Source organism: Streptomyces sp. NPDC047042, assembly GCF_040644035.1.
Classification (GTDB): Bacteria; Actinomycetota; Actinomycetes; order Streptomycetales; family Streptomycetaceae; genus Streptomyces.
In genome coordinates this window covers 1-57,671 of record NZ_JBEYVP010000005.1, presented here as the reverse complement: position 1 = coordinate 57,671, position 57,671 = coordinate 1, and the positions used below count along the sequence as shown (strand labels likewise).

Annotated in this window: 36 protein-coding genes and 1 tRNA gene; 17 read left to right on the top strand and 20 right to left on the bottom strand. The window is 70.1% G+C overall.

The annotated features are described in order from the left end of the window. Positions 1 to 22: 22 nt before the first annotated feature. The 5 genes from ABZ855_RS06660 to ABZ855_RS06640 form a co-directional block, all read right to left on the bottom strand. Positions 23 to 550 carry an NUDIX hydrolase family protein gene (locus ABZ855_RS06660; protein WP_319202288.1) on the bottom strand — a complete coding sequence of 176 codons (528 nt, stop codon included), beginning with the start codon at positions 548 to 550 and terminating at the stop codon, positions 23 to 25. Between the two features lie 93 nt (positions 551 to 643). Beyond that, positions 644 to 1,363: a response regulator transcription factor gene (locus ABZ855_RS06655; RefSeq protein ID WP_360802000.1), complete on the bottom strand. Its 720-nt coding sequence runs from the start codon at positions 1,361 to 1,363 to the stop codon at positions 644 to 646. Between the two features lie 43 nt (positions 1,364 to 1,406). Beyond that, positions 1,407 to 3,413 (bottom strand): ABC transporter permease, encoded by a 2,007-nt coding sequence (locus ABZ855_RS06650; RefSeq protein WP_360801997.1) that lies wholly within the window; start codon positions 3,411 to 3,413, stop codon positions 1,407 to 1,409. A 233-nt stretch (positions 3,414 to 3,646) separates the two neighbouring features. Continuing rightward, a complete protein-coding gene (locus ABZ855_RS06645; RefSeq protein WP_360801994.1) occupies positions 3,647 to 4,333 on the bottom strand; it encodes an ABC transporter ATP-binding protein in 687 nt (228 codons plus the stop codon). Between the two features lie 35 nt (positions 4,334 to 4,368). Then, a complete protein-coding gene (locus ABZ855_RS06640) occupies positions 4,369 to 4,737 on the bottom strand; it encodes a DUF4333 domain-containing protein (RefSeq protein WP_360801991.1) in 369 nt (122 codons plus the stop codon). Positions 4,738 to 4,889: 152 nt separating this feature from the next. Between ABZ855_RS06640 and ABZ855_RS06635 the strand changes: the two genes are divergently transcribed. Then, positions 4,890 to 6,053, top strand: coding sequence for a histidine kinase (locus ABZ855_RS06635; protein WP_360801988.1), 1,164 nt, complete (start codon positions 4,890 to 4,892; stop codon positions 6,051 to 6,053). Between the two features lie 193 nt (positions 6,054 to 6,246). On the opposite strand, the gene ABZ855_RS06630 is transcribed toward ABZ855_RS06635, so the two are convergent. The 3 genes from ABZ855_RS06630 to ABZ855_RS06620 are packed head-to-tail and all read right to left on the bottom strand — an operon-like array spanning position 6,247 to position 7,932. Then, positions 6,247 to 6,729, bottom strand: coding sequence for a DNA starvation/stationary phase protection protein (locus tag ABZ855_RS06630; RefSeq protein ID WP_319201566.1), 483 nt, complete (start codon positions 6,727 to 6,729; stop codon positions 6,247 to 6,249). A gap of 37 nt (positions 6,730 to 6,766) precedes the next feature. Continuing rightward, positions 6,767 to 7,009 carry a WhiB family transcriptional regulator gene (locus tag ABZ855_RS06625; RefSeq protein ID WP_360801984.1) on the bottom strand — a complete coding sequence of 81 codons (243 nt, stop codon included), beginning with the start codon at positions 7,007 to 7,009 and terminating at the stop codon, positions 6,767 to 6,769. A gap of 50 nt (positions 7,010 to 7,059) precedes the next feature. Further along, positions 7,060 to 7,932 carry a lysophospholipase gene (locus tag ABZ855_RS06620; RefSeq protein ID WP_360801980.1) on the bottom strand — a complete coding sequence of 291 codons (873 nt, stop codon included), beginning with the start codon at positions 7,930 to 7,932 and terminating at the stop codon, positions 7,060 to 7,062. Positions 7,933 to 8,149: 217 nt separating this feature from the next. Here ABZ855_RS06620 and ABZ855_RS06615 point away from each other — a divergent pair, with 217 nt between their 5' ends. Then, on the top strand, positions 8,150 to 8,974 hold the full coding sequence (locus ABZ855_RS06615) for a sulfite exporter TauE/SafE family protein (protein ID WP_360801977.1): 825 nt from the start codon (positions 8,150 to 8,152) through the stop codon (positions 8,972 to 8,974). A gap of 45 nt (positions 8,975 to 9,019) precedes the next feature. On the opposite strand, the gene ABZ855_RS06610 is transcribed toward ABZ855_RS06615, so the two are convergent. Together ABZ855_RS06610 and ABZ855_RS06605 are read right to left on the bottom strand one after the other, a co-directional pair. Beyond that, positions 9,020 to 11,092, bottom strand: a complete 2,073-nt coding sequence (locus ABZ855_RS06610; RefSeq protein WP_360801974.1) for an MDR family MFS transporter — start codon at positions 11,090 to 11,092, stop codon at positions 9,020 to 9,022. A 199-nt stretch (positions 11,093 to 11,291) separates the two neighbouring features. After that, the gene (locus ABZ855_RS06605) at positions 11,292 to 11,828 is read right to left on the bottom strand and encodes a DUF309 domain-containing protein (RefSeq protein WP_360801971.1); all 537 of its coding nucleotides are present in this window, start codon (positions 11,826 to 11,828) and stop codon (positions 11,292 to 11,294) included. A gap of 101 nt (positions 11,829 to 11,929) precedes the next feature. Between ABZ855_RS06605 and ABZ855_RS06600 the strand changes: the two genes are divergently transcribed. Together ABZ855_RS06600 and ABZ855_RS06595 are read left to right on the top strand one after the other, a co-directional pair. Continuing rightward, positions 11,930 to 12,003: transfer RNA gene (locus tag ABZ855_RS06600), tRNA-Pro, on the top strand. A 111-nt stretch (positions 12,004 to 12,114) separates the two neighbouring features. Further along, complete coding sequence (locus ABZ855_RS06595; protein WP_360801968.1) at positions 12,115 to 15,903, top strand: tetratricopeptide repeat protein; 3,789 nt, start codon at positions 12,115 to 12,117, stop codon at positions 15,901 to 15,903. Positions 15,904 to 15,917: 14 nt separating this feature from the next. On the opposite strand, the gene ABZ855_RS06590 is transcribed toward ABZ855_RS06595, so the two are convergent. Then, on the bottom strand, positions 15,918 to 19,694 hold the full coding sequence (locus tag ABZ855_RS06590; RefSeq protein WP_360801965.1) for an NB-ARC domain-containing protein: 3,777 nt from the start codon (positions 19,692 to 19,694) through the stop codon (positions 15,918 to 15,920). Positions 19,695 to 19,816: 122 nt separating this feature from the next. Between ABZ855_RS06590 and ABZ855_RS06585 the strand changes: the two genes are divergently transcribed. The 3 genes from ABZ855_RS06585 to ABZ855_RS06575 all read left to right on the top strand — a co-directional run bounded on the left by ABZ855_RS06585 (position 19,817) and on the right by ABZ855_RS06575 (position 24,646). Beyond that, complete coding sequence (locus ABZ855_RS06585) at positions 19,817 to 22,606, top strand: hypothetical protein (protein WP_360801962.1); 2,790 nt, start codon at positions 19,817 to 19,819, stop codon at positions 22,604 to 22,606. Beyond that, positions 22,603 to 23,760, top strand: coding sequence for an MBL fold metallo-hydrolase (locus ABZ855_RS06580; protein WP_360801959.1), 1,158 nt, complete (start codon positions 22,603 to 22,605; stop codon positions 23,758 to 23,760). The genes ABZ855_RS06585 and ABZ855_RS06580 overlap by 4 nt, the downstream gene beginning before the upstream one ends. Positions 23,761 to 23,866: 106 nt before the next feature. Next, positions 23,867 to 24,646: a hypothetical protein gene (locus tag ABZ855_RS06575; RefSeq protein WP_360801956.1), complete on the top strand. Its 780-nt coding sequence runs from the start codon at positions 23,867 to 23,869 to the stop codon at positions 24,644 to 24,646. 17 nt (positions 24,647 to 24,663) lie between these two features. Here the strand turns inward: ABZ855_RS06575 and ABZ855_RS06570 are convergent, their stop codons facing one another. Next, positions 24,664 to 25,932: a cytochrome P450 gene (locus ABZ855_RS06570; protein ID WP_360801953.1), complete on the bottom strand. Its 1,269-nt coding sequence runs from the start codon at positions 25,930 to 25,932 to the stop codon at positions 24,664 to 24,666. 478 nt (positions 25,933 to 26,410) lie between these two features. Between ABZ855_RS06570 and ABZ855_RS06565 the strand changes: the two genes are divergently transcribed. The 7 genes from ABZ855_RS06565 (at position 26,411) to ABZ855_RS06535 (ending at position 39,898) form a co-directional block, all read left to right on the top strand. Then, positions 26,411 to 27,463 carry a methyltransferase gene (locus ABZ855_RS06565; protein WP_360801950.1) on the top strand — a complete coding sequence of 351 codons (1,053 nt, stop codon included), beginning with the start codon at positions 26,411 to 26,413 and terminating at the stop codon, positions 27,461 to 27,463. A gap of 267 nt (positions 27,464 to 27,730) precedes the next feature. Further along, the gene (locus ABZ855_RS06560; RefSeq protein WP_360801947.1) at positions 27,731 to 28,477 is read left to right on the top strand and encodes an SDR family oxidoreductase; all 747 of its coding nucleotides are present in this window, start codon (positions 27,731 to 27,733) and stop codon (positions 28,475 to 28,477) included. 29 nt (positions 28,478 to 28,506) lie between these two features. After that, on the top strand, positions 28,507 to 29,616 hold the full coding sequence (locus ABZ855_RS06555) for an SIS domain-containing protein (protein ID WP_360801944.1): 1,110 nt from the start codon (positions 28,507 to 28,509) through the stop codon (positions 29,614 to 29,616). Further along, positions 29,613 to 37,043, top strand: coding sequence for an amino acid adenylation domain-containing protein (locus tag ABZ855_RS06550; protein WP_360801941.1), 7,431 nt, complete (start codon positions 29,613 to 29,615; stop codon positions 37,041 to 37,043). The genes ABZ855_RS06555 and ABZ855_RS06550 overlap by 4 nt, the downstream gene beginning before the upstream one ends. Continuing rightward, entirely contained in the window at positions 37,040 to 38,215 is a 1,176-nt protein-coding gene (locus ABZ855_RS06545; RefSeq protein ID WP_360801938.1) for an FAD-dependent monooxygenase, read from the top strand. Before ABZ855_RS06550 ends, ABZ855_RS06545 begins: the two co-directional genes overlap by 4 nt. A 317-nt stretch (positions 38,216 to 38,532) precedes the next feature. Continuing rightward, positions 38,533 to 39,108, top strand: coding sequence for an ATP-dependent Clp protease proteolytic subunit (locus ABZ855_RS06540; RefSeq protein WP_360801935.1), 576 nt, complete (start codon positions 38,533 to 38,535; stop codon positions 39,106 to 39,108). 124 nt (positions 39,109 to 39,232) lie between these two features. Continuing rightward, positions 39,233 to 39,898: an ATP-dependent Clp protease proteolytic subunit gene (locus tag ABZ855_RS06535; protein ID WP_360801932.1), complete on the top strand. Its 666-nt coding sequence runs from the start codon at positions 39,233 to 39,235 to the stop codon at positions 39,896 to 39,898. Positions 39,899 to 39,991: 93 nt separating this feature from the next. On the opposite strand, the gene ABZ855_RS06530 is transcribed toward ABZ855_RS06535, so the two are convergent. From ABZ855_RS06530 to ABZ855_RS06515, 4 genes are all read right to left on the bottom strand, one after another. Beyond that, positions 39,992 to 40,735, bottom strand: a complete 744-nt coding sequence (locus ABZ855_RS06530) for an SDR family oxidoreductase (RefSeq protein ID WP_360801929.1) — start codon at positions 40,733 to 40,735, stop codon at positions 39,992 to 39,994. A 103-nt stretch (positions 40,736 to 40,838) separates the two neighbouring features. Next, on the bottom strand, positions 40,839 to 42,038 hold the full coding sequence (locus tag ABZ855_RS06525; protein ID WP_360801926.1) for a globin domain-containing protein: 1,200 nt from the start codon (positions 42,036 to 42,038) through the stop codon (positions 40,839 to 40,841). Positions 42,039 to 42,126: 88 nt separating this feature from the next. Further along, the gene (locus ABZ855_RS06520; protein ID WP_360801923.1) at positions 42,127 to 42,567 is read right to left on the bottom strand and encodes an Rrf2 family transcriptional regulator; all 441 of its coding nucleotides are present in this window, start codon (positions 42,565 to 42,567) and stop codon (positions 42,127 to 42,129) included. A gap of 144 nt (positions 42,568 to 42,711) precedes the next feature. Then, the gene (locus tag ABZ855_RS06515) at positions 42,712 to 47,931 is read right to left on the bottom strand and encodes a family 43 glycosylhydrolase (RefSeq protein ID WP_360801920.1); all 5,220 of its coding nucleotides are present in this window, start codon (positions 47,929 to 47,931) and stop codon (positions 42,712 to 42,714) included. A gap of 285 nt (positions 47,932 to 48,216) precedes the next feature. Here ABZ855_RS06515 and ABZ855_RS06510 point away from each other — a divergent pair, with 285 nt between their 5' ends. After that, positions 48,217 to 49,704, top strand: a complete 1,488-nt coding sequence (locus ABZ855_RS06510) for a family 43 glycosylhydrolase (RefSeq protein WP_360801917.1) — start codon at positions 48,217 to 48,219, stop codon at positions 49,702 to 49,704. A 77-nt stretch (positions 49,705 to 49,781) separates the two neighbouring features. On the opposite strand, the gene ABZ855_RS06505 is transcribed toward ABZ855_RS06510, so the two are convergent. The 4 genes from ABZ855_RS06505 to ABZ855_RS06490 form a co-directional block, all read right to left on the bottom strand. Further along, complete coding sequence (locus ABZ855_RS06505; RefSeq protein ID WP_360801914.1) at positions 49,782 to 50,843, bottom strand: iron-siderophore ABC transporter substrate-binding protein; 1,062 nt, start codon at positions 50,841 to 50,843, stop codon at positions 49,782 to 49,784. Beyond that, a complete protein-coding gene (locus ABZ855_RS06500) occupies positions 50,843 to 52,672 on the bottom strand; it encodes an ABC transporter ATP-binding protein (protein ID WP_360801911.1) in 1,830 nt (609 codons plus the stop codon). The genes ABZ855_RS06505 and ABZ855_RS06500 overlap by 1 nt, the downstream gene beginning before the upstream one ends. Then, positions 52,669 to 54,366 carry an ABC transporter ATP-binding protein gene (locus ABZ855_RS06495; RefSeq protein WP_360801908.1) on the bottom strand — a complete coding sequence of 566 codons (1,698 nt, stop codon included), beginning with the start codon at positions 54,364 to 54,366 and terminating at the stop codon, positions 52,669 to 52,671. Before ABZ855_RS06495 ends, ABZ855_RS06500 begins: the two co-directional genes overlap by 4 nt. 98 nt (positions 54,367 to 54,464) lie before the next feature. After that, complete coding sequence (locus tag ABZ855_RS06490; protein ID WP_360801905.1) at positions 54,465 to 55,829, bottom strand: SidA/IucD/PvdA family monooxygenase; 1,365 nt, start codon at positions 55,827 to 55,829, stop codon at positions 54,465 to 54,467. Positions 55,830 to 55,914: 85 nt separating this feature from the next. Between ABZ855_RS06490 and ABZ855_RS06485 the strand changes: the two genes are divergently transcribed. After that, on the top strand, positions 55,915 to 56,862 hold the full coding sequence (locus ABZ855_RS06485) for a methionyl-tRNA formyltransferase (RefSeq protein WP_360801902.1): 948 nt from the start codon (positions 55,915 to 55,917) through the stop codon (positions 56,860 to 56,862). A gap of 80 nt (positions 56,863 to 56,942) precedes the next feature. Continuing rightward, positions 56,943 to 57,548 carry a GNAT family N-acetyltransferase gene (locus ABZ855_RS06480; protein ID WP_360801899.1) on the top strand — a complete coding sequence of 202 codons (606 nt, stop codon included), beginning with the start codon at positions 56,943 to 56,945 and terminating at the stop codon, positions 57,546 to 57,548. Positions 57,549 to 57,671: the final 123 nt, after the last annotated feature.

The following is a 57,671-nucleotide window of genomic DNA, read 5'->3' as shown; positions in this document are numbered from 1 at the left end:
GAGTTGATGGTGCGTCCGGAGGTCAGGACAGACGGCCGACGTGGGCCAGGGCCTGCTTGAGAAGGACTCCCTGACCACCCGGCATCTCGTTCTGGACCAAGGGGGAAGAGGCCTCCTCCGGGCTGAACCACACCAGATCCAGGGCGTCCTGACGGGGACGGCAGTCTCCGGCCACCGGGACGATGTAGGCGAGGGACACCGCGTGCTGGCGGGGGTCGTGGAACGGGGTGACACCCAGCGTCGGGAAGTACTCCGCGATGGTGAAGGGCTGCGGGGAGGCAGGGACCCTCGGCAGCGCCACCGGGCCGAGGTCCTTCTCCAGGTTGCGCAGCAGGGCGTCGCGCACCCGCTCGTGGTGCAGGACGCGACCCGAGACCAGAGCGCGGCTGACCGTGCCGTCCGATCCGATGCGCAGAAGCAGGCCGATGCTGGTGACTTCGCCGTTGTCGTCGACGCGCACCGGTACGGCTTCGACATAAAGGATCGGCATCCGTGCGCGAGACTGCTCGAGCTCGTCGGGTGCCAGCCAGCCGGGCGTGGTTTCGATCATGTCAGACATTGGCTGATCGTACTTTCAACTCGTCCTGTTTCCGCATAGCCGCTCCACGTCGAACGCGCCACATCCGGGTGACCGGCCGCGCTCTCAGAGGGCGTCGGGGCGCGCGTACCCGTTCTGCCACGCCCAGGCCGCGATCTCCACCCGGTTCCGCGCTGCCAGCTTCAGCTGCACGCTCGACAGATGCGTCTTGACCGTGGAGAGGGAGACATGCAACGAGCCGGCGATCTCCGCGTTCGTACGGCCGAGGGCGACCAGCCGGACCACGTCGAGTTCGCGGTCGGTGAGCGGTTCCTTGAGAGTCGCCGCGGAGACCGGGGACGGTGGCGGGCCCGGTGGGCGGAACCCGGTGCTCTGCGGGGCGGTGATGTGCTGGAGCAGCCGCACGGTGATCGACGGCGACACCAGGGAGTCACCGGCCGCGGCGGCCCGTACCGCCTCCGCGAGGAGGGTGGGCCCCGAGTCCTTCAGCAGGAACCCGCAGGCGCCGCCGCGCAGGGCCCCGTACACGTACTCGTCGAGGTCGAAGGTGGTGACCACGACGACCCGCATGGGGTCGGCGACGCCGGGTCCCGCCAGCAGCCGGGTCGCCTCCAGGCCGTCCAGTCTGGGCATCCGGATGTCCAGCAGGCACACGTCCGGACGCTCACGGCGGGCCAGCGCCACGGCCTCCTCGCCGTCGGCGGCCTCGGCGACCACGGTGATGTCGGGCTGGGCGTCGAGAAAGAAACGGAAACCCGTACGGACCATGTCCTGGTCGTCCGCGATCAGGACACGAATCGGGGGGCTGGGCGGGTCGGGGGTCATGGCTCGATCATGCCTCAAGGGTGGGAGGGGTCGTCCTTCTCGCTCAGTCCGCCGTCTGCGCCGCATCCGCGGTGACCGACCGCAGCAGTGGTCTGCTCGCTCCGATCGCCGCGAACATGGCCAGGGCGCCCACCGTCACACACACCGCCAGCGTCACCGCACCGGAGGTGCTGATCGTGCTGTCGAACATCTCGTTCACCTTGAACGCGGCGTAGACACCGGCGCCGGTGGTACCGCCGGCCAGCACGACCAGCGGCAGGACCGTCTCGCGGAACCTGGCCCGGTCGAGGAGCCTCAAAGGGGTGCCGGCCAGCCGCAGCAGGGCGTAGACGCGGCGCCGGTCGAGCACGTTCGCGGCGGCGGTCAGTCCGGCGGAGGCGGTCGCGACGAGGAAGCTCACCGCGAGGGCGGCGGTACCGAGTTCGCCCAGGCGTTCGGTGAAGGTGTGGTTCTCGGCGTTGGCGTACTCCTCGGTGTACGGCAACTGGCCGGGCACCAGGTTCGACAGGGCGGTGACGGCGGTGTCGAGTCGCGCGGTACCGCCGGAGACGTGCACGAGCACGCCGGGGGTGCCGCCGAGTATCGCCTCGTCACCGTCGCCCGCGGTGACGGTCGCCTTCACCCCGGCCGCGTCGAGCAGCGTACGGGCCTCGGCCGTGGCAGCGCGGGCCGTGGCCGTGCTGGTCGTGGGTACGGCGATCTGGCCGGGAAAGCGGTAGTCGTCGATACCCACGTTGCCCACGGTGAAGAACCCCGCCACGAACCCGGCCAGGACCAGCCCGCTGACGGTGCGCCAGGCACCGCGCGGGTCGTCACTGAGCCGACGTGCCGCGAGCAGGGTCGCCGGCCGACGGGCGAAGTGGGCGGTGATCCGGCCGAGCCGGTCCACGACCCACGGACCGAGGAGCCAGAAGCCGCCGTAGAACAGGAGCAGCATCGCAAGCTGCTGACGTTCGCTCGCGCCGCCCGACGAGGTCGTCACATAGATGTAGAGCAGCACCGCGGCGAAGAGGACAAGGCGGATGATTCGGGTGTTGCGCGGGTTCGCCTGCTGGGCCACACCCAGCGGGGAGGTCGCCACCTGGCGCAGCGTCATCATGGCGCTCACCGCGATGAGGCCGGCCACGCATGCCACGATCCCCAGCAACCAGGGAAGTCCCACCCAGAGTTGACCGGTGTGCCAGGTGCCGATGCCGAACGGGATCTCCGCGAGCGCGGGCAGCAGCAGACAGTAGGCCAGCGCACCGGTCAGCGCCCCGGCCGCGCCGACGACCGCCGACTCCAGGCCGGTCATCGCGAGGATCTGGCGAGGAGTCGCTCCCGCGAGCCGAAGCGCCGCGAGCCGTTGCTCACGGCGGGCCGTACCGAGTCGTCCGGCGGCGGCCGCGAGCACGATCACGGGGACGGCGACGATGGCCACGCCGATCGACACCGCGGGCTTGTCCGCCGAGGTGAACAAACTGACGCTGCTCCCGTCGAAGCCGGAGATCACCGCGCGTTCGGTCTGGCCGCTGAACTGGCCGAAGATGCCGAGCGGTTCGGCCGTGCCGGAGACCGCGGGGTCGGACGCCGTCTTCCCCACGACGGCCACGAGCTCCTCGGGCGCCGCGAGACCGGCTTCGCCGATGGTGCCGTACGAGGACACCTTCGGGAATCGGTCGGCCAGTCGGTTCGCCGGTGTCCTGTGCAGCAGGTCGGACAGAGCGGGGGAGACATACACCTGCCCGGGTTTCGGGAACCCGGTGAACCCCGGGGGCGCCGGAGTCGCACTGCGGCCGGGCAACTGGGCCAGCGTCACGACGGTGATCGGCCGGTCGCCGAGGTACGTCGTGCCGAGCGTCTGTACGGCGGTGCCGTGCCGGTCGGGCAACGGTGTGCGCCAGGCGGTGGCGTGGGCGCGGGCGTCGCTGCCGAAGTAGGCGGCCGTCAGCACCAGCAGGATCAGCGCGCCGACGGCCGCGGCGCCGGCTGACAGCAACTGGCTGTGCAGGCCACGCCGACCGGAGCGGCGAGCGAGAAACCACGTCAACTGTGGGACGGGCGAGGACATGAGGGCTCCGGGTTGATCGGGAGGGGCATGGCCCTGGTGGGGTAGGGCAGAAGACGGTGAGGGTGTTCTCCGGCATGGGAGCAGGACAGGTCAGGGCAGCCCATGGCAGGGAGCGCTGAGTGTGTGTGGGGGGAGAGAGAAGGCTGCTGCGGAGGCAGGGCTGCCCAGGGGGCATCGCTCGGCCCCCGGCAAGGCGGCGCAGCGGTGGCGCGTCCGTTCAGGGCGCCACGGTGTCAGGGCGCCACGGTGTACTGCTGGTGGGCCGTTATGCGGCCGTCGCGGACCTGGAGGACGCGGTCGCAGTGGGCGGCGACGTCCGGGTCGTGCGTCACCATCACCAGGGAGGCGCCCTGCTCGCGGGTGACCGAGGTCAGCAGCTGGATGACCTCCTCACTGGTGACCTGGTCCAGCGCGCCGGTCGGTTCGTCGGCGAAGACCACGTCCGGCTGCACGACCAGGGCGCGGGCTATCGCGACGCGCTGGGCCTGACCGCCGGACAGCTGACCGGGGCGGCGCTTTTCCAGGCCGTCCAGGCCGAGCGGGCCGAACCAGCGGCGGGCGAGGGAGACGGCCCGGCCACGGGGCATGCCGTTCAGCATCAGCGGCAGGGCGACGTTCTCCTCGGCGGGCAACTCGGGCAGCAACTGGCCGAACTGGAACACGAATCCGAACTTTCTGCGGCGCAGTTCGCTCAGCCGGTTCTCGCCCAGTTCGTCGATGCGCTCGCCGTGCAGCAGGACCTCGCCGCCGTCCGGACGGACGACCCCGGCCAGCGTGTGCAGAAGGGTCGACTTGCCGGAACCCGACGGGCCCATGATCGCCAGTGACTCCCGGACGCCGACCTTCACATCGACTCCGTGCAGCGCGACGGTGGAGCCGTACTTCTTGGTGAGGCCGACGCCGGCCAGGACGGTACTCATGGTCTTCTCGTTCTCCTCAGTCTCTCCGGCGCTGCTCAGCGCTCGAACTTCCAGGTCACGGAGGTGGCCGTCGCCTTCACCACCGTCACCGGTATGTCGATGTCCTTGCCCTTGGCGGTACGGCCCGTGCAGGTGATGCGGGCGCCCGCCACGGCCTTCAGACCGGTCGGGCAGGACACGTCCGAGACTTTCGTGCCCACCCAGGGAACCGGGTGGAACTTGCCCTGCGTGCGGAGCGCGACGATGTTGGACGCAAGGGCCTTGTGGCCGTCCACCAGCACCGTCGTGTACTCGTCCAACGCCGTGGTCGACTCGGTGCCGGCGATCAGATAGGTTCCGACGCCGGCCAGGGCGACCGCGGCGGTCGCACCACCGATCACGCTGATGAGGGCCTTGCGCTGCATCTCGTACTCCTGAAGGTGTGGCGGGTGGTCAGTGGCTCCACTCTCACCCGCGGGGGAGTGCGCGCGCCTCGGCCGTCCGGCCATCCTTGGCGGAACGTGCCTCGGCCTTTCGGCCGATACGAGCGAGGCCGTCCGCGCCTACGGTGATTCGCATGAGATCGGATTCGTCCCGAAACTGCGTCGGCGCCTTCGTCGTCGCACTCCTGGTCATGGCCGGGGTCGTCGACCTGCTCGAGGCTACCGACAGCGCCTACCCGGTCTGGCCGCACGCGGTCGTCCTGCTGCTCGGGTACACCGCCCTGCTGTGGCCGGCCAAGCGTCGGCCCGACTGGCTCACCCCCCAGATACGCACGGGCGCGGCGGCTGTCGCCTCGCTGTTGGTCACGGCGGGTTCGCTGCTGGGCGCGCAGACCCTGTTCGGCCCGGGCGAGACGGTCCTCCTGCTGAGTCTGCTGTTCATCGCGGTGCGGAGCTGTCCGCAGCCCTGGGCTGTGATCTGCGGGGTGCTCAACGCTGCCGCGCTGATCAGCACACCCGCGCGGTTCTACCAGGATGACATGCCGAGCCTGCTGGGCTTCATGATGGTGATGCTCGTCATGACCTGCATCATCGGCGGTCTGGCGGGGTTCCTGCGCTCGCAGGACTACCGGAGGGCCATGGCGGTCGTCGAGACCAGGCGCGCCGAACGGCTGGCAATCGCCGCCGATCTCCATGACTTCGTCGCCCACCATGTCACCGGCATCCTCGTCCAGACCCAGATGGCCCGCATGATGGCCACCACCGAGCCGGAGAGACTGGACACCGTCCTGGAGGGCATAGAACACGCGGCCACCGAGGCCCTGGCGTCGATGCGCCGTACCGTCGGCGTGCTGCGGGACACCGGCCCGGACGCCGCCGACCGCAGGCCTGTCGGCGACCTGGCCGGCATCGCGGAACTGGTGGACGGCTTCGCGAGCCCGGTCCAGCACGTCACCCTCGACCGCGACCCCGCCGTGCCGGACGACCTCCCCCACGAGGTGCAGGCCGCCGCGTTCCGGGTGGTGCAGGAGGCCCTGACGAACGTACGACGGCACGCGGCGGACGCCACCGGGGTCACCGTCCGGCTCCGCCACGAGGGTCGTCGGCTGGAGGTCGGTGTGATCAACGACGGCCGGGGCGGCACCCAGCTGCCGGCCGCCGCACACGGCGGCGGCTTCGGCCTGGTCGGGCTCACGGAACGCGTCACGGCCCTGGGCGGAGACCTGAGAGCGGGACCACCGGACGGACAGACGGAGGGCTGGGAGGTACGGGCCCTCTTCCCGACAGGGAAGGCGTGACGCGGCGGAGTTCTCTGGTGGCGGTTCCTCCGTCCCGGCGAAGCCATCTCCGGGGTGCGGCGCGCGGCGGACGCGCCGCGACTCCCGTACGGACAGGCAAAGGCGCTGCACCCGGGAGCCGTCGGCGACAGTCCGTCAACGCGACGGAGTTGAACGTGAACGGACTGACTGCCTGACCCGAGGAGGGGGCGGGTCAGTCGCTGCGGGTCGCGTTCTCCGCCTCGAACATCCAGCGCTGCTTCTCCAATTCGGCGGTGATGCCGATCAGCAGGTCCTGGGTCACCGGATCCGCCTCCTCCGTCGCCTCGACGCGCTTGCGCAGGCGTTCGATCGCCGTCGCCAGTGCCTCGACGAGGAGCTGTACGACCTCCGTGTCATGCAGCCAGCCGTCCTTCGGGCCCTGGAAGACGGAGGCCGAGGCGACGGTCTCGGGGCGGCCGTCCGGCGGCACACCGAGGGCCGCGGAGCGTTCGGCGACCGTGTCGGAGAACGCGCGGGCCGCCGACACCACCTCGTCGAGGTGCAGATGGATCGAACGGAACCGCGGCCCCACGATGTTCCAGTGGGCCTGCTTCCCGATCAGTGACAGCGCCAGCAGATCCACCAAGGTCTCCTGCAGAGCGTCGCCGGTGATCCGGCGCTCCGGCTCGGGCAGGCTGCTCTTCACGACAGTCATGGGGTCACTCCTCCTCGTGACTCGGCCCGGTTTCTCGCTACCAGACCCGTTCTCTCGCGGTACGGAGCAGTGCGGCGCGCTCGTCCTCGCAGGTGCCGCCCCACACGCCCGAGGTCTGACCGCTGCGCAGGGCCCAGTCCAGGCACTGCGGGGTCACCGGGCAGTGGGCGCACACACGCTTCGCGGCGGCGATGTCGCGCACCGCCGGCCCTTTCGTACCCACGGGGAAGAACAGTTCCGGGTCCTCTCCCGCGCAGGCTGCTCGCCGCAACCACTCCATGGGGACGCGGGTGCCCAGGTCGGAAGGGTGGAAACGTGACGGAACGGCATTCAGTCCGGGCGGTCCGTCCGGGCCGCGAGCACCCGGTCCACGAACGCGGTCACCTCGGCGTGGGCCGCCGCCCTGTCCGTCTCGAGGAAGACGTCGTGCCGGGCGCCCGGGAAGATCCGCTCGGTCCAGTCGGTGCCGCGCAGCTCCTCGACACCGACGCGGCTGCCGGCGAGCGGCACGAGCCGGTCGTCGTCGCCGTGCAGCCACAGCAGCGGCAGCGCCCCGATGTCACCGCTCTTCGCCACGGTGTCCAGCGTCCGTACGAACGCCTCCAGCGTCGGCCGTCTCATCGGGCCGTGCCACACCAGCGGGTCCGCCGCGTACGCCGCCCCGACCGCCGGATCGCGGGACAGCGCGGCCGGATTGATCGGCCGCTCGGGGATCTCGTCGAGCGCGAGCAGGCGCCCGGGCAGGTCCCAGTTGCCGAGTACGGGCGCGGACAGGACGAGCCCGGCGAGTTCGTCGCCGTGGCGCTGCGCGAAGCGGGCCGCGATCAGCCCGCCGGTGGAGTGGCCGAGCAGGACGAGCGGTACGTCAGGACGGGCGGCCCGGGCGTGGGCGGCGACGCTGTGCAGGTCGGTGACGACGTCCTCGAAGTCCGCGATCACCGCCCGTTCGCCCGCCGACCTGCCGTGTCCCTGGTGATCGGGGCCGAGGACGGTGGCGCCGTGGGCGACGAGGACATCGGCGAGCTCCTCGTAGCGGCCCATGTGCTCGGCGTACCCGTGCGAGATGAGAGCGAGGTAGCGGGGCGGTTGTTCGGTGGGCGGTTGCCCGGTGGGATGGGCACCACTTCGGGCGGGGCGGGGCCATTCGCGGACGGAGATCGTGCCCCGGGTGCCGGTGAGGACGTACTCGCGGGACTCGGCCATGGCTTCTCCGGGTGCGTCGTTGGGGGTGGGCGGGGCGTGCGGCGTGTTGCGGGAGCTGCGTGGATCTTCCCAGGGGGTGGGGTGGCCGGTCCACGTGACGCGTCGGTGCGATGGGTGCGGTCGGTGACGTCCGTGGTGGGGGTATGTGTGGGGCCGGGGTCACCTGGCGAGACGGTTCTGCTGGGCGCAGTTGGGTGGGCATAGCATCGGTCTCCGCATGAACACGATGACGCTCTGGCACATGACGCACTGGGAGTTCGCCGCACTCGCCGCCGCGGCGGTACTCGTCGGCTTCTCCAAGACCGCCGTCAGCGGGGCCAACACGGTCAGTCTGGCGATCTTCGCGGCCGTCCTGCCCGCCCGCGAGTCCACCGGGGTGCTGCTGCCGATCCTGATCGCGGGTGACGTACTCGCCGTCCTGACCTACCGCAGACACGCCCACTGGCCGACGCTGTGGCGGCTGTTTCCGGCGGTCGCGGTGGGTGTGGTCGTCGGCACGGTGTTCCTGGTGTGGGCGGACGACGAGGTCGTACGGACCTCGATCGGGGCGATCCTGCTGCTGATGGCCGGGGTGACGGTGTGGCGCCGACGGCAGGCGGACGCGGAGGCGAAGGCACAGTCGGAGTCGGAGTCGGATTCGGGGCCGGAGGAGGACGAGGACGAGCCGGATGCGGTGAGTACACCCGCCGGCCGCTTCAAGGCTCGTTCGTACGGTGTCCTCGGCGGTTTCACGACGATGGTCGCCAACGCGGGCGGCCCGGTCATGTCGATGTACCTCCTGTCCGCCGGCTTCCGCAAGCTCGGCTTCCTGGGAACCTCGGCGTTCTTCTTCCTGATCGTGAACGTCTCGAAGGTCCCCTTCAGCGCCGGTCTCGGCCTGATCGACGGCCACTCGCTCCTGCTTGACGCGGCGCTCGTGGTGTTCGTGATCCCCGGAGCGTTTCTCGGCAAATGGGCTGTGAACCGGATCAACCAACGGCTGTTCGAGCAGTTGGTGATCGCGGCCACGGTGGTGGGGGGTGCGCAGCTGCTGCTGCGCTGATCAGACGCCCCCACCCGTCAGCCCCCACCCGTCAACCCCCACCCGTCAACCCCCACCCGTCAGAGCGGGCGTTCGGCTCGGCAGGCCGCTGCTGAGGTCTTCCACCAGGAGGCGCTTGGAGATGGCGTCCACCGCGGTGCGCAGGTCTTCCCCGGAGGGGCGACCGAGGTCCTGCTCCACTCGTCCCGCCAGCCAGGTTCCCCAGGCCCTGCTGATCACAGCGGCCTCCCGGGTGCCGGCCTCGGTGTGGGAGAAGAAGGACCCGGTGCGGGTCAGATAGCCCTCCTCGACCATGCGGTCGAAGACCGGGACGAGGACCTCCGGCGGCATGTGACGCCGGGCGGCGATCAGGCCGAGGCCCGCGTGTCCGACCATGCGGGTGAACAGCTCGACCTGCATCACGGCCCACGCGCCCGCGATGTCGAGCCGGGTGTCGGAGTCGCTGACGATCCGCCGTGCGGTGTCCAGGTCCGTACTGCCGATGATCTTCCCGACGGACGCTTCCAGCAGCCGGCGTGAGTCCGCGCCGGCCGGTGTCGCGAACCCCTCGCCCATGTCCGTCGAAGACATACGCGCGCTGTCGCGCAGCTGCACCTGTTTGAGGAACAGGGCGACGACGAAGCCGAGGAGCGCGACCGGCACGGTCCACAGGAAGACCGTCTGGATGGTGTCCGCGTACGCGCCCACGATCGGGTCGGCCGCCTGGGCGGGCAGCTGGTGCAGGCCCTCCGGACTGGTCGCCGCCCTGGTGATGACGGCCGGGTCCGCGGCGCCCGTCCGCACGGCGGCGGCGATGCCCTCGGAGAGGTTCGGGGTGAGCGAGTTGGTGTAGAGCGTGCCGAAGACGGCGGTGCCGAACGAACTGCCCAGCGTACGGAAGAAGGTGACGCCGGAGGTCGCGGTGCCGAGGTCGGCGTACTCGACGGTGTTCTGGACGGCGATCGTCAGCACCTGCATGCCCAGCCCGATCCCGGTGCCGAGGACGAACATGTAGAGGGAGGCCAGCCAGGCGCTGGTCGACGCGTCCATGAGGGAGAGGAGATACAGGCCAACTCCCATCACCGCCAAGCCGACGACCGGGAAGTAGCGGTACTTTCCGGTCTTGCTGACCACGTTGCCGCTGAAGACGGACGCGATCAGCAGGCCCAGCACCATGGGAAGGGTCCGTACGCCCGAGACCGTCGCCGAGTCCCCGTCCACGTACTGGAGGAAGGTCGGCAGGTACGTCATCGCGCCCAGCATCGCGAAGCCCACGATGAAGCTGAGGATCGAGCAGACCGTGAACACGGGGTTGCCGAACAGCCGCATGGGCAGCATCGGTTCGGCCGCGCGCGACTCGGCCCAGCAGAACAGGCCGAGCGAGACCGCGCCGCCGACGAACAGCGCGATGATGACGCCGGAACCCCACGCGTACTCGTTGCCGCCCCAACTCGTCGCCAGGATCAGCGCACTCGCGCCGACCGCTACGAAGGCGATGCCCAGATAGTCGATGACCGGCCGCACCGCCGACTTCACCACCGGAATGGTGCGGGCCGCCGCCACGACGACGAGGACGGCGATCGGAACGTTGACGTAGAACGCCCAACGCCAGGTCAGATGGTCGGTGAACAGGCCGCCGAGCAACGGCCCGATGACCGTCGCCACACCGAACACGGCACCGATCGCGCCCTGGTACTTGCCGCGCTCCCGCAGGGGGATGACGTCCGCGATCAGGGCCATCGCGGTGACCATCAGGCCGCCCGCGCCGACCCCCTGCATGGCCCGCCAGACGATCAGCAGCGTCATGTTGGTGGCGAGCCCGCACAGGAACGAACCGGTGATGAAGACGATCGCCGAGACCTGGAAGACCACCTTGCGGCCGAACAGATCGCCGAACTTGCCGACCAGCACCGTGGCCACGGTCTCCGCCAGCAGATACGACGTCACCACCCACGACATGTGCTGCGCGCCGCCCAGGTCCGACACGATCGTCGGCAGGGCCGTGCCGACGATCGTCTGGTCCAGTGCGGCCAGCAGCATGCCCAGCATGATCGTGACGAAGACGACGTTGCGGCGGCGGGAGTCCAGCACGGGTGGTTGCGCGGCGACGGGCGGTGCGGTGTCCTCGGCGACTGTCACGAGGTCACGATCACACCGGTGGTACACCCGTGCAAGGGGTGCGGTCCGCCCGGGTGCCCCTTGGCGCGGCGCCTACGGCTGCTCGGTCAAGGCGGCCCGGGTTCCGCCGCAAAAAGCCCGCGCCGGTACCGATGACAGGAATCCTCCCCACGCCCCGAGACTGCCGCACCCCCACTGACAACGCGGCCGACGGACCGGGTCAGTCGTCGGCGCCGCGGCCCGACAACCGGGGCGCGCGAGCGACGGCGTCGACGGCCCCCGCGTCCCGCTCCACCTCTGCCGCCAGGTCCCGCGCCCAGCCGACGATCCCGGCGAGGTCAAGCCCGTACGGCTGCGTCCGCTCCTCCACGGCTGCCCACTCCTCGACGGCGCCGGCCCCGCGCCGCAGCAGCCGGACACCGCCGGTGACGTTCCCGCGCGCGGCATGCGTGAGTCCCACGGCCAGCTGCGCGAGCCCCCGCCACAGGCCACGCTCCTGTTCCGGCCCCGACTTCCAGGCGTCCTCGAAAACCTCGTGCGCGTGGAACGGTTTCCCGGCGTCCAGCAGGGCCTGCGCCTCGGTGACGCTCTCCTCGGGGCGGCGTACGACCCCCTCGGGCTGCCGGGCCACGCCGGGCTCGCCGTACGGCAGCGGGCGTCCGAGCCCGTCCCGGGGCCGCGCGTTGCGCGCGCGACCCTCCTGGTCCCGATCCCGCCCGCCCACCGCTGCTGCCCGGCCCTCCGACGCACTGCTCATACCCCGATTGTCGCGCGCTCCCCACGGCCTTCGGGGCAGCGCCTGACGTGGGGTAAAGTTCTGTCCGCGTGATCACGCGGGGCAACCGCTGGACGACGCGCCGGGACGTGGCGCAGCTTGGTAGCGCACTTGACTGGGGGTCAAGGGGTCGCAGGTTCAAATCCTGTCGTCCCGACTGGAGACAGTCGCAGTTCAGGGCCGGTTTCGGGAACTTCCGAAACCGGCCCTTGGCTATTCTTGGGGACCAGGTGGGGACCGTAAACAGCTGCGACGCACAGGGGGCCTCGTGGATTCCGAAGCGGCGGACTTCTGCCTCGCTGTGACCGGCTTTCACGTGGCGACGGACCCCGTCACGGGCAAGATGACGGAGGCGAGCTGGCGCTGGGTCCTGGAGGCCGAAGGTCTTGAGACCAAGGAGGTCGACGTCCGCCTCAACGGCTCGGACTGGCAGGTCGACGCCTTCCGTGATCTGCAGTCGTATCTGCGATGGCGGGCGGACCCGAGCCGGCGCCTGGAGCATGAGAGCGAACTTCTCGACGAGTTGGGCCGGTGGATCACCGGCACGGCGCTCAAGGAGATCGGCCCCATTCTGGCGGACGAGTTCCCCTACGTGGTGCGGATGAAGGTCCCTCCCGAGGCCCGCTTCGTCGCGGGACTGCCCTGGGAGGCGGCGGTGGTCGACGGCAAGCCCCTGCCGCTGCACCGCGTCAGCCTCGTCCGGGATCTCGCGGCGGCGTCCGCCAGGCCGTTACGGAGGAAAAAGCATTCCATCGCGGGCGCCCTGCGCGTACTGGCTCTGTTCAGCCTGCCCGACGGCAGCTCCGCGCTGAATCTCAGGCGGGAACGCCTGCAACTCGCCCGACTGCTCGACACGGTGGCCAAGACGAGCGGGAGGGCCATCGAGCTGGCCGTCCTGCAGTACGGCGCGACGCGTGAGCGGCTGAGCAGGCTCGTGGAGGACGGGCGCGGCTGGGACGTTCTCGTGCTGTCGGGTCACGGTGGGGAAGGCGTCTTCGTCCTGGAGAAGCCGGACGGCAGTCGTGATCCGATCGGCGGAGACGCGCTGGTGGAGCTGCTGGCGCCGCTGCGCCGACGCGTCAAGTTCGTACTGGCGGCGGCCTGTTCGTCGGCGGACACCCTGACCGACGAGCGACTGGAGGCGCTGGGGATCGGCCCCGCGCACCGGTCCGCCGAGCCCTCGCGGGACGAAGGCCCGCAGGGCCCGGAGCGGTCCGGTACCTCCCCGCACGTGGGCACCCTCGCCGAGGTCCTCGCCGATCGCCTCGACTGCGCGGTGCTCGGCATGCGGCACACCGTCACCGACGACTTCGTGACGGAGCTGAACGGTGCGGTCTTCAAACTGATGGTGGAGCAGGCGAATCCCCTGGGGCGTGCGGTGGCCCTCGCCCTTCCCCGAGTGGTCGACACGCCGGCCACCGAGGCCAGCCCGCCCCTGGCCGCCAGCTCGCCCGCGCTGTTCGGCGGCACCGCGGTGGAACTCCTGCTCCCACCGCCCAAGGGCCCCGCCCTGGTCTTCGACAGGAGTGCACTGAAGCTGGCGGGCTTTCTCGACCAGCCCGCACGGTTCGTGGGCCGGGGCGCCCTGATGTCCGCGGCGAACCGCTGTCTGGCGGAGCACAGCGGAGAATCCGGCATCTTCCTCCAGGGCATGGCGGGCGCGGGCAAGACCGCGTGCGCCCTGGAACTCTCCTATGGGCAGGAGGACAACTTCGCGGCGCTCGTCTGGTACCGGGCCCCCGAGGGGACCGACGGTGCTGCTGCGGACATCACCACCTCCCTCACCGATTTCGTCCGGGCCCTGCAGCACCGCGTCGAGGACCTTCATTTCGCCGAACTGCTGGACAAGCCGGAGGAGTTGTCGGCGTTCCTGCCGCTGCTCACCCAGTTCTGCAAGGAGGAGCGGGTCCTGGTCGTCCTCGACAACGTGGAGTCCCTGCTCAGCGCGTCAGGTGAGTGGCGCGACCCGCGATGGGGGCTGGTGGTCGATGCCCTGACCCGGCACCGTGGCCTGTCCCGGCTGATCATGACCGGACGGCGCGCGCCCCGCTCCCTCGACCCCGGTGTGTCCGTGTACCAGGTCGAAGCCCTGTCGCCCCGCGAGAGCGTGCTGCTCGCTCGCGAGATGCCGCAGCTCAGGGCGCTCCTGGACGGGGAGCTGGCCGGGCTGCATCCGAGCCGGTGCAAGGCTCTCGCGGTGGGTGTTCTGACCTCGGCACAGGGGCACCCCACCCTCATCGAGTTGGCCGAGGGCGAACTGTCCGACCCGGAGCGCCTCGCCGCGCGTCTCGCCGAAGTGGACCGTTCCTGGGAGGAGCTGGGTGTCACGCCGCGGAGCTACCTCGACCTCGGCGCCGCCACCCGTGCGGATGCCACCGCCTACACGGCCGTTCTGGCCATGTGGACCAGGGGCGTGGTGTCCGCGCTGTCCGGGACCGCCCGCCATCTCTTCCGTGTCCTGTGCTGGCTGGAACCGGCCGACCGCAGGCCCGCGCTCCTCGAGGAGATCGGCCCGCTGCTCCGGGAGACCGGGCCAGGGGGCCCCGAAGCCGGGGACACGTGGTGGCAGGACTGGTCCGAGCTGGCCGAGAGCAGCCTCGTCACCGTCGACCGGGACGCCGGCGGAGACCAGGTCACCCTGGTCGTGCACCCCGAGGTCGCGGAGGCCGGCCGCGGGACCGCCGAGCACCTGCGGGAGGCCGTCGACCGACAGCTCGCCGCGTACTGGACCGACCGCGCGATGAAGAGCCTGGCGACCGAACGCGAGGGGGGCGGCTCCGGCCAGGTCATCGACGCGGCCCGGGCCGCCCTGCCGTACCTGCTGCGAAGGGGCCACTGGAGCCGGGCCGCCCTCCTCCTCGAACGCGTGCTGTTCCGCGACCCCTCGCCCAGGACCGCCGCCACGCTGCTGCCCGCGCTTCGGGACATCGGACGCCGAGCCGAGGGCAGCGACGACGAACTGGCCGCCACCCGGATTCTCGTCCGAGTGCTGGAACGCAGCGATCCTGACGAGGCCCGAACCCACCTGGAACGATTGCTGGAGGCCGCTCTCACCCGCGGTGACCACCTCGCCGCAACCGGGCTCACGGGCGACCTCGGCTGGCTCCGCTTCCGCCACGGGGACTGGGAGGGGGCTCTGGCCCTTCTCGACCGGAAGCCCGACTACACGCGGCAGGCCGGTCTGGGCCCGTGGTCGGTCCTCGGTGACGAGGCGAAACGACTTCAGATCCTGCAGCGCAGGTACCCGCCCGAGACCGTCCTCGGCGAGGTGGAGCGACTCCTCGACCGTATGGACGCCCTGCCCGCCGGCGACTCGCCGGACAGCCGGGAGAACGTGGACCCGTGGAACGTTCGCGAGGCGGTGCTGGGCATCGGGTGCGCCGCGGCCGACGTCATGGGTGCCTGGGAACTGGAGCTGACCCTCATCGACGCCGTCCTCGCCTCCCAGCAGGCCCGGGACGCCCCCGCCACGGACATCGCCCGCACCCTCTTCAACCGGTACGGGCCACTGCAGCGGCTGGGGAGGGGCGACGAGGCATACGAGGTCCTCATCCACTGCCGCGAACTCTTCGCCCGCGAACAGGACTGGGAACAGGTGGCATTGACCACCGGGGCACTGGCCGACGTCGAGGCCGGGCGCGGGCACTTCGACACCGCCGTGAGTCTCATGACCGAGGCACTGGTCGGGCTCTACGGTGCGGGCAACGCCCATGTCCACACGCTGCGGGTCGCGCACCACAACCTGGCGGTCTTCCTGTCCTCCTTGCCGACGAGGACACCCGAGGACACGCGGCGGATCCTTCTGCACGGTCTGACGTCGGTGCTGCTCGGCGCGCTCGTCGACGGCGTGGACCTCGGGGCCGCCATCGGGCTGATCCGCCGGCTCGTCCCGGTGTACGAGTCACCGCCCGCCACCGTCGAGGAACTGAGCAGCGTCATGGACGCCCAGCCCGGCATCCGGCTGGCCGATGTCCTCGCCCGCGTGGCCGAGCCGGAGGAGGTGCGGGTGACGTGGGGCGCAGTCGTCGCGGCCTGGACCCGAGCGGGCGACGACTGAGGCCGCCGAGCAGTTCAGGAGGGCCGGGCGGATGCTCGTACCCCCTCCAGGAGGGCCTGCAGAGAGGGCGGCGCGTCCGTACCGAGGATCGCGGTGAGGACACGACGCAGGTCCACGCCCGGCACCCGGCCGACCAACTCGATGACCTCGTCCACGGTGCCGGGTACGGACGGGCTGTCGCCCTCACCGGAACCGTCGCCCGCGCCGGAGCCCTCGGTGCCGGCCGGTTCGGGAAGCCGCTCGCCGTCGGTGGGTCCCCCGGCCGCCTCGATCAGTTCGGCGGCCAGCAGATGGGCGACCGCGGTCCGCGGATCGTCGTCGTGGGCCCGCGTCAGGACCCCCATGTCGTGGTGGGCCACGACGATGTCCGCCGCCAGGTCCGCACGGTAGGCGTAGCGCAGCGCGTCCCGGGCGAGTCCGAGGGCGGTCGGGCCGTGACCGCGCCGGTGCTCCACCCGTGCGAACGCGGTGAACGTCCATGCCAGCCCCGGCGCGAACAACTGGCGCTCGTATTCCTGCCGGCACCGCTGGAACACGGCGGCGGACTCGTCCAGTTGACCGAGGGACAGCAGGAGTTCCCCTGTGTTGAAGAGGGTGTGGGTGCGTTCGAGGACGGGCGCGTCGCGCCGCGACTCGCAGTCCGCGATGCGTTTGTTGAAGTCGAGGGCCTCCTTGAGCCGGCCGAGGCCGCGGGCGGCCAGCCGTCCCACGTCGAGCAGCATCTCCTCCACGGTCCACGGCTCCAGACCTTCGGAAACGTCCGAGTGCCGGGACAGCCGGCCGGAGCGGTTCAGCAGGTCCTGACTTCGTTCCAACGCATCTTCGAAACGCTCCGTCATGGCCAGGAGCTGGGCGTGCGCTGCCTCGATGCCGAGCTTGGTCCAGGGGCCGCGGTCCGTGAGAGCGATGTGCTCGATGGCACGTTCCGCCCAGGTCAGCGCCTCGGCGAGCCTGCCCACGTTGCGGTGCCGGGCCCGGAGATCGCTGGCGAGGTTGGCGGCCCGCTCATGGTCCCCGCGGCGGACCGCGTCGTCGAACAGCTCGGTCAGACGGAGCTCACCGGCCGCGGGGTCCACCCGGAGCAGGACCCTCGCCTGCGTGCGCGCGACGCGCGCGTCCCGGTCGGCGTCACCGGCCTCGGCGACCGCCGCGTCCACGAACGGCAGCAGTGCCAGCGCGCCGGGCCGGGTCAGGTCACGGGCCAGCACCTGGCTCACCACGTCGACCAGTTGTTCCCAGTCGCCCGACCGCAACAGGTACGGACACGCCGCGCGGCCCGCACGCAGCACCTCTGTGCCGGTGCGGCCGGTGTCCTCGTGGGCGAGAGCCGCGTCCAGCGCGGCACACCAGTGGTCCGCGAGGGCGACCTCGACCTGACGGACGAGGGACGGATCGGCGCTCGCCCGGCCGGTGCCGGCCACGCTGGGATGCAGGTCCCAGCGCGATTGTCCGTCGGTGCCGGCGCTCTGCGCGACCAGTCCGCTCCGCACGAGCGCGGCCACAGGGGCGTCGTCCGACCCGCCCGCCGCGCTCCGGTTCAGGCTGTTCCACACCACGGTCACGATTTCCTGGCCGCGGTCGGCTTCCTCCATCACACTCAGTACCTGGAACAACGTGCGCTCGGCCGGGCCGAGTTCGCCGGAGATGCCTCGCGTCCAGGAGTCCAGGAGGATCGCGTAGTCCTCGGCGGTCGCTGTCTCCGCCGCGTCGGCGCCGCCGTCTTTGCCGATGCCGGCGCCCTCGGAGCGGGCGGCCTCACGGGTGCGCCGCGCGGTGTCCAGCAGCGGACCGAGCCGGTCGAGGTCCGTGGCCTGCGCGTCGGCGAGGACCAGCAGTTCGGGATGGCCTCCGGTCGCGGCGAGGACCTCCGAGACGACCTCACGCCCCCGCTCAGCAGGGACATCGGAGGCCGAGCCCTCGATCAGCTGCCCCAGTCGCGGAAGTTCACGCGCCAGCAGAATCGCCTCGCGTCGGCCGAGCGCGTGGACCGGTTCGACCGACACCGCCGCGGGGGTGGACGCTGGACGGACGCGGCTGGTCAGTACGGTTCGCGACAGCCCCGTGTGCGAGGTGAGCGCGGTGTACACGGCCTCCCAGCGTTCGTCCCGCCAGGTGCCCCGGCTCGTCAGAAGAGCTTCCGCGTTGTCGATGACCAGCAGGACCCGCCGCCGTTCGAAGAACTCCGTGAGCAGGGGCAACAGCCGGTGCAACTCCTCGCGGTCGGTGAGGGCGGGGGTCATGGACAGGCCCTTCAGCTTCCGCTCGAGGGTGATCGCCAGATCGGTCAGCGCGCTGTCGACCACATGGGCGCCCGGCGCCCGGAGTTCGCCGTCAGCGGGTTCGGCGCCGCCGACCCGCAACCACACGAGGGCCTGGAAGTTGTCCTCCTGCATGTACGCCAGTTCGAGGGCCGCGGTGGTCTTGCCGGACCCCGCCATGCCGTGCAGAACGATGCCGGACACCTTGCTGCGCGGTGCCAGCGCCGCGTTGGCCCGGCTCATCAGCCCGACCCTGCCCACGAACCGTGCGGGCTGGTCGAGGAAACCCGCGAGTTTCAGCTTCTCCGCGTCGTAGACAAGGGGGCCGCTCGGGGGCGCGGAGAGGCGCAGGGCGGCGGCGCTGCGACCGAAGAGTGCCGGCGTCACCGCGGACAGAGCAGGGAAGGAGGGGGTCGGCCGGTCGGGCACGGTCGACGCCAGCGCTAGGGCCAGCGCCGTGGCCAGTGGCTGGTCACGGATCAGGAGCGACTCGTACAGCTTCCCGCTGAGCGCGATGGCGAAGTCGTCGACCACGGGAAAACGCATGCCGACCACCGCGCAGTCCAGCCGTCCGGCGAGCGAGGACGCGAGATCGGCCAGCGGGGCCGTCGGGGCGGCCGGGGAGCTTCGACGGCGCAGGGCGGGCCCGAGACCGGGCGCGTCGAAGGAGTCGCGCGCCCGGTCGTCGGCCGACGAGCAGGACGATGCCGTGATCAGCTTCACCTGGCGGCGAAGGGGGGACAGCAGGTCCACCAGCACGTCGTGGGGCACCTCGTCGGGGCTGCCGTCCTCGTGTTCCAGCGTCAGAACGGCACGGCCGCCGTGTGCGGAGACATGGACGATGTCCCACCCGCGGCCGTCCTCCGCGATCTCGCGCAGCCGCCGGCGGGTGACTCCGTACTGAAGCACCCGCAGTTCGACGGCACGGCCGTGCACGGCACTCACCGTACGCACGATCCGGGCCAGTTCGTGGCGCTCGCGCCGCAGGTCCAGGGCGGTGGTGGTGTCGGGAAGGCTGAACAGCGCGAGGATCCGCAGTGCCGCCCCGACCGGGCGCTTCGGCAGTCTGGGCGCGGACCCGCCCGGCGCGGGCACGTCATGCACGAAGACCACTCCGTGGCGCCGCAACGGGACGCCGTCGATCACGGCGGCCTCCAGCGGGCGCGCGGCGAGGGTCCGAGCCTCCTGAGGCAGGGTGACGCGCACCGTGCACCCGACCGCGTCCTCGGCGAACCGGGCGAGCCGGACACCCACCTCTCCGAGCACCCGGGCGCCGATCCACTCACCCACCTCGCGCACCACGGCGGCCTCACGCTCCGTCCGCCGTTCCGGGTCGACACGCCACGCGAGATAGCCGTAGAGATCCTCGAAGGCGTCGTACTGCCATTCCTCGCGCCGCAGCCGGATCTCGGCGTCCGCCTCGAACACGCCTCCGGGACCGGTCAGCGACCAGCGCCAGGACATGCCGTCCGCGTCGCTGCGAAAGCCGTCCATCGTCAGCGTCAGATCCTCAGCCGACTCGTCCGTCGCCACGGCTCACCCCTGCCCCTTACCGGATCGTTTGGGCAAGAGTGCCACAACTGTCCATCGAGAGAACTTACTTGGCATAGTGGAGGCGAGCGGCCCTCGTGCCGCGGAACCGTCGAGAGGACAGCGTGAAGCCGTACGAAGCACTGCGCGTCGTGAGCCGGATCCTCGGCGACGGGGCCGACGACCGCAGAAGCGTGGACACGCTCGTGGCAGGCGGAGTCGTGGCCGCGGCGACGGGGCCCGGGGGAGGGACAGCCGACGTCGGCTCCGTGCTCGGTCCGCTCCTCGAAGGACGGACCGGCGGGCACGCCGTGCTCGTCCCCTGGACTGACCCGGTCGCCCTTTTCGAGCGCGACCCGGCGTCCGTGTCCCGGCTCGCCGACGAGTGGTACGAGACCTGCGCGGGGACTCCCGGAGTGCGGCTGTCGGTGTCGCCCCCACCGGGCGCGGGCCACGACATCGGTGCCCTGCTGCGGACCGGGCGCCATGTCGCCGCCGTCGGCTTCGTCGCCCCGCCCACCCCGGCCGCGTGTCCAGGATGGTCCTGGCCGCTGCCCGTCGCGCTGCTCCCGGACGGCACACCCGAGGAGCGCGCGGCCCTCTCCGACGCCTTGGCCGCGCGGAGCGCGCTGTGGCGGGACTGCGTCGTCGAGACCGCGCCGGAGGGCCGATGGGCGCGTGCGGCCATCGTGCTGTGCCGGGCGGACGCCTCGCCCTCGCCGCCCGTCCCCGCCGGCCAGGGGCCGACGGCGGCCGTGGCGATCGCGCTGGTCGAGCCCGGCCGTACGCCCGCCGACGCCGACACGCCGCTGTCCCGGATCGCGGCCCGGCACGGCACCACGAGCGCCGCTCTCGTGGACACCGGAGGGGACGTCGTCGAATGGCTGGTGGCCGTGCTCTCCGCCATGGCGCACGACGCGCCCCTCGACATCGCTCTGGACTGGGCCGCCGCCTCGGTGGGCGCTCCCCTTCCCGTGCTGCGGGCCGATCCCAGACTGCTGGACACCACCCGGCTGAGCGCGGCGATCACCCGGACCGGCATCGGTCTCCCGAGCGACGTCGCCGGCTGGACTCGTACGCTCCCCGACCCGCGGGCCCGCCCGGAGACCACCGACGCCGAGGCCACGACCCGGCGATGGTCACGCCTGCTGCGGGAGGTGGCGCACGACCGGTACCGACAGCCGCACCGAGTGGTGCGCACCGCGCTCGCGGAGACCACGCAGAGCACAGGGGAGCGGACCCGGTCGACGGCTGTCCGCCCCGACACGGAGTACGACCTCACGGTCTGGGTCGGCCGGCCCGGAAGGGAGACGGCGGCCCAGGAGCCGCTGCCCACGGACTCGTTCGTACCCGACCGGACGCACCGGCTCCGGATCACGGCCGTACAACTGCACGGTTCACCGCCGCCCCGAGCGGGTCAGCTCCAGGACGTGGACCTGCCGCCCGTCGGCCGGTCGGGCGAGGCCCGCTTCAGGGTGTCCTCGGGCGCCGCCGGCAGCCCCTTCCAGGTCCGTGTCACCGTCCTTCACCGCAATCGCTTCCTCCAGAGCGGTGTCCTCAGCGGCACGGTCGGATCGGGGAACGCGCCCGTCTTCGAGATCGACGCGGTGGTCCGCGCGGACACCGACGACCTAGACGCCCGGACGCCGCACGACGTCGCTCTCACCCTCGGAACCGACGCCGGGGGAGAACCCGTCCTCACCACCGTGATCTCGAACTCCGTCGAGATCAGTGCGCCGGCCGATCTGTCCCGCACGATCAGCGCGTTGACGGCGGCGCTGCGCGATCCGGCCTGCCACCCCGAAAAGTACGACGGTTACCGCAGTCCGACCTACGAAGAGCTGCTGATCAGCCTCGCCCAGAGCGGTCAGGCCCTGTCCCGTGCCCTGTTCGGCGAGCGGATCGGACTGGTTCCCCGGCAGCGCGCCGAGGCACTACGGCGCGCCGACAGCATCTCCGTGCTGGCCGCCAGGCCCGGCGACCTCCTCCCGCTGGAACTCGTGTACGACAAGCCGCTGCGGGTCGGCGGACCGCTCGGCGTGCCCGGCCGGCTCTGCCCCGACGCCCCGGCACTCTCCGGTCCCGAGGACTGCGCGGCGCGCTGCCCCGGACACAGCGACGACAGCGTGGTGTGCCCTTTCGGGTTCTGGGGGGCGAGCAAAGTGATCGAACGGTACGTGCACGCCGAGGAGTCCGCGGGACTCACCAAGGACTTCGCGCTCACCATCGGCCCGGCCGCCCGACGCGGCACCATCGACGTCGGCGAGTCCGTCCTCGCGGCGGCCTGCGACCGGGCCGACCACAACACCGAGCGCGCCTGGTCGACCGCGTTCCCCCTGCTCGGCGCCGGGGCCGCCCCTTTCGCCACCTGGAGTGAACTGGCCCGACGCACAAAACGCCTGCGGGACGACGGGGAACCACCGGGCGTACTCCTTCTCGTCGTCCACAGCGGAAGGGTCGTGAGTGGCCCCGCAAGCGGGTCGACCTTCCTCGTGCTGGGCACGGACGACCGGCTGTCCCTGTACGAGACGCTGGACCCGTTGCTCACCGGGCCCGCCGAGCCGAACCCCCTGGTCCTGCTGCTGGGCTGCCGGACCGCCGACCACCACACGCCGCTGCTCGGAGCCCAGCTCAGGATGCTCGAAGCCGGGGCACCGGGAGTCGTCGGCACCCTCACTCCCGTCCTCGCCCGGCACATCGTGCCCGTGGCGGTCGAGCTGATGGCCGAGATCAGACGACTGGCGGGCGAATCGGGCTCAGGACTGCTGCTGGGCGAGGCACTCACCCGCGCCCGGCGTGCCTCTCTGCTCAAGGGCGAGGCGTCCGCCCTGGCTCTCGTCGGCTACGGGGACACGGACTGGGAGGTCCGCGTGCCCGGCCGGGCCGGCGCGACCGGGGAAGGAGCACGACGGTGATCCGGGTCGAGGCACTCCCCGCGGCGGAGGGGGACTGTCTGTGGGTCGAGTGGACGCACGCCGGGCGTCCCCACCGCATGCTGATCGACGGCGGCACCAGAGGCCGCGCACGCCTGCCCGAGGGGCTCGCCGACCGGCTCGGCCGCCTGCCGGTCCACGACCGGCGATTCGACCTCGTCGTGTGCACGCACATCGACACCGACCACATCGGCGGTCTGCTGGACCTCTTCACCCGGCCACCCGAAGGATTCGGCGCCGACGAAGTGTGGTTCAACGGCCGGGACCACCTCGTCCCCGCCGACCGCCTCGGGCCGCTACAGGGGGACCGGCTCGCCGAACTGCTGCGCGCGCGGGGCGTCGCCTGGAACAGCCGCGCCGGTGGCGGGCCCGTGATGGTGCCGGACGACGGCACCCCGCGTGTCTTCTCCCTCCCCGGTCTTCGGCTCACCCTGCTCTCGCCGGACCGCACCGGGCTGGCAAAGCTGCTCGCCGCCTGGCCGGAACCGTCGACCGAGGACTCCGCACCGGGTCAACCCGACCTGCTCGGAGACCTGGAGGACCTGTTCGACCCCGACTCACGCGACGATGAGGAGCAAGTCACGATTCCCTGGCGCGAACTCGCCGACGACGCGGGCTATGAACGTGACCGCCGTCCCCACAACGGGTCCAGTATCGCCTTCTGCGCCGAGGACACCACGGGCGCCCGGGTGCTGTTCGGCGCAGACGCCCACGCGGAGACACTGGCCGCCTCGCTCAACAGGCTCGGCGCGGGGCGCCCGTACCGTGTCGACCTGTGCAAGGTCCCGCACCACGGCAGCGCCCACAACATCAGCACCGCACTCCTCGACGCCCTCGACTGCCACCACTGGCTCATCTCGACGCACGGAGGCCGGGCCCTGCAACCCCGGGCCCGGGAGGCGAGGTACCGGTACGGAGAGGGCGCGCACCCCAGCCTGCGTGCCATGGCCCGAATGATGAGGCCGGGAATCCGCCCCACCTTCTGGTTCAACCACCGGGTACCGAGCACTGAACGCTACGCCGACACCGCCCTCGCGGCCGAACTCGACTTCGACGCCGGGTACCCCGAACCCGGTTCGGAGGGCATCGCGGTCCTGGTGGAGAAGGGACGGGTGCGGCAGGCCCCGCCCCTGTGACGCCCACGGCTGCGGGGGCATGACCCGGGTGCGGCACGGGTATTCCTGCGGAGGGGTTCGCGTGGGCGCCCCTGGGGCGGCGCGCACACTTCGGGGGAGGGCGGCCATGGGGCATGCGGCGCTGTTCGTACTGTTCGACAAATACAGCCGACGGGCTCGTCTCAGGCCCGTCCTGATCATGCTGCTGCCGCCGGCGCTGCCCCTCGTCGCGGGGGTGCAGGCCCTGCCCCGAGGCCGGTGGCTGTGGTCGCTGGTCCTGCTGAGCGGACTGCCCCTGCTCGCCGACCAGTTGGGCCGCAGCAGGGGGAAGCGGATCGAGGCGCGGCTCTTCCGGTCCTGGGGCGGCAAACCGACCGTGCAGCTGTTGCGGTGGCGCGGACCCACCAGCAGACAGCGGCTGGAGTTCCTGCGTACCCGTATCCAGGACATCGTCGGTGCCTCCCTGCCGCTGCCCACCGAGCAAGAGGAGTTGGCGGACCCGCAGCGGGCGGACGAGATCTACGACGCGGCGGGACTCGCCCTTCGAGTGCGGGCGCGAGGACTGCCCGGCGCCGAACTGGTGCAGGAGCAGAACTGCGAGTACGGCTTCCGGCGCAACACCTTCGGGCTGCGGCCGTACGCCCTCCCGACCGCCGTGGTCGCGCTGCTCGCCGTACTCGCGTGGGCCTTCGTCGAGCCCGACTTTCTGGGACGGCCGAGTACCCCGTTGCTCGTGGTCCTCGTGGTCATGGAGGCGCTACTGGTGGCGTTCCAGGCGTTTTTGGTACGGGACCGGTGGGTGGAGTCCGCGGCCTGGCTGTACGCCGAGCGGCTGCTGGAGACATCGGCCCTGTCCGTACCGGGTGCCCTGCCCGCGGGTCCTGTCCCCGGTACGGCGACTCCCTGACACCCGCGGTGGGCGGGTCACCACCGCACCGGCAGGCTCCGCCTCCCCCGGATCAGCATCCCCGGGAGCCACTCCCCGGGTTCCCCGTCCGCCGTCAGGTCCGGGCAGCGCTCCAGCAGCGCGCGCAGCCCCAGCTCGCCCTCGAGGCGGGCGAGGGGGGCGCCCAGGCAGAAGTGGATCCCGTGTCCGAAGGAGAGATGGGCCCGGGCGTCGTGACGCCGTATGTCGAATTGTTCCGGATCGGGGAAGCGCGCCGGGTCGTGGTCCGCGCCGGCCATGGCGATCAGCACGATGCCACCGCGCGGCACCTGTACGCCGCCGATCTCGGTGTCCTCCAGGGCGATGCGCGGTGTGGTGGTCGCCACCGGCCCGTCGTAGCGCAGCGTCTCCTCCACCAGTCCCGCCGCCAGCCCCGCCGGATCGGCCCGTACGGCCGCCAGCTGCTCGGGGTGCGCGAGGAGCGCGCGCACCGCGTTGCCGATCGTGTTGACCGTCGTCTCGTGCCCGGCGACGAGCAGCAGGAAGGCCAACGAGACCAGTTCGTCCTCGGTGAGCCGGTCGCCGCCCTCGTCGACCGTGTGGACGAGGGCGCTGAGCAGGTCCTCCCCGGGGCTCTCCCGCTTGGCGGCGATGAGCCCGGTGAGATACGGCATGACCTGCTCGTACGCCTCCTTCTCCGCCTCGGGGCTGGTGGGCGCGAGGGTCTCGTTGGACCAGGCGTGGAAGGAGGCGCGGTCCAGGCCGGGTACGCCGAGCAGTTCGGAGATGACGATCATGGGGAGCGGGGAGGCGAACGCCTCGATGAGGTCGGCGCGGCGCGCTCCGTCGGCCGTCATGCGGTCCAGCAGCTCGTCGGTGATCTCCTGGACGCGCCCCCGCATCCCCTCGACCCGCCGGGCCGTGAACTCCCCCGCCACCAGCCTCCGCAGCCGGGTGTGATGGGGCGGGTCGCTCATCAGCATGTTGGCGTTGCCGAGCATGTTCAGGGCGTACGGCGGGCTCCAGCCGGGCTTCCGGTACTCGCGCTGCCAGTCCCGGCTGAGCTGCGGGGCGGTGAAGGCCTCGCGCGCGGCCTCGTACCCGACGACGAGCCACACCACGCCCCTGTCGGGCGTCACCACCTGGTGCACCGGACCGCGCTCGCGCAGCCGCGCGAAGGCGGTGTACGGGTCGGCTTGTAAGTCGGGGCTGAGTGAGGCGAGTACCTCGATCCCGCCGGGGCCGCCGGTCGGGTCGGTGCTGTCGGGTATCGCGGGATCGGTGACGGCTTTCTCGGTCTCGGTCACGACGGAATTCCCTTCCCTCAGGCCCGGGTTACCGGCCCCCGCCGACCACTCCGAGCACGGCCGCTCACTCTAATCTCGCACCACCACCCGCACAACTGCACACCCTCCCGAGATATTTTCAGACAGAATCGACTTGGAATTCGACCCGTTCCCGACCGGCGGACCTCGCTGAGCAAGGAGGATGCGTGTTCGCGCATCGCGCGATTCGCGCCACCGGTGGCGGCGAGAGGCCTGCGATGTCTTGTGTGATTGCTGCATGTGAAGTTAAGTCTGTGGTTGTGCGTGTCAACTACGTGAGCGGCCGTGGCGACACCTTCCATTCATGTCGATGTCGCTCCACGGGGCGGACCCTGTGCGCGTAGCGCCCGGCTGCCGGTCGACCGTCGAAAGCCGCCGTCGTCCATTCCGCATTGAGCATCAACCACTCCATGGCCGAAAGCGATTGCTCGCGACCTGCAAGAAACGTGGAGGATAAACCATGAAGGAATCTTCGGAAACGGCCTTGGACGAGCTGTGGAAGCTGGTTTACACCAGCTTCAGGTTCCCGTTCATGCATGCCGCTCTGCGTCTTGAACTCTTCACCCTGCTCAAGAACCGGCCGGGCAGCAGCCGTGAAGAGATCACCGCCGAACTCGGGCTGGAGGAACGCGCCGGACACGTACTGCTCCTCGGGTGCTGTGCGTTCGACCTCTTACGCAAGGAGGGCGACGGCTACCACAACACCGCGGCCACCGACCTGCTGGCCGGCGATCAGGACGCGTTCATGCCGGTGATCGTCCGCTACACCCACGAGATGCTGTACCAGCCGATGGGCTGGCTCCACGAGTCGCTGGTGAACAACGAGAACGAGGGGCTGCATCGCGAACTCCTCGCCGACTCCCCGGCGACCACGCTCTACGAGCTCCTAGGCGAGGACAAGAACCTGGAGCGGGTCTTCACGGTCATGATGGAACACCAGAGCCGCTCGGTGGTCGAAGACATCGTCAAAGCCGTGGACTTCTCGTCGTACAAGAAGGTGCTCGACGTCGGCGGAGGCACCGGGACCAACTCCATCGGTTTCGCGCAGCGCTGGCCGCACCTTCGGGCGACCATCCTCGAACTGCCCAACGTGGCGGAGATGGCCGCCGCCCGCATCGCCGAGGCGGGCCTCTCCGAGCGCATCGACGCGGTCGGGACCGACATCTGGAAGGACGAGTTCCCCTCGTCCCACGACTGCGTCGTCTACTCCCGTTTCCTCGAGATCTGGTCGCCCGACCAGGTCCGCGACCTCTTCGCGAAGACGTACCGCGCGCTGGAGCCGGGCGGTCACATGGTGATCGTCGCGTGTGCCCAGGACGACGACGAGACCGGGCCCGCCCACGCCGCGTTCATGGCGGGATACGTCCAGACGATCGCGTCACCCGAGGGCCGTATCTACACGGCGCGGGAATTCGAGCAGTGGTACACCGAAGCGGGCTTCGAGGCGATGGACCGCCAGTACCCGGGCCGCTTCGACGTCATCCTGCGTGCCCGCAAGCCCCTCACCCGCTGAGTCCGGTCCGTTCCAGGACCACTTCGACAAAACCCTGCGCCCGTGTGACGCGCCCTTCGGGTCCTCATTCCCGTGCGCCCCATGCGTTCCCGCATCCCTCACCCGGGCGCAGTGCGTCGACCTTCAGACCCGTCCCCTCCCTCCACGCGGCACGCGTGTGTGCGCGTCGCACGCGTCCGTGCGGCTCCGCGCGCCGCCGCGCAACGGCGCTGTGCGCGGCCCGCCCTCTTCGTGTCCTCGGCGCCGCATCCACATAAGGGAGCTCGAGTGAATTCGCCTGACAGGCTTGCCATCGTTACCGGCGGAACCAAGGGAATCGGACTCGCTTTCAGCCACCGGCTGACCCGGATGGGATTCCGGGTGGTCGCCACGTATCGCAGCGACGAAGAGTCGGCGAACCTTGCTCTGCAAGAGGTGGAGAAGGGACTGTCTGTCGTACGGTCGAATGTGTCCGACCCGGACGAAGTCGCCGAACTCGCCGAACTCGTACGGACCGAGCACGGAGTCCCGCAGGTCCTGGTGAACAACGCCGGTCTCAATATCGACCGTCCGGTGCTCGAGATCTCCGACTCCGACTGGCGCCGCGTACTGGACACCAATCTGTCCGGCCCGTTCTATATGACACGGGCCTTCGCCCCGGCCATGTTGGAGGCCGGCGGCGGTTCCATCGTCAACATCGGTGCGACCACGGCGATTCGGCCCCGGAAGAACGGCGCCAACTACTGTTCGAGCAAAGCCGGGATGCTTCATCTCACCAAGTGCCTGGCCATGGAACTCGCTCCGAGTATCCGGGTGAACTGCCTCATTCCGGGAATGATCGACACGGAAGAAATGCGTACGCGCTACCGCGTGGCCGAGCCGGAGTACATGGATGCGTTGCTGAACGAGATACCGCAGCGCCGGATAGGTGCCACCGACGAGATGGCGGACGCGCTGGAATTCCTGGTGGGCGAGGGGGCCGCGTACATCACGGGACAGAAACTGATTGTGGACGGCGGCCAGTTCATGTGGTGAAGCACTACTTCCCAGGAAGAGGAATACTCATGCGATCACGCCTCGAGCGCTACCAGGAATTCCTGGAGCAGGAGTACCGCGCAGGTTTCACCAAGTTCGACGAGTATGACATGTCCGGCATCTCTTCCGACCTCCTGAAGAGGTTGAAGGACGGTCACTTCACGCGCATCGTCTTCAGCGGAATGGGCTGCTCGGCCATCGTGTCGGACGTGATAAAAGTGTTCTTCGACTCGATCCGCAGCGACCTCGAAGTGCATGTCTTCAACGACTACGACTTCGAGTACCTTGTCCCGCGCGCGGTGATCGAGGACGAGCGCACGCTCATCATCCTGAGTTCGTACAGCGGCCACTCCAGCGAACCGGTCCGTGCCTTCCACGCGCTGCGCCCCATGCACGACCGGGTGCTGCTGCTCACCTCCGGCGGCCGGCTCGGCGAACTGGGCGAGGAGCACGGCGTGTCCATCGCGCGCTGGACGCTGAGCAAGCCGGACCGCGAGTACCCGCTGTTCCATGTGGGCCAGTACTTCTCGATCCTGGTCGACATGTTCCTGCGGCTCGGTCTGCTGGACAAGGACTACGGGCCCGAGGTCCGTTCCCTGGCCGAGGATCTGCGGACCGACTTCACCCCGGAGCTGCGGGCCCTGGCCGCGGACGCCGCCGCGCGCAGCGAGAACGCCAACGTCATCATGCTCGGTTCGCCCAAGTGGCACGAGAGCCTGCTGAAGTTGGCCAAGATGCACTTCAACGAAATCGCCATGGTGCCGGCGACGCGCAACTTTTTCCACGAGTTCTGCCACAGCGAGGTGGCCACGCTCACCGACCCTGAGCGCAGGCACAGCATCCTCGTCTTCGCCGACCCGGAAGAGGACGAATACACCCGGGCCAAGCGGAAGAACCTGGTGTCGTTGCTGACCGCGCCGATCCCGCAGAACGCACAGATCACCGTCACCGAGATCGAACTCGACCAGTCGACTTTCATCCGGCAGTACTTCACCGCTCTGGAGTTCGTCCAGTACCTCACTCTCGATCTGGGCAAGGCGCGGGAGACGAAGTCGCGCAACCTCATATCCGAGGCTGCGGGAAACCCCTGGTACCACGGCAGTACCATCGCCGCGGAGAACGGCGGGGAGCGATCGTGAATCGACGGGAGCGCAACCCCCTCACGGCCTACCAGCAGGACATCTGGGCTGCGAACTCCATCTTTCCGCATCTCCCGCAGTTCAACTGCTTCATCACCGACCGGTTCACCGGTGACGTGGACGTCGACCTTCTCAAGGCGTGCCTGCGCCGTGCGGTCGACCGCAACGACGCGTTCCGGATCCGGATAGACCCGGAGGAGGGAACTCCGGTCCAGTGGTCCGAGGACGAGGCCTACGACATTCCGACGATCGACCTTTCCGACGCCCCGTCGCCGCGGGATTCCTGCGAGGCGTGGATCAAAGACGCCTTCGACGTTCCTTTCGAGGTGGAACGCAGCCGGCTGTTCACGCTCGCGGTCCTCAAGGAGGGTGAGGGAGTCTTTCGTTCCTACGTCAAGGTGCACCACATCGTCGCGGACGCCTGGGGCCTGAACCTCTTCATGTCCCAAGTACGCGCCGAATACGACCGGTTACGAAGGACCGGGCAGTCCGAAGAACCGTCCGTGCCGTCGTACCTGGAATTCGCGGAGGACGAGCGCCGCTACCGTGCCTCGGACGACCACGCGAACGACCGGGCCTATTTCCAGCAGCAGCTGCGGGGTGTCTCCCCGGCCCTCTTCCGCCGCTCGGCCCCGGCCGGCTCCCGCAGCAGTGCCCGCCACAGCTTCATGATCGAACGCGGTGTCATCGAGAGCATCCGTGAACGCGGCCATTCGGTCTTCGCGTTCGTCGCGGGCGCCTTCGCCGTCTACCTGTCGCGGGTGCACGGCAGCGACGAAGTCGTCCTGGGCGTACCGCTGCTGAACCGGCCCACCGCCGCGCAGAAGCAGACCGTGGGCCACTTCGCGAACACCCTGCCGCTGCGGGTGACGGCCGGCGAGGACCGTACGATGAGCGAGCTCGTCGCCGAGGTGCAGGCATCGACCCGGGAGCTCAAGCCCCACGAGCGCTTCTCGCTGGGCGACCTGCTGCGCTGCGTGCCGCTCCAGGAGAGCGGCCCCAAGCGGCTGTTCGACACCACCATCGCCTATCTGCGCTGGCCCAGTCCCCTCGCGGTCCAGGGCGTGGAGTACGAGACCGTCGTACAGGCGCGTGCCCACGACGACGACGTGCTGGCAGTGGTCGTCAACGAACTGGACGACATCGGTGACGTCCTGGTCGACATGGACTACGCCCTCGACGTGTTCGACGAAGACTTCCCCGTGGAGTCGGTGGCCGGCCACATCGAGGCGATCCTCAAGGGCGCTCTCGTGGGGGAGTCCCTGACGCTGTCGCAGATCCCCATGGTCGGCGAAGCCGAACGTGCCGCCCTGATCGCGACGGGCACCGGCCCGGTGAGCGCGTTCAGCGAGGACACGACCGTTCACGCGCTCTTCGAGCGGCAGGCGGCAAGAACTCCCGACCGGATGGCCGTCATCACCGACGACCCCGCCCGGTCGCTGACCTTCGCCCGCCTCGACGGATGGGCCAACCACATCGCGCACCAGCTGCGCGAGGACGGCGTGCGCACGGGCGACCGGGTCGCCGTGCTGGCCGAGCGCGGCCCGCAGCTCGTCGCCGCGGTCCTGGGCGTCCTCAAGGCGGGCGCCGCGTACGTCCCGGTCGACCCGGACCATCCCGAGGAGCGCGTCCGGTTCGTGCTGGCCGACAGCGGGGCCGTCGCGGTGCTGCTGGGCAGCACCGTGCCCGCCGCCCCGGTGGCCGACGCCGTCTCCGTACGGCGCCTTGCGGCGACCCCGCCCGCCCCGCCCGCCGCGTCCGCCGCGTCCGCCGCGTCCGCCGCGTCCGCCGGTGCCGCCGGACCCGCCGGAGCCGCTGGAGCCGCCGGTGCCGCCGGTGCCGCCGCGCCCGCCGCGCCTGCCGGTGCCGCCGGACCCGCCGCACCCGCCGGACCCACCGCACCCGCCGGACCCACCGGACCCGCCGCGCCCGCCGGAGCCGCCGGAGCCGCCGCGCCCGTCACGTTGGGCGGGCCGGACGACCTCGCGTACGTCATCTACACCTCCGGGTCCACAGGACGGCCCAAGGGCGTGCAGGTCGAGCACCGCTCCGTGGTGAACCGGCTGGAGTGGATGCAGCGCCGCTACCCGGTCGGCGAGGCGGACGTCCTGCTGCAGAAGACGCCGGCCACCTTCGACGTCTCCGTGTGGGAGCTGTTCTGGTGGGCGATCACCGGGGCCGGCCTGGCGCTGCTGCCGCCCCGGGGAGAGCGCGACCCGGAAGCCATCCTCGGTACGGTGCGGGCGCACCGCGTGACCGTGGCCCACTTCGTGCCGTCGATGCTCGGCCCGTTCCTCGACCGCATCGAGGAGAACCCGGCCCGGGTGGCGGACGCGGCCTCCCTGCGCCAGGTGTTCTGCAGCGGAGAAGCGTTGACGCCCGCTCATGTGGCGCGGTTCAACCAGGTGTTCGCCGACGCCGGAGCCTCGGCTCCCCGGCTGGTCAACCTCTACGGCCCGACCGAGGCCACGGTCGACGTCACCCACTACGCATGCCCCGGCGGCACGGACGGCGCAGTGGGCCGGGTGCCGATCGGGCGGCCGATCGACAACATCCGGCTGTACGTCGTCGGCGCGCACGGGCACCTCCAGCCCGCGGGTGTGGCCGGCGAGCTGTGCGTCGCGGGCGTCGGCGTGGCGCGCGGCTACCTGGACCGGCCCGAGCTGGACGCCGCCGTGTTCGTGGCGGACCCGTTCACGCCGGGCGGGCGCATGTACCGGACCGGGGACCGGGCGCGCTGGCTGGCGGACGGCACCCTGGAGTACCTGGGGCGCCTCGACGACCAGGTCAAGATCCGCGGCAACCGGGTCGAACCGGGCGAGGTGCGCAATCGCCTGGCGGAGTGTCCCGGCGTCCGGGACGCCCTCGTCGTGGACCGGACCGAGCCGGGCCGCGGGGTGCACCTGGTGGGCTACTACGTGGCCGACGAAGAAGTGGGGGCGGCCCGATTACGCGCCCGACTCCTCGAAACCCTGCCGCAGTTCATGATCCCCGCGTACTTCGTGCGGATCGACCGGATACCGCTCACCGCGAACGGCAAGGCCGACCGGCGGCAGCTGCCCGCCCCCGCCGTGGAGACGGGCGCCGGGTCACGGGCGCCGTCCACCGAGATCGAGGGCAAGGTGGCCGCGGCCTGGGCGGCCGTCCTGGGGACCGACGCCATCGGGACCGACCAGGACTACTACTCCCTGGGCGGGGACTCGATCCAGATGCTCCGCATCCAGGCGGAGGCACGGCGGTCGGGCGTCCACTTCACCCTGGCCGACATGGTCCGCAACCCCACGGTCGCCGAGCTCGCCGCGGTCGCGACGACCGTGCAACAGGACGGGACGGACACACCGCTGGAACCGTTCGCCCTGGTCCCCGGGATCGACCGGGCACGGCTGACCGGTCTCGAGGACGCCTACCCGGCCACCCGGCTGCACCTGGGCCTGCTCTACCACAGCGGGGAGCACGAGAAATCCGCCGTCTACCACGACGTCTTCCGCTACTCGCTGACGTCGCCCTGGGACGAGCAGGCGCTGCGTCGCGCCTTCGACGGGCTGGTCCGGCGGCACCCGGTGCTGCGCTCCGCCTTCGACCTCGGCGGCTACTCCGAGCCGCTCCAGCTCGTGCACCGGGAGGCCCACGGCGGGCTGCAGATCGCGGACCTGCGCGGTCTCGGCGAGCAGGAGGCGCAGGACGAGCTGGACCGGCACGTCCAGGAACGGCGGTACCACGAGTACCGTCTGGACCGGCCGCCGCTGTACCTGTTCCGTATGCACGTCCTGCGCGACTCCCTGGAACTGGTGTTCAGCTTCCACCACGCGATCCTGGACGGCTGGAGCGTGGCCACGCTGGTGCGCGAACTGCTCCAGGACTTCCTCCACCACGCCGGGCACCCCGTCGCCGCCGTCCCGGCGCGGGCACTGCCCTCGCCCGCTCTCTACGTACGCGAGGAGCGCAGGGCCCTCGCCTCCGAGGAGAGCAAGCGGTACTGGCAGCGGCTGCTCGACGGCGCCGAACTGGCCCAGATCGACGGTCTCAGGCCGTACGAGCCCGCAGGCGACACGGGGCTCGTTGTGCACCGACTGGAGCTTCCGGACGGCCTGGCCGACCGAGTGGGCCGTCTGGCACGCGCCCACAACCTGCCGGTCAAGTCCCTGCTGCTCGCGGCGCACTGCCTGACGCTGCGGCTGTTCTCCGACACGCACGACATCACGACCGGGCTGGTCACCGGCGGGCGTCCGGAGCAGGCCGACGCCGAACGGATCACCGGACTGTTCCTGGAGACGTTGCCGCTGCGGCTGAACGGCCGGCCGCGTTCCTGGCTGGACTCGGCGCGCGAGGTGTACGAACAGGAGCGGGCAAGCCATCCCCACCGCCGCTATCCGCTGAGCGCGATCCAGGAGGACCGAGGCGGGAACGCCGTCTTCGACACCGCCTTCAACTACGTCCATCCGCATGTGCTCACCTCGCTGTTCGAGGGCACCGGCATGACGTTGACCGACTTCAGGACCTGGGAGGAGACGAACTTCAAGCTCCTGGTCAACGCCGTGGTCGACCCGGTGGACGAACGCCTGTGGCTGCGGCTCGACTGCGACGGCCGCACGTTCTCACGCTCCCAGGTGGAGAGCATCGGACAGACGTACGTGGCCGTCCTCCAGCGGATCACCGAGCACCCCTACGCGGACGTGGACTTCGCCTTCCTGAGCGACGGGCTCGGGCAGGCCGCGCCGCGAACCGCCTCCGGCGCGGGCAGCGGGGCCGACGCTCCCGCGCACGTCATCCGTCTGATCGACGAGCACGTCTCCCGTACGCCCGAGGCGGTGGCCGTCAGCTGCGGCGCGCGCCACTGGACGTACGCCCGGCTCGACGCCGCCGCGAACCGGATGGCCCACGCCCTGATCGAAGCCGGAGTGCGCACCGGCACCGCCGTCGGCATCGCCATGGACCGTTCGCCCGAGACACTGGCCACCGTTCTGGGGGTCGGGAAGGCCGGAGCCACCTGCGTCCCCCTCGACACCACCTACCCGCGCGCCAGGCTCGCCGCGATGATCGCCCAGGCCGACCCGCTGTGGATCGTCACCGACGAGACCCACGTACCGCTCTTCGACGACCCCTCCCGACTGCTGTACGTGGATGAGCTGCTGGAGACGGAACCCGATCCGGCAGGTGTCGCACCGCTGCCGGAGATCACCGGCGAGACCGTCGCCTACCTGCTGTTCACCTCCGGGTCCAGCGGCGAGCCCAAGGGCGTCGAACTCCCGCACCGGGTGCTCGCCAACTACATGCGCTGGCAGGTGCCCTCGGCCAGCGGCGCGGCGGGCGGCAAGACCCTCCAGTTCGCACCCCTGAGCTTCGACGTGGCGTTCCAGGAGATCTTCTCCACGCTGTGCGGCGGCGGCACCCTGCAACTGCTCGCCGAGGACGAGCGGCGGGACATGCCGGCCCTGCTGCGGCTCCTGGACCGCGAGGAGGTGGAGCGCGTCTTCATGCCCTACGTGGCGCTCCAGCAGCTCGCGGAGACGTCCCAGGCGCTGGGCATCCGCCCGGGTGCCCTGCGGGTGGTCATCTCCTCCGGTGAGCAGCTGCGGATCACCGACGAGATCCGCCAGTTCTGTGCCGCGCGGCCGGACACCGTACTGGAGAACCAGTACGGGCCCACCGAGACCCATCTGCTGACCCACCACACCATGACCGGTGACCCGGCCCGCTTCCCCGCCCTGCCGCCCGTCGGCGTCCCCGTGGACGGCATCGAACTGCACCTGCTCGACGGCCTCATGCGGCCGGTCCCGGCGGGCGCCAAGGGAGAGATCTACGTCGGCGGGGTGTGCCTGGCCCACGGCTACCGCAACCGGCCCGACCTGACCGAGGAGCGGTTCGTACCGCACCCGTCCGGAGAGCCCGGCGCCCGCCTCTACCGCACGGGCGACCTCGCCAGGGTCATGCCGGACGGCAACCTCGCCTGGCTGGGCCGCGCCGACTCCCAGGTGAAGGTGCGTGGCTTCCGCGTCGAGCCGGCCGAGGTCGAACTGGCCATCGCCAAGCTCGCCGAGGAGCAGTCCGCGTCCGGTATCCGCGAGGCGGCGGTGGTGTCGCGGCGCCGGGAGGGCGGCGACGCGTTCCTCGCGGCGTTCCTCGTCGGCGACCCCGAGGCCGTCGACCTGGACGACGTGCGCGGCCGGCTGCGGGCGGTGCTGCCGGACTACATGATGCCCTCGCACCTGGAGTGGCTGGCGAGCCTGCCCCTGACGCCCAGCGGCAAGCGGGACGACGCGCTGCTGCGCCGCATGCCGCTGGCCGCGCCCTCGTCGGACGCCACCGAACCCGCCGACGAGCACGAGAGGGTGCTGGTGGGCATCCTGGCGGAACTGCTCGAACTGCCCACGGTGGGCGTGCGGGACAACTTCTTCGACATCGGGGGCACCTCACTGACCGCGATGCGGCTGGTGATGACGATCGAGAAACGCTACGGCGTCAGCGTTCCGCTCTCGGCGTTCGTCGCCGCCCCGACCGTCGCCGGGCTCGCCCAACGCCTGCGGAGCGGCGACGCGGCGGCCCGGTTCGACCCGGTCGTGCCGATCCGCACCGACGGGGACAAGCCACCGCTGATCCTGGTCCATCCGCTGGGCGGCCACGTGCTGTGCTACGTACGCCTCGCCCGTCACCTGCCGCAGGACCAGCCGGTCTACGCGATCCAGGCGTGGGGGACCGTGCCCGGCACGGAGCCGCTCAGCTCGATCCCGGAGATGGCGGCGGCCTACCTGGAGGCCGTGCGGCGCGTGTGTCCCGAAGGGCCGTATGTGATCGGAGGATGGTCCTTCGGCGGCTTCATCGCCTTCGAGATGGCGCGCCAACTGCGCCGCGGTGACCCGGGCGCCCTGAAGGGCACCGTGCTGATCGACCCGATCGCCGTCAAGCAGGGGGAGCGGCCCGACATCGCCGACCACTCCCTGCTGGAGTGGTTCTTCTGGGAGCTGCTGTGGATGGGCCGCGGTGGCACCGCACCGGTGGTCCCGCTGCCGGACGGTCTGGCGGAGGAGGCGAAGTTCGACTTCATCGTCGGACACGCCACGCGGGCGGGCATCCTGCCCGCGGGCAGCTCGCGCACCACCGTGCGACGCCTGTTCCAGATGTTCAAGGCGCACTGGCGGGCGATCCTCACCTACCGGCCCGAACCGGGCGACGAGGACGTGGTGCTGCTGCGCGCGACCTCGGAGCTGCCGGAGATCCTCCAGCCCATGCACGGAGCCGCCCAGAGCCTGCACGCGGACCCCACCAACGGCTGGGGCGACCTGACCACGGGCCGGCTCCAGGTGGTCGACGTCCCCGGTGACCACCTGGTGCTCCTGGACGAACCGCACGTGAACGTCGTAGCCGAGAAGGTGGCACAGGCGGTGGCCGGCCGACCGGGCCGACGACTGCCCGAGAGGAGTGGGACATGACGCAGATCCCCCCGCGCAAGGCCCTCATCGTCGGAGCGGGCGTCGGCGGCCTCGCCGCCGCCGCGGCGCTGCGGCGTGTGGGCGTCGAGGTACAGGTCTTCGAGCGGGCTCCCGAGCTGCGGCCGGGTACCACGGCGGTGTCGCTGATGTGCAACGCGGTCCTGGCGCTGCGCAGCCTCGACATCGACATCGCCCCGGGCCTGGAGAAGCGTGGTGCGGTGTTCGACGAGCTCAAGTTCCTCACCCGGCGGGGCCGTCCGATCAGGGCGCTTCCGTTCCGGGAACTCTCGGACCGGCTGGGGGCGTCGAACTACGCCGTCCACCGGGCCGATCTCCAGCAGACGCTGCTGGACGCCCTCGGGGACGGGAGCGTCATCGAACTCGGCGCCGAGGCAGCGGAGTTCGTCAGCGGCGAGGACGGGGTCGAGGTCACCTTCAAGGACGGCAGGACCGCCTCGGGCGACGTCCTGATCGGAGCGGACGGCTTCAACTCGGCGATCCGCAGGCAGGTGGGGGGCGCCGACGAACCGCGGCCCGGCAACTACGCGTGCTGGCTGGCCACGGTGCCTTTCACCCACCCGCGGATGGGCAAGGGCTACGCGGCGCACTACTGGGGGAGGGGCCAGCGCTTCGGCCTCGCCGACATCGGGCACGGCCGCGCCTACTGGTGGGCGACGAAGAACGTGCCCCCGGGCGCCTCCGGACACCTGCGGCGCGGCAAGGAGGGGCTCGCGGACCTCTTCGCGGGCTGGGCCGACGAGGTGCGGGCGGCGATCCGTACCACCCCCGAGGAATCGATCGTCCGCATCACCGCCCAGGACCGCCCGTTCCTCCAGCGGTGGGGCACCGGACGCGCGACCCTGCTCGGCGACGCGGCCCACCCGATGCTCGTGAGCCTGGGCCAGGGGGCGGCGCTGGCCATCGAGGACGCCGTCGTCCTCGCCCAGCACCTGCGCGCGACAGCGGACCCGGTCGCGGCGTTGCGCGGCTACGAGGACGAGCGCAGGCCGCGGACGGAGGGACTGGTCGCCGCGGCCCGTGCGCTGAGCGAGACCGAGCAGTTGGAACGCTTCGGTCCCGCCCTGGCGCGCGACCTCTACTTCCGGTTCACGCCGCTGTCCAAGCTGACCAGCCAGAACGAAGCGGTGCTCACCTGGCCGCCACTGGGCTGACCTCCGCACTCTTCGAAGGAATGAACAATGCGCGAGCGGTGTATTTCAGCCACCACTCGATGGTCCTCTGCTGTCAGCAGAAGCAGCCGTGGAATCGAGGACACGTACCAGCTGCCGTGTTAGCTTGGAACGGTATCCGCGGTTAACCAAAAGGCCTACACATTTGGCCTTTTGTGACAGCGGACATAAAGAAAAGGGAAATACTCCGGGCGGCTGCCACAAACGCCGCCTCCATTATCTCTGGGGGTTCAGTGACCTTAGCGCGCGAATACTCGTCTGCCTCGCAGTTGCCGCGGGGTGAAGGCGGCATCAGCGGCATGGGAATGGGCGACCAGGTATTCAGCCGACTCCTGAGCGACCGCATCGTCTTCCTGGGCAAGGAAGTCGACGACGACATCGCGAACAAGCTCACGGCTCAGTTGCTGATGCTCGCCGCGGAATCCAGCGAGGACATCTACCTCTACATCAACTCTCCTGGTGGGTCGGTCACCGCGGGCATGGCCGTGTACGACACCATGCACTACATCAAGAACGACGTGGTGACGATCGCCATGGGCTTCTGCGCATCGATGGGTCAGTTCCTGCTGACCGCCGGCGCGAAGGGCAAGCGGTACGCCCTGCCCAACACCAAGATCCTCATGCACCAGCCGTCGGCCGGACTCGGCGGCTCGGCCACCGACATCAAGATCTACGCCGAACAACTGCTGCGCACCAAGCAGGAGATGGCGGCGCTGATCGCCCAGCATTCCGGCCAGGACGTCGACACGATCACCAGGGACTCGGACCGCGACAAGTGGTTCACGGCCCAGGAAGCCGCGGAGTACGGGCTCATCGACGCGGTGATGAAGTCCGCCTCTGGTGTCACGGGGGCCGGTGGCACGCTCGTGTCCTGAACGGACACGCATGACGGACAACGGACGACGGCCCGGCGAGGACCCCCTCACCCACCAGGGGCCGAGCCGGGCCGGCCGCGTCCGGCCACCGCAGTCACACCCGACCCCAGGAGGAGCCGAGACCATGGCCCCGCACGACCGGCCGGCCTCTGCATTAGGCGGTACGCCACCGCAGGCCCGGTACATTGTGCCCCGCTTCGTCGAACGCACGGCACAGGGAACGCGTGAGTACGACCCGTACTCCAAGCTCTTCGAGGAGCGCATCGTGTTCCTCGGAGCGGAGATCGACGACACATCCGCCAATGACGTCATGGCGCAGCTCCTCTGTCTCGAATCCATGGACCCGGATCGGGACATCGCCTTCTACATCAACTCGCCGGGCGGCTCCCACACCGCCATGACAGCGATCTACGACACGATGCAGTTCGTGAAGCCCGACATCCAGACCGTCTGCATCGGTCAGGCGGCCTCGGCCGCCGCTGTCCTCCTGGCCGCCGGCACTCCTGGAAAGCGCGCAGCGCTGCCGGGGGCACGCGTGCTGCTGCACCAGCCCCACAGCGGGGGAGCGCGCGGACAGGTCTCCGATCTGGAGATCCAGGCCCGCGAGATGCAGCGTGTGCGCACGCTGGTGGAGACCGTCCTGGCCCGTCACACCGGCCTGCCGGTGGAGCGGATAGAGCAGGACATCGAGCGGGACAAGATCCTCACGGCCCAACAGGCGGCCGAATACGGCCTGATCGACCATGTACTGACCAGCCGCGAGAACGTACTGAACGATCGGAACAACTGAACCGGCCCGGTAGACGCGGACCTGACACGACGATGCCCCGCCGGCTTGCCGCGGCGGGGCATCGTCGTGCGGTTGCAGATGACGGATCAGGGCTTACGCAGCCGCGAGCCAGTCGGCGAAGTGGGTCTCGCCGAGGTGCGCGTCCGGGCCCGGGACGAGGGTGGTGTCGCGCAGTTCGGCTCCGGAGTACGGGGCGTGCTCGTCCGTGACGACCGTGCGGGGGTCGTTCTTCTCGGCGAGTACCTTGCGCAGGAGCTCGTCGAGCTGGAACAGGTCGGGGCCGGCGATCTCCACCACGCCGTTGACCGGGGTGCCGACCGCGGTGCGGCCGACGGCCGCGGCCACGTCGTCGGAGTGGATGGGCTGGAACCTGACCGGGGCCAGACGAACGGTGTCGCCCTCGGTGGACATGTCCGCGATGGCGTTGACGAACTCGAAGAACTGGGTGGCGTGGACGATGGAGTACGGGATGCCGGACTTCTTGATCAGCTCCTCCTGGACCTGCTTGGCGCGGAAGTAGCCGCTCTCCTGGAGGCGTTGCGTGCCGACCACGGACAGCGCCACGTGATGGGTGACGCCTGCTTCCGTCTCCGCCTCGAGGAGGTTGGTCGTGGACGTGCGGAAGAAGTCCATGACGGGCTGGTCCTCGAAGGAGGGCGAGTTGGACACGTCGACCACCACCGACGCGCCTTCGAGAACCTCGGCCAGGCCCTCGCCCGTCAGCGTGTTGACGCCCGTGTTCGGCGAGGCGGCGACCGCCTCGTGGCCGTGTTCGTTGAGCCTGGCGACCAGCTTCGAGCCGATGAGTCCGGTGCCACCGATCACTACGATCTTCATTACGGATTCCTCCCGCGTTCGGTCTCTGTACTGAGAAGGACCGGACAGCGGCTCCGTCTGTGACAGCTGTTCGCCGGAAGACGGGAAAATTCTCCGCGCCCCCTCAACGCCACAGGTCGGGGCCGAAGACCTCGTAGTGGATGGCGGAGGGGTGCAGCCCCTTGGTCAGCAGTTCGCCGCGCACCGCGCGCATGAAGGGGAGCGGTCCGCAGAGGTAGGCGATGGTGTCCGGGGCGGGGGTGAGGTGGTCGAGCGTGGCACGGCCGGCGAGGACGTTGCTCGCGGCGGAGCGGTGGGCGTCGTTCTCGTACCAGAGGTGAAGTTCCGCGTCGGCCAGACGGGTGACGAGGTCGGCCTGCTCGGCACGGTGGATGTGGTCGCCGGGGGTGCGGTCGGCGTGGACGACGGTGACAGGACGCGGGGAGGAGGTGAGGGCGAGGTGGTCGAGCATCGACAGCATGGGGGTGATGCCGATGCCGGCGGAGGCGAGGAGAAGGGGGGTCTCGGCGGCGGGGAGCACAAGGTCACCGGAGGGCAGTGAGACGTCCAGGACGTCACCCACCTCGGTGTGGGCGTGCAGCCAGGAGGACACCTCGCCGGCCGGGACGGTGGCCTCGGCGGCGTCCTCGCGCTTGACGGTGATGCGCCAGGTCCGGTGGTCGGGCGCGGTGGACAGGCTGTACTGGCGGATCTGGTGGGCGCCGTCGGGCAGTTCCACGCGGACACTGACGTACTGGCCGGGCCGGAAGGGAGCGGTGGGACGGCCGTCGGGACGGCGCAGGATCAGGGAGACGGCGTCGGCGGACTCCTGGTGGCGCTCGGCTATCTCCATGCGCCGCCACACGTCCCCGTTCTCCACGCCGGCCTCGGCGTACAGCCGCGCCTCGATGGCGATCAGGGCGTTGGCCATCAGCCAGTAGACCTCCTCCCAGGCGGCGCCGATCTCGGGGGTGACGGCCTCGCCGAGGACCTCGGCCACCGCCCCGAGGAGGTGACGTCCCACCAGGGGGTACTGGTCGGCGGTGATGCCCAGCGAGACGTGCTTGTGGGCGATGCGCGACAGTACGGCGTCCGGGCGCTCGTCGGGGCGTTCGACCAGGAGGGTGGCGAACGCCGCCACCGAGCCGGCCAGTGCCTCGCGCTGGGCGCCGGTGGCCTGGTTGGTCCGGTTGAACAGGTTCCGCAGCAGCTCCGGGCGCTCTTCGAACAGCCGCCGGTAGAACAACTCCGTGATCGTGTTCAGCGAGGCTCCCACCACGGGAAGCGTCGCCCGGACCACGGGTACCGACTGCGCAGACAACATCAGACACACTCCGTAATTGGTATTTGAGATGCGTATTTTTGGGCACTGTCTGTGCCTGGTGACGGTGGTCTCGTCGAGACGCGGGCGGTCAGCTCGGGGAAGCGTGCAGGGTCAGCAGTAGCGGTCCTGTCGGCGAGGTCACCAGATCCGCCACGGTCACCTCGTTCAGTGCGGAGTAGAACGCCTCCTGTGCTTGCCGCAGTGCCCGCCTCAGCCGGCAGGCGCCCGAGAGGGGGCAGGGAGTGTCGCCCTCGCACGCGACCGCCTCCCGGTCGCCCTCCAGCGTTCTGACCAGATCGCCCACGCGCGTACGCCGGCCCGCGTCGGTGAGGGTCAGCCCGCCGTTGCGGCCGCGCCGCGCCTCGATCACCCCCAGGTGCTGCAACTGGGCGATGGCCTTCGCCATGTGCGTGTAGGGGACGTTCATGGAGTCGGCGATCTGCCGCGTGGTAAGCAACTCCTCGCCGTCCACGACGGCCAGGCGCATCACTGCCCGCAGGGCGAGATCCGTGTATCTGGTCAGCCTCACGGCCGCAGCCTATCAATGTTGCATCTGAGATGCGTATTTGGGGAGGGGGTGGCGTCGGGAACGCCGAGGGCGCGCACACCGAGCGGGCCGTCAGGCCCAACTCCGTGTGCGCGCCCCTGTGTTCGCGCTACCGGTCCATCCGGACTAGCGGCCGATCACGATGCCCTTGGTCGCAGCCCCGGTGCGGTTGTCGTACAGGACGACGCCCGTGGACTTCTTCCAGATCCGGATGCGGAACGAGTCGGGATTGTCCGTGACCGTGACCCGGAAGACGTAGCCGGTCTTGCCGTTGACCGTTCCGGAGCCCTGGAACACCGCCGTGGAGCCGGTGATCACCAGCCACTCGGAGGTCGTGGCGCGCAGCTGCACGCTCGGCTTCGGCTTCCCGGTGGCCGTGAAGTCGAAGGCCGTCCTGCCCTTCGGCACCGTGGCGTTCTTCGGGTAGGAGAGGCCGAAGGAGAACGACGCCTTGCCGCTCAGCCTCGGGTCGACCGCGTAGGAGCCGGCCCGGGACGTGATGGCGCCCTTGCCCGTCGCGGAGCCCGCGTCGGGGTTGTAGACGATCAGCTCGGGCAGCTGGGTGGTGGCCGAGGCCCCGTCGTCGTCCTTCACCGTGATCACCGGGCGGACGATGCCCGCCTTCAGGTAGGCGTGGGTCGCCTCGCAGATGCCGTTCGTGACCTTGCCGGCCGTCGGCGCGGTGCCGTCCTTCCAGTCGATCCTGCAGGTGTGGGTGTCGGACCGGCCCGGGTCGGCGAACTTCACCAACAGGCGGACCGGGGTGCGCTTGCCCGCCGGGACCGGGGTCTTCGGACCCTGGACCGAGGTGATCGACGGCGGCGCGTTGGAGACGGTCACCGTCAGGGTGTCCTTGCTGCGGCCACCGGTCAGCGTGACCTCGTACGAGCCGTTGTCCGTGCAGGTGATGGACGTCGGGATCGTGGTCCTGCCGGCGAACGTGCAGGGGGTACCCGGAGCCACGCTCCAACTCGGCGTGCCCGCCCCGGAGATGCTGCCCGTGAGCGCGATCGCGCTGCCCTCCGGGCCCGTCGCGTCGGCGCCGGCGTGGACGATCGTCACCGGGTCGATGCTCGACAGGGTCGGGACGACCTTCTTGATCAGACCGTCGGCGTCGAACTCCAGCTTGTCGATGGTTGTCTCGCGGTGCATGCCGTCACCGCCGGGGATGGCGAAGCGGTGGTAGACGATGTACCAGTCGTCGGTGTTCGGGACGTGTACCACCGAGTGGTGGCCGGGGCCCTTGATACCCAGGGTCAGGTCCTTCTGCAGGATCACACCGCGCTTGGTCCAGGGACCCTTGGGCGAGGAACCGGTGGCGTAGGCCACCTGGTAGTTCTCGTCACGGGTGTCGTTCTCGGACCACATGAGGTAGTAGACGCCACCCCGCTTGATGACGAACGAGCCCTCGTTGTAGCCGCTCGGCGTGATGTCGGAGACCTTCGACGCGTCGAAGGAGACCATGTCGTTGTTGAGCGGGACCACATAGGCGTGGCCGTTGCCCCAGTAGAGGTACGACTGGCCGTCGTCGTCGGTGAAGACCGCCGGGTCGATCATCTGGCCCGGGTAGTCACCGGCCTTCAGCAGCGGCTTGCCCAGGGCGTCCTTGAAGGGGCCCGTCGGCGAGTCCGACACCGCCACACCGATGTTCGCGTCGGCGCAGAAGTAGAAGTAGTACTTGCCGTTGCGCTCCTCCATGGCCGGCGCCCAGGCGCGGCTGTCGGCCCAGCTGATGTCGGGACCGAGGTCCAGGATGACGCCGTGGTCCTTCCAGTGGACCAGGTCCGTGGAGGAGTACGCCTTGAACTGCGTACCGCTCCAGCCGTCGAAGCCGTCGGTGGTCGGATAGATGTAGAAGGTGTCACCGAACCTGACGATGTTCGGGTCCGCGTTCAGGCCCGGCAGCACCGGGCTCTTCATCTCCACCGCCGAGACGGTCCAGGTGCGCTTCTTGCCGTCCGAGCCGGTGACCTCGTACGTGAGCGGCTTGGTGAAGTCGCGCAGCGTGCCGGAGGCGGGGCTGATGGTCGCGCCGTGGGCCAGGATGAACTGCGGCGCCAGGGCCTTGATGTTGCTGCCCGGGTTGAGGGGCAGGACGACCTTGCTCTCCTTGTCGGTGATGATCGCGTCGACCTTGAGCGCCGGGTGGGTCACCGCGGCGATCCCGGTGGTGTTGCCGCCGAGCTCCAGGACCTCGGAGGGCGTCAGGGCCCGGTTGTAGATCCGGAAGTCGTCGACCTCGCCGCCGAAGTACGGGTCCGGTGAGTACAGGGACTTGCCGATGTAGCCGGAGTAGTCCTTCGACGCGTCGTACAGATCGGACGGCTTGATGGTGACACCGTTCACGCGGGCCGTCTCGGCGCCGTTCACATAGAGGATCGCCGTCTGGGTCGCGCCGTCCAGGGTGACGGTGACGTGCTGCCACTCGCCGGCGGTGAGCGGGGAGCCGCCGATCATCTGCTTCTCACCGGACCAGGTGGCCTTGGTGATCGCGGAGAACAGCTTGCCGGCGCCGTTGGACGGCGTGGCGAACAGGTACTTGTTGTTGTCCGGGCCGAGGCCGAAGAGCCACTGGAAGTTGTCGCCGCCCTTCCACTTGACGTACGTGGAGACGGTGACGCCGCTCGCGCCCTTCAGAACCCCGTTGGGGATCTTCACATACGGCGAGCTCGAACTGCTGTTGCCGCCGGACATCTTGAACGAGCCGCCGTCCACGCCGGTCCCGAACTCGGGCGTACGGACGTAGGTGCCGTGGAAGCCGTGGCCGCTGGAGTCACGGGCGATGTTGCCGCCGGTCTCGTCGAAGTCGTAGTGCAGGAGCAGGTCGGCCGGGACGTCGGGGCCCTCGGCGGAGACCGTGACCTCGGCGCTGACCGCGATGGCCGAGTCGCCCGCGAGGTCGCCCGTCACCGTGAAGGTGCCGGCCTGCGCGTACTGCGACGCGTCCACGTTCGCCCAGGTGACCGCGACGGGCCGCTTCACGCCGTCCGCGGACTGGGCGATGACGGTGGCGGGGAGGACGGGGGCCTCACCGATGCGCGTCTCGACCTTGACGTTCTCGGCGCTGGTGATGATCTGGTCCGGCTGGTAGGTGCTCAGCAGACGGTCGTACTCGGCCTGCGTGACCGGAAGTACCGTGCCGTGGCGCGGCTTTGACGGAAGGTCGTAGTTGGTGGAGGGGGTCCACACGCCCGACGCGAGGTCCGTCGTCTCGAAGGGGATGTAGCCGCGGCCGCCGAACTCGTCGAGGAACGCGTACCACTTCTCCTCGGTGTTCGACTTGAAGACCAGCGGCCCCTCGGCCGCGCTCATCGCGCCCTTGCCGATGCCCTCGGCAACGGCGGTGTAGGACGGGTTGAGGATCGAGTCGCTCTTCTCCTCGAAGATGAACTTGCTGTTGGGCGTCGAGGAGGAGTTGTTCCGCTCGTCCTTGGAGAGACGGTAGTAGGTGTCCTTGTCCTTGATCATTGTGGAGTCGATGACCGAGTAGCCGCGGTCGATCCACACCTTGGGCGCGCTGAAGGTGCGGAAGTCACGGGTCGTCGCGTACATCATGCGGTTGTACGTGTCGCCGGAGTGCTCGGGGTTGTCGTACAGCTTCGACGCCCAGAAGACGACGTAGGAGCCGAGTTCCGTGTCGTAGAACGCCTCGGGCGCCCAGGTGTTGCCGGCCGAGTCGGGGGAGACCTTCACCAGGCGCTGGTCGGTCCAGTGGACCAGGTCGGTGGACTCCCACACCATGATGGACTTGCTGCCGGTGCGCTGGGAGGCGTCCCAGTCGCCGTTGCCGTAGATCCGCAGGTCGGTGGCGATCTGGTAGAACTTGTCGCCTTCGGGGGAGCGGATGATGAACGGGTCGCGCAGGCCCTTCTCACCGAGCGTGGAGGTCAGGACGGGCTTGCCGTCGTTCAACTCCCGCCACTTCAGCGGGTCGTTGCCCTTGCTGAGCGCCGCGTAGAGCTGCTCGCCGTCCGCGGTGCCCTCGCCGGTGAAGTAGCTGAACATATAGCCCTTGAGGGCTTCCTTGGCGGGGAGTTCGGGGATCTTGGCCGTCAGGACCCGGGTCGCGGTGGCGGTGCCCTTGGTGATCGTCGCGGTCAGCTCGGTCGTCGTGCCGCCGGCGCCGTGCGCGGGGCGGTGGACCACACCGTCGGTCGCGATGACGTCCGGGTTCGCCGAGGACCAGGCAATTGCCGTGCCGTAGGCGCCTGTTGTCGGAAGCGTGATGTTCCCGCGTACGTCGTCGATGTTCGGGAGAGTCAGCGCGTCCGCGGCCTGCTGAGTGGCCGTGGCGTCGTCGAAGGTGGCCGGGACCGTGATGTCGAAGGTCTTCGTGTCACTCACCGGGCCTTTCTTCAGGGTCGCCGTGAGCGTGGCGTGGCCGTCCGGCTGACCGGCGGGCGGGCGGGTGACCACGCCGGAGTCCGAGACCACGGAGGCGTTGTCGCTCGCCCAGGTGATGGCGGAGCCACCGGCCGGGCCGGCGCTCGGGAGCGTGAGGTCGGCGATCACCGCGCTGGTGTCGCCCAGGGTGAGAGCCGACTTGTCGGCGGCCACGCCCTGCGCGGCGATGGGGACGGAGAGCTGCTCGACCTCCGTGCTCGCCAACGCCCGGTCGTAGACCCGGAAGTCGCGGATGTTGCCCTTGAACAGGTTGTCGCCCGGATAGACCGACTTGCCTATGTAGTTGGCGGTGGTCTTGCCCGCGCCGACGGAGCCGGGGGTGAGGGTGATCCCCGTGTTGCGGCCGACCTCGACGCCGTCCTCGTAGAGCACGCCCGTGTTGCCGGTCTGGGTGTAGGTGATCTGCTTCCAGACGGCGCGCTGCAGGTTGGTGCCGGCGCTCCGTGTCGTCTGCTCGGTCGACCAGTTGCCGCTGGCGATGGACGTCCGGTACGAGTTGCCCGTGGTGAACAGGTAGCCGTTGCCGGCCGATCCGCTGGTGTTGCCGAAGCCGTAGATGAAGTACGGGCTGGACTGGGCGGAGTCGATCTTCACGTCCATCGAGACGGTGATCGAGTTCATGCCGCTCATGATGTCGTCCGGCACCTTGATGTAGGTGTCGGAGCCGTTGAAGGCAAGCCCGTCACCGGAGTTGGACCATCCGGCGGTCCCGTTCACCGTGCCCGTACGGCCGTTGCCCGACGCGTCGGTGACGGTCGTGCCGGAGGCCGCGTCGAGCTTGTACCAGAGGGCCAGCCCGTCGGTGATGTCGGCCGCGTCCGCGTGAGCGGGTACCGACATGGCCAACGGCCCGGCGAGGCCCAGGAGAAGCGATGCGGCGGTCAGGCCGGCGAGCTTTTCGGACCAGGGTCTGCTACGGCCGCGTGATCGCGCGAGTTGCATCGTTTCGGCTTCCTCTGATCGGACACGGGGGAGGGGCGGGAGACATCAGATTTCGGCTGTGTGTCCGCGCGTTGCGTGAGTGTCAATCGGTGCGACCAGAGGCGTCAAGAGTTTTCGAACAACGTTCGGCCAGTCGGACAACTTGTTTTTTACGCGAGACATGCCTAAACGGAACGGAACCTGTCACAACCGTTGACTCGTGCACCCTGCGTACCTATGTTCTGGCCGAAGTTACGCACGCTGTCCGATATTTCGAATCACGATTGTGAGAAGAGGCCCCCACCTGTGATCCGTATCCGTCACTGGCTGACCCTCCTGGCGGCTCTGCTGGCGCTGCTCGTCCCTGTCGTCGGCATTCAGCCCGCCGGTGCGGCCGATGGGCGGCCGTACACGAACCCGGTCAAGTCCCAGAAGGGCGCCGACCCCTGGCTCGAGTACTACAACGGCAACTACTATCTGGTCACCACGTCCTTCACCGGCGTCCTGACCATGCGCAAGTCGCCGACCCTGGCCGGGCTCGCGACGGCTCCCAGCGTGCAGGTCTGGAGTGACACCACCTCCACCCGCAACAACAACTTCTGGGCGCCCGAGCTGCACTTCTTCGACGGCCACTGGTACCTGTACTACTCGGGCGCGCCGAGCGGAGCCGCCTGCTGCGACCAGCAGCGGACGTATGTCGTGGAGAGCGCCGGCACCGATCCGATGGGGCCGTACACCTTCAAGAACCAGCTCACCGGCTCCAACCTCGACCCGGGCGGCTGGCTCATCGACGCCACCGTGCTGACGTACAACAACAAGCTCTATCTGATCGGCAGCGGCGCCATCGGCGGCAGCAAGCAGAGCCTGGTCATCGCGCCGATGAGCAACCCCTACACGATCCAGGGCTCCACCTTCAGCCTCATCTCGCAGCCGACGCTGGCCTGGGAGACGTCCGGGGCGCCCGTCAACGAGGGACCCGAGCCGCTCTACCACAACGGCCGGACCTTCCTCACCTTCTCCGCGAGCTACTGCCAGACCGCCGACTACAAGCTCGGCCAGCTCGAACTCACCGGCACCGACCCCCTGTTGGCGTCCTCCTGGACGAAGAAGCAGACGCCCGTCTTCCAGCGCAACGACGCCGCCGGGATCTACGGGCCGGGCCACAACGGGTTCTTCACCTCGCCCGACGGCACCGAAAACTGGATCGTCTACCACGCCAACGACTCGGCCTCGGGCGGCTGCGGCAACGGCCGTACCACCCGGGCCCAGAAGTTCACCTGGAACGCGGACGGCACGCCGAACTTCGGCACGCCGGTCGCGCTCGGCACCACGCTGCCCGGCCCGTCCGGCGAGACCGCCGTGACCCCGACCGCGTACACGCTGGTGAACCGCAACAGCGGCAAGTGCCTCGACGTGGAGGGCGGGAACACCGCCGACGGCACCAACATCTTCCAGTGGACCTGCAACGGCGGCGCCAACCAGAAGTGGCGCATCGAGGACCAGGCCAACGACACCAGCCGGCTGGTCAACGTCGCCACCGGCAAGGTGCTGGACACCGCGAACTGCGCCACGGCCGACGGCACCGATCTGCGCCAGTGGTCGTGGCTGAACAACAACTGCCAGAAGTTCAGGCTGGTCTACACGGCCACCGGCGACTACGTCCGCATCGTGAACGAGGCAACCGGCAAGGTCGCCGACGTCGCCGACTGCTCCACCGCGAACGGCGCCGACGTACGCCAGTGGACCTGGCTGAACAACAACTGCCAGCAGTGGCAGATCAGGCCCACCACCTGAGCCGGTAGCTCCCAGACAGGAACCATGGGTGTGGCCCGGCCGGAACTCCGGCCGGGCCACACCTGGTTGACGGTCCGTCAGCTCGTCGGCTCGACCACCTTCGTGGCCGTCTTGCCGTCGACGGCCGCCGACAGCTGCGGGACGAGCCGCTCCAGCATGTACGGCAGGCTCAGCACCGACACGAACGACACCGAGTTGCCGTAGTCGCTGGTCTCCTTCACGAAGACCTCACGGTCCTCCTTCGCCACCTTCAGATCCGCGTACAGGGGGTCCTTGCGCAGCTTCGCCTTGTCCGCGGCGGTGTCGGAGACGATCCACACGATCGCGTCCGTGTTCAGGAGGTCGGTGCGCTCCTTGCTGATGTTGGCCCCGAACTCGTCACCGATGACCTTGTCCAGGTCGGCGGGCAGCTTGAAACCGAGGTTCGTGAGGACGCGCGAGCGCGAGTCCTGACTGCCGTAGACGAAGATGCCCTCGTACGGGGTCGCCATCAGGGCGGTGGCACCGGCGAACTCGGGATGCTCGGCCGCCGCCTTCTTGAAGTCGGACTCGACCCCGGTGACCAGCTCCTTCGCCTTGGCCTCCTGGCCGAGCGCCTTGCCGATGATCTCGGTCTGGTTCTGCCACGGCACGCCGAAGTCGTTGTACTCCTTGGGCTGGGCCACCACCGGGGCGAACTTCGACAGCGTGTCGTACTGCGCCTTCGTCAGACCGCCGTAGACCGCGAGGATCAGGTCCGGGCGCAGCGCGGCGATCTTCTCGGTCTGCGGGCCCGTCCCCGTGTCCTTCAGGACGGTCGGCACCGCCGCGCCGCCCAGCTTGTCCGTCGCCCACGGGCCGATGGCCCCCTTGTAGCCGCCCAGCCACTCGGTCGTGCCGACCGGCACCTTGCCCAGCGCGAGCACGGCGTCCTGGTCGGTCAGACCGACCGTGACGATCCGTTTCGGCTCGGACTTGATCGTCGTGCTGCCGTACTTGTGCGAAAGGGTCACCGGGAAGGCGGAGTTGGCGGACGTGTCGGCGGCGGGGCCCGCCGTGCCGGAGTCGTCGTCGGAGCCGCAGGCGGCGGCGGTGCCGAACAGGAGCAGTACGGAGGTGAGCGCCGCGGCGAGCCGAGTGCCTCTGGGAGAGCCGAACATCAGTGGTCCTTCACGGTGGTGGTTGTTTCGGTGCTGGGACGCGTGGGGGGCTTCTCGGCTGTCGTACGGGTGCCGGACCAGGCCTGCCAGAGGGAGGCGTAGGTGCCGGCCGCCGCGCACAGCTCGTCATGGGTGCCGCTCTCCACGATCCGGCCGCCGTCCATGACGACGATCCGGTCCGCGTCGGCGGCCTGGGTGAGTCGGTGGGCGACCACGAGCGCGGTGCGGTTCTCGATCGCCCGGTCGGCCGCCTTCTCCAGCAGCCGCGCACCGGTACTGCCGGCCTCGGCCGTCGCCTCGTCCAGCACGGCGACCGGCGGATCCGCCAGTACCAGCCGGGCCAGGGCGAGTTGCTGCACCTGGGCGGCGGTGAGACGGTGCCCGCCCTCGCCGACGACGGTGGCCAGGCCCTCGGGAAGCGCCGACACCCAGTCCAGCGCGTCCACTTCGGTGAGGGCGGCGCGCAGGTCGTCGTCCGTGGCGTCGGCGCGCGCGAGACGCAGATCGTCGGCGAGCGGACCCGCGAAGACATGCGTCTCCTGGGTGACCAGCGCAACCTGCGGGCTGTCGGCGGACGTTGAGGCGCCGGTCAGCACCACCGTGCCCGCGCTCGGCTCGTGCACCCCCGCGACGAGCTTGGCGAGCGTCGTCTTGCCGGCGCCGCTCGGCCCGACCAGCGCGACCCGCTCCCCGGCGGCCAGCGTGAGATGAACGTCCCGAAGGACGGGACGCCCCGGTACGTACTCGTGGTGGACCCCGGTCACCGTGACCGTGCCGGGTTCACTCCGCTGCGCCGGGAGCGTCGGGGCGGCGGCCTCGGGCTCCGGTATGTCCGTGACGCCGACCAGCCGGGCCAGCGCGGCCGTCGCGGACTGGGCGTCGTCGAGCAGCGCCAGAGCCTGGTTGACCGGCCCGAAGAGGCTGTGGAAGTAGAGCGCGGCGGCCGTGGCCGTACCGATGGACACGGAGTCGGCGCGCACCAGCAGGAACCCGGTGACCAGGACCGCCGCGAGACCGGTGTACTCGGCGAGGTGCAGCCGGTTGTAGAAGTTCAGCACCAGCCGTACGCCGCGCATCGTCAACGCGACCGCGTCCGCCGAGCGCCGGGTGACCGACTCGGTGTGCTCCTCCTCCAGCCGGAACGCCCGTACGGTGCCGGCCCCCGCGATGGTGTCCAGCAACTGCTGCTGCTGGGCCCCCGTCGCGATGCGCTGCTCGGCGTACAGCGGCACCGCGTTGCGCACGTACCAGCGCGCGGTCCCCGCCTGGATGGGCACCGCGAGCAGTGCGGCCAGCAGGAAGCGCCAGTCCAGCACGGCCAGGGCGGCGAAGGTCAGCACGATGGAGAGCAGCGAGCGGGCCAGTTCGGGCAGCGCGCTGCGCACCGCCTCGCCGACCACCGAAACGTCCCTGGTGACACGGGCGTTGAGGTCGCCGGAGCCGGCCTTCTCCACCTGCTCCTGGGGCAGCCGCAGCGCCCGCTCGACGAACCGTTCGCGCAACTGCGCCAGCACGGTCTCCCCGAGCCGCGACACCAGGCCGAGCCCGAGCGCGGTGGCCACACCCTGCACGACGGCCACCACGATCAGCAGGACGGCCGGGAGGGTGAGGTCGCCCGGCGGGCGGTGGTCGGCGACCAGGTCCACGATGCGGCCCAGCAGCGGCTGGACGAGCAGTCCGACGGCGGTCGCCGCGACCATCACGGCGAACGCGCCGAAGGCGAGCGGGCGGTACGGACGCAGTACCTCACGGACCGCCTCACGGGTCCGCCTGGGTGTCGCTGTGGGCAGCAACTCCCGCGTGTGGCCGGAGAGTTCGTTGCCGCTCATGCCAGAACCGCCGCTCGGTAGGTCTCGTGACGGTCGATCAGGTCGGTGTGCGAGGCGGTGTCGGTGACCCGGCCGTCCTCGAGCAGCACGACCCGGTCGGTGACCGACAGCAGCGCGGGACTGTTGGTCACCAGTACGGTCGTACGGCCCTTGCGGATCTCCCGGACGCCGGTGGCGATGCCCGCCTCGGTCACCGTGTCGACGGCGGTCGTCGGATCGTGGACCACCAGGACGGGCCGTTCCGACGCCAACGCCCTTGCCAGCGCGACGCGTTGACGCTGCCCGCCGGAGAGCGAGCGGCCCCGCTCACTGACCGCGGTGTCCTCGCCGTCCGGGAGGGTCTGCGCGACCTGGGCCACACCCGCCGCGGTCATCGCCGGTCCCGGGTCGGCGTCGGGCGGGGCGGACGCGGTGACGTTGGTGCGGACGGTGCCCTCGAAGAGGTCGGCGTCGTGCTCGGCGACCAGCAAAGCGGTGCGGAGTTCGACGGGGTCCAGGTCCCGCAGGGGTGTGCCGTCCAGCTCGACGGTGCCCGACTCGGGGTCGGACCGCCGGGCCAGGCAGCGCAGCAGGTCGGTGGCGTGGACGGGGTCGGTCGCGACCACGCCGAGCAGTTCACCGGGTGCGATGTCGAGGTCGAGGCCCTTGAGGCCGCCGAGGGTGACGCCGGTGAGCCGGACGGCGCCCCGTACCGGCCGGGTCAGGGTCGCCGTGCCCGGGGTGACGTCGGGTGGAGCGGCCAGCACCTCGGCGATGCGGGTGGCGGAGGCCCGGCCCTGGGCGAGCTCGGCGTTGACCCAGGCGAGGGTCTCCAGCGGGCCGAGCAGGAACAGGGCGAGCCCGACCGCCGACACCAACTGCCCGAGGCTGATGTCCCCCTGGGCCGCGAGCCGACCGCCGACCAGGGCGACGGCGGCGATCAGACAGCCGGTGAGGGAGAGCACCATCCCGCTCTGGAAGGCCTGTGCGCGGGCCGCCTTCAGGGTGGCCCGGAGGGAGTCGCGGCTGGTGGTGCGGTAGCGGGCCAGCGCGGTGGACTCGCCGCCGATGCCCTTGAGGATGCGCAGGCCGGCCACCAGGTCGGCGGCGACGGCCGAGGCGTGCGCGGCCCGCTCCTGCTCGGCCTCGCTGCGCGATTCCAGGGGCTTGCTCAGCAGATGGCCCAGCCACAGCAGCACCGGCGTGCCGAACAGCACGACGAGCCCGAGCGTGACGGACATGCGCAGCAGGACGATCGCGCCGACCAGGATGCCCGCGAGGGCGGAGATCCCGGCCATGGCCGCCATGCTGACGGCGCCGACGCGTTTGGCGTCCTCGGTGGCGATGTTGGCGAGGGCGCCGGGCAGCCGGCCCTCCTCGGCGCCCCCTCCGGGGGCCAGGATCCGGCGTACGAGGGTGACGCGGAGGGTGTGTTCGGCCTGGGCGGCGGCCCGGTCGGTGGACCAGGCGCCGAAGCGCCAGCTGAGCGCGAGACCGACGTAGACGAGGGCGAGGACGGCGAGCCAGGTCAGCAGGGCGCCGGTGTCGGAGCCCGTGACGGCGCGGTCGATGACCAGACCGATCACGACCGGCACCATCACCTCGCCCAGCTGATGGCCGGAGCCGAGGAGCGCGCCGAGGGCGACGTCACGCCGCTGCCCTCGGACCGCCTGCCGCAGGACGTCACGTCCCGTCGGCTGTGAAGGACTACTCACCCGTAACCCTCCGGGATCGGACGACAGTTGGGGCCGGAAGGCCTGTCCGGGCAGGTGTGGGCGCACCCGGACAGGCAAAAAACTTAGGTGAGGGTACCCTAAGTTGCAGACACCTGCCCAGCGCTCACCACCGGACTCACGACCGCGTCGCTCGTGCGACGGGCGATCAGGGAGTCGAGGATCTCTCCCGAGCGCACGGCCGTCGTCGACAGCAGCGTCGAGGTGAGACCGTGCGTGTGCTCGGTCGCGCCCTGGAGGTAGATGCCGGCGGTGACCTCGGGTGCCGCCTCGACGCGGTGATCGCGGCCCACCCGTACGGCGTCGTTGTCGTCCCGCAGGCAGAGCTTCGCGGCTCTGCCCAGCAGGGTGTCGAGGTCGCGGGGGCGGTAACCGGTGGCGTGCACGAGGACGTCGCAGGAGAGCACCTCCCGTTCTCCGGTGGGGAGATACTCGACGGTGACATCCAGCCGGTCGTCCAGTTGCTCGACGTCCCGGATGCGGGAGACGTTGCGCATCCGCAGCCGCTCGGTGCCCTGGACCTTCTCGCGGTACATGGTGGCGTACAGCGTCTCGATCAGGTCCATGTCGACGACCGAGTAGTTGGTGCTGCGGTGGTACTCGTGCAGCGACTGCTTCACCTCCGGCCGGGACCGGAAGTAGACGTCCACGGCCTCCGGGTCGAAGATCCGGTTGGCGAACGGGCTGTCGTCGGCGGGTGTGTAGCCGTACTTGGCGAAGACCGCGCAGACCTCGGCGCCCGGGAACGAGCGGTGCAGATAGTCCACCGCCTCGGCGCCGCTCTGCCCCGCGCCGAGGACGAGGATGCGGTCCACGGAGGTGCCCTTGGCGGTCAGCTCGCTCGTGCGGGGGACCAGTTCGCTGTTGTGCCAGATGCGGTCCGACAGGGCGGTGCCCGGCGGGACATGCGGTTCGAGACCGACGGCCACCGAGATGTTGCGGGCCCGGCGGACCACCGTACGTTCCGGGTCGCCCGGTACGCGGCTGACCACGTCGAACCAGCGGACCTCGCCCTCCTCGGTCAGCACGGGGTCCACGGACAGCACTTCGGCGTCGTACGTGACCTGGTCCGCGATCCGCGCGGCCGCCCACTCGAAGTACTCGTGGAACTCGATCCGCAGCGGGAAGAGGGTCTTCGCGTTGAGGAAGTCCACCAGCCGGCCGCGGTCCCGCAGGAAGCACAGGAAGCTGAAATCGCTGGTCGGGTTGCGCATGGTGACCAGGTCCTTGAGAAAGGACACCTGCATGGTCGCGTCGTCGATGAGCATGCCGCGGTGCCAGCCGAACCTCGGCTGGCGTTCCAGGAACTCGGCGTGTATCCGCTCCTCGGGCGCGGCTTGTGCGTTGTGTTCCGCGATGGCTATGGCCAACGCCAGATTTGACGGGCCGAAGCCGATTCCGAGCACGTCATGGATGGCGTCCGGCTCGTCGTGCAGTGCGTTCACCGCAACTTTCCTTCCCCTAGGCGCCACTGATGTTAAATAAGGTTAGCCTTACCTTGCAATGGTGTGTCCTACGGAAGGATCGAATATGCGGGTCGTCATGTTCGGCTATCAGACCTGGGGGCACCGCACGCTCCAGGCCCTGCTGGACTCCGATCACGAGGTGGTCATGGCGGTCACCCACCCCAAGAGCGACCATGTCTACGAGAAGATCTGGGACGACTCGGTGGCCGACCTCGCGGAGAAGCACGGCATCCCCGTGCTGCTGCGCAACCGCCCCGACGATCCCGAACTCCTCGCTACGCTACGGGAGTTGGAGCCTGACCTGATCGTCGCCAACAACTGGCGGACCGTGCTCCCCCCGGAGATCTTCGACCTCCCGGCGCACGGCACGCTCAACATCCACGACTCGCTGCTGCCGGCGTACGCGGGCTTCTCCCCGCTGATCTGGGCGCTGATCAACGGCGAACGGGAGGTCGGCGTCACCGCCCACCGGATGAACGCGGAGCTCGACGCCGGTGACGTTCTGTTGCAGCGGGCGGTCCCGGTGGGGGCGCGGGACACGGTGACCGACCTCTTCCACCGCACTGTGGACTTGATCACACCGGTGATCCACGAGTCCCTCGCGCTCATCGCCTCCGGGCGTGCGGAGTGGATTCCGCAGGACCGCAGCAGGGCGAGCTTCTTCCACAAGCGTTCCCTGGAGGACAGCCGCATCGACTGGACCTGGCCCGCCGAGGACCTCGAACGTCTCGTCCGCGCCCAGTCGGACCCGTACCCCAACGCCTTCACCCATCACAAGGGCCAGCGGATACGCATTGTCGAGGCCGCGGTCTCCGAGGGCTGCTACGGCGGCACACCGGGCCGGATCTTCATCCGCGAGGGCGACGGAATCGTGGTGGTCGCGGGCGCGGAGGCCCGGAACGGGCGGCTGCGGGGTCTGGTGGTGAAGAGGATCCGGACGGAGGACGGGACGGAGCTTCCGGCGACGGAGTACTTCCGGACGATGGGCGGGTATCTGACGGCGCGGCCCTGAGCCGCCCCTGGTTGCGGATGCGGATGCGGATACGGCGATATCCGATCGACGCCGGTTCACGGTGACGCCAGGATGGCGGGATGCCAGAACTGCGAACCGAACGTCTGCTCCTGCGCGCGTGGCGCGAGTCGGACCTCGCCCCCTGGGCGGCCATGAACGCCGACCCGGAGGTCCGCGAGCACCTCGGAGACCTCCTGACCCGTGAACAGAGCGAGGCCTCCGCCGCCGGCTTCCAGGCCGACCTCGACGAACGGGGCTGGGGGTGGTGGGCGGTGGAGGTCGCGGGCACCGGTGAGTTCATCGGCTTCGCCGGGCTTGACCCGGTCGAGGACGACATGGCGTTCGACGGGGTGGAGGCGGGGTGGCGGCTTGCCCGCTCCGCGTGGGGGCACGGATACGCGACGGAGGCCGCTCGGGCGGTGGTGGGGTTCGCCTTCGACGAGGAGGGGGTCGGTCTCGAGGAGGTGCTGGCGATCACGACGGCCGCCAACCTGCGTTCGCAGGCGGTGATGCGGCGGCTTGGCATGACGCACGACCCCGCCAAGGACTTCGACGACGTGACGGTTCCGGAGGGGCCGTTGCGGCGGAATGTGGTGTGGGGGATCCGCAGCAGTTTTTCGCCCCCGCCGCCCCTACCCGTCCCATCCCTGGGGGCTGCGCCCCCAGACCCCCGCTTTCGGCCCTGAAGGGGCCTCGTCCTCAAACGCCGGACGGGCTGGTAGTCAGCCCCTCCGGCGTTTGAGGAGCGGGGGTTCGGGGGCAGCGCCCCCCAGACGGATAGGACAGGGAGGGGGGGCGGGGGAGCGAGG

Bases quoted from the DNA above. Each gene is read 5' to 3' on its own strand.
- ABZ855_RS06620 (WP_360801980.1), bottom strand. From the start codon at position 7,932: ATGGCCGAGTCCCGCGAGTACGTCCTCACCGGCACCCGGGGCACGATC.
- ABZ855_RS06625 (WP_360801984.1), bottom strand. From the start codon at position 7,009: ATGGAGTGGTTGCGGCGAGCAGCCTGCGCGGGAGAGGACCCGGAACTG.
- ABZ855_RS06555 (WP_360801944.1), top strand. From the start codon at position 28,507: ATGCGATCACGCCTCGAGCGCTACCAGGAATTCCTGGAGCAGGAGTAC.
- ABZ855_RS06575 (WP_360801956.1), top strand. From the start codon at position 23,867: ATGGGGCATGCGGCGCTGTTCGTACTGTTCGACAAATACAGCCGACGG.
- ABZ855_RS06660 (WP_319202288.1), bottom strand. From the start codon at position 550: ATGATCGAAACCACGCCCGGCTGGCTGGCACCCGACGAGCTCGAGCAG.
- ABZ855_RS06525 (WP_360801926.1), bottom strand. From the start codon at position 42,038: ATGTTGTCTGCGCAGTCGGTACCCGTGGTCCGGGCGACGCTTCCCGTG.
- ABZ855_RS06545 (WP_360801938.1), top strand. From the start codon at position 37,040: ATGACGCAGATCCCCCCGCGCAAGGCCCTCATCGTCGGAGCGGGCGTC.
- ABZ855_RS06640 (WP_360801991.1), bottom strand. From the start codon at position 4,737: ATGCAGCGCAAGGCCCTCATCAGCGTGATCGGTGGTGCGACCGCCGCG.
- ABZ855_RS06485 (WP_360801902.1), top strand. From the start codon at position 55,915: ATGCGGGTCGTCATGTTCGGCTATCAGACCTGGGGGCACCGCACGCTC.
- ABZ855_RS06565 (WP_360801950.1), top strand. From the start codon at position 26,411: ATGAAGGAATCTTCGGAAACGGCCTTGGACGAGCTGTGGAAGCTGGTT.
- ABZ855_RS06615 (WP_360801977.1), top strand. From the start codon at position 8,150: ATGAACACGATGACGCTCTGGCACATGACGCACTGGGAGTTCGCCGCA.
- ABZ855_RS06480 (WP_360801899.1), top strand. From the start codon at position 56,943: ATGCCAGAACTGCGAACCGAACGTCTGCTCCTGCGCGCGTGGCGCGAG.
- ABZ855_RS06530 (WP_360801929.1), bottom strand. From the start codon at position 40,735: ATGAAGATCGTAGTGATCGGTGGCACCGGACTCATCGGCTCGAAGCTG.
- ABZ855_RS06645 (WP_360801994.1), bottom strand. From the start codon at position 4,333: ATGAGTACCGTCCTGGCCGGCGTCGGCCTCACCAAGAAGTACGGCTCC.
- ABZ855_RS06655 (WP_360802000.1), bottom strand. From the start codon at position 1,363: ATGACCCCCGACCCGCCCAGCCCCCCGATTCGTGTCCTGATCGCGGAC.
- ABZ855_RS06650 (WP_360801997.1), bottom strand. From the start codon at position 3,413: ATGTCCTCGCCCGTCCCACAGTTGACGTGGTTTCTCGCTCGCCGCTCC.
- ABZ855_RS06500 (WP_360801911.1), bottom strand. From the start codon at position 52,672: ATGAGCGGCAACGAACTCTCCGGCCACACGCGGGAGTTGCTGCCCACA.
- ABZ855_RS06540 (WP_360801935.1), top strand. From the start codon at position 38,533: ATGGGAATGGGCGACCAGGTATTCAGCCGACTCCTGAGCGACCGCATC.
- ABZ855_RS06505 (WP_360801914.1), bottom strand. From the start codon at position 50,843: ATGTTCGGCTCTCCCAGAGGCACTCGGCTCGCCGCGGCGCTCACCTCC.
- ABZ855_RS06635 (WP_360801988.1), top strand. From the start codon at position 4,890: ATGAGATCGGATTCGTCCCGAAACTGCGTCGGCGCCTTCGTCGTCGCA.
- ABZ855_RS06605 (WP_360801971.1), bottom strand. From the start codon at position 11,828: ATGAGCAGTGCGTCGGAGGGCCGGGCAGCAGCGGTGGGCGGGCGGGAT.
- ABZ855_RS06515 (WP_360801920.1), bottom strand. From the start codon at position 47,931: ATGCAACTCGCGCGATCACGCGGCCGTAGCAGACCCTGGTCCGAAAAG.
- ABZ855_RS06630 (WP_319201566.1), bottom strand. From the start codon at position 6,729: ATGACTGTCGTGAAGAGCAGCCTGCCCGAGCCGGAGCGCCGGATCACC.
- ABZ855_RS06535 (WP_360801932.1), top strand. From the start codon at position 39,233: ATGGCCCCGCACGACCGGCCGGCCTCTGCATTAGGCGGTACGCCACCG.